Annotated in this window: 42 protein-coding genes (1 of these 42 running past the window's edge); 28 read left to right on the forward strand and 14 right to left on the reverse strand. The window is 58.6% G+C overall.

The window, feature by feature from the left end:
* Window positions 1–66 precede the first annotated feature (66 nt).
* Both EHS19_RS04785 and EHS19_RS04790 read left to right on the forward strand, forming a co-directional pair.
* On the forward strand, window positions 67–450 hold the full coding sequence (locus tag EHS19_RS04785) for a hypothetical protein (RefSeq protein WP_241677084.1): 384 nt from the start codon (window positions 67–69) through the stop codon (window positions 448–450).
* A complete protein-coding gene (locus tag EHS19_RS04790; protein WP_151916651.1) occupies window positions 447–755 on the forward strand; it encodes a hypothetical protein in 309 nt (102 codons plus the stop codon). The genes EHS19_RS04785 and EHS19_RS04790 overlap by 4 nt, the downstream gene beginning before the upstream one ends.
* A 228-nt stretch (window positions 756–983) precedes the next feature.
* Here the strand turns inward: EHS19_RS04790 and EHS19_RS04795 are convergent, their stop codons facing one another.
* The 7 genes from EHS19_RS04795 to EHS19_RS04825 all read right to left on the reverse strand — a co-directional run bounded on the left by EHS19_RS04795 (window position 984) and on the right by EHS19_RS04825 (window position 12393).
* Window positions 984–1424, reverse strand: a complete 441-nt coding sequence (locus tag EHS19_RS04795) for a hypothetical protein (protein ID WP_151916652.1) — start codon at window positions 1422–1424, stop codon at window positions 984–986.
* Window positions 1425–1618: 194 nt separating this feature from the next.
* Window positions 1619–2506 (reverse strand): hypothetical protein, encoded by an 888-nt coding sequence (locus EHS19_RS04800; RefSeq protein WP_151916653.1) that lies wholly within the window; start codon window positions 2504–2506, stop codon window positions 1619–1621.
* 658 nt (window positions 2507–3164) lie between these two features.
* Window positions 3165–3410 carry an ATP-binding protein gene (locus EHS19_RS11030; RefSeq protein WP_277752784.1) on the reverse strand — a complete coding sequence of 82 codons (246 nt, stop codon included), beginning with the start codon at window positions 3408–3410 and terminating at the stop codon, window positions 3165–3167.
* 42 nt (window positions 3411–3452) lie between these two features.
* Window positions 3453–4799 carry a 3'-5' exonuclease family protein gene (locus EHS19_RS04810; protein WP_151916654.1) on the reverse strand — a complete coding sequence of 449 codons (1347 nt, stop codon included), beginning with the start codon at window positions 4797–4799 and terminating at the stop codon, window positions 3453–3455.
* 793 nt (window positions 4800–5592) lie between these two features.
* The gene (locus EHS19_RS04815; protein WP_151916655.1) at window positions 5593–8847 is read right to left on the reverse strand and encodes a type III restriction-modification system endonuclease; all 3255 of its coding nucleotides are present in this window, start codon (window positions 8845–8847) and stop codon (window positions 5593–5595) included.
* A gap of 12 nt (window positions 8848–8859) precedes the next feature.
* The gene (locus tag EHS19_RS04820) at window positions 8860–10800 is read right to left on the reverse strand and encodes a site-specific DNA-methyltransferase (RefSeq protein ID WP_151916656.1); all 1941 of its coding nucleotides are present in this window, start codon (window positions 10798–10800) and stop codon (window positions 8860–8862) included.
* Window positions 10801–11229: 429 nt separating this feature from the next.
* The gene (locus EHS19_RS04825) at window positions 11230–12393 is read right to left on the reverse strand and encodes a tetratricopeptide repeat protein (RefSeq protein WP_151916657.1); all 1164 of its coding nucleotides are present in this window, start codon (window positions 12391–12393) and stop codon (window positions 11230–11232) included.
* 149 nt (window positions 12394–12542) lie between these two features.
* Here EHS19_RS04825 and EHS19_RS04830 point away from each other — a divergent pair, with 149 nt between their 5' ends.
* Window positions 12543–13016, forward strand: a complete 474-nt coding sequence (locus EHS19_RS04830) for a hypothetical protein (protein ID WP_151916658.1) — start codon at window positions 12543–12545, stop codon at window positions 13014–13016.
* Window positions 13017–13509: 493 nt separating this feature from the next.
* On the opposite strand, the gene EHS19_RS04835 is transcribed toward EHS19_RS04830, so the two are convergent.
* The 4 genes from EHS19_RS04835 to EHS19_RS04850 all read right to left on the reverse strand — a co-directional run bounded on the left by EHS19_RS04835 (window position 13510) and on the right by EHS19_RS04850 (window position 20935).
* The gene (locus tag EHS19_RS04835) at window positions 13510–14220 is read right to left on the reverse strand and encodes a DUF4391 domain-containing protein (RefSeq protein WP_151916659.1); all 711 of its coding nucleotides are present in this window, start codon (window positions 14218–14220) and stop codon (window positions 13510–13512) included.
* Window positions 14213–18601, reverse strand: a complete 4389-nt coding sequence (locus EHS19_RS04840; protein ID WP_151916660.1) for a helicase-related protein — start codon at window positions 18599–18601, stop codon at window positions 14213–14215. The genes EHS19_RS04835 and EHS19_RS04840 overlap by 8 nt, the downstream gene beginning before the upstream one ends.
* Window positions 18602–18691: 90 nt before the next feature.
* Complete coding sequence (locus tag EHS19_RS04845; protein WP_151916661.1) at window positions 18692–19681, reverse strand: hypothetical protein; 990 nt, start codon at window positions 19679–19681, stop codon at window positions 18692–18694.
* Between the two features lie 45 nt (window positions 19682–19726).
* Window positions 19727–20935: a hypothetical protein gene (locus EHS19_RS04850; RefSeq protein ID WP_151916662.1), complete on the reverse strand. Its 1209-nt coding sequence runs from the start codon at window positions 20933–20935 to the stop codon at window positions 19727–19729.
* 1009 nt (window positions 20936–21944) lie between these two features.
* Between EHS19_RS04850 and EHS19_RS04855 the strand changes: the two genes are divergently transcribed.
* From EHS19_RS04855 to EHS19_RS04900, 9 genes are all read left to right on the forward strand, one after another.
* On the forward strand, window positions 21945–23027 hold the full coding sequence (locus EHS19_RS04855) for a hypothetical protein (protein ID WP_151916663.1): 1083 nt from the start codon (window positions 21945–21947) through the stop codon (window positions 23025–23027).
* Between the two features lie 116 nt (window positions 23028–23143).
* Complete coding sequence (locus EHS19_RS04860; RefSeq protein WP_151916664.1) at window positions 23144–23545, forward strand: hypothetical protein; 402 nt, start codon at window positions 23144–23146, stop codon at window positions 23543–23545.
* Between the two features lie 517 nt (window positions 23546–24062).
* The gene (locus EHS19_RS04870; protein ID WP_151916666.1) at window positions 24063–24947 is read left to right on the forward strand and encodes an aldo/keto reductase; all 885 of its coding nucleotides are present in this window, start codon (window positions 24063–24065) and stop codon (window positions 24945–24947) included.
* Entirely contained in the window at window positions 24940–25704 is a 765-nt protein-coding gene (locus EHS19_RS04875) for an HNH endonuclease family protein (protein WP_151916667.1), read from the forward strand. The genes EHS19_RS04870 and EHS19_RS04875 overlap by 8 nt, the downstream gene beginning before the upstream one ends.
* Window positions 25705–26310: 606 nt before the next feature.
* Window positions 26311–27609, forward strand: a complete 1299-nt coding sequence (locus tag EHS19_RS04880) for an Nramp family divalent metal transporter (RefSeq protein WP_151916695.1) — start codon at window positions 26311–26313, stop codon at window positions 27607–27609.
* A 1747-nt stretch (window positions 27610–29356) separates the two neighbouring features.
* A complete protein-coding gene (locus tag EHS19_RS04885) occupies window positions 29357–30277 on the forward strand; it encodes a hypothetical protein (RefSeq protein ID WP_151916668.1) in 921 nt (306 codons plus the stop codon).
* Between the two features lie 199 nt (window positions 30278–30476).
* Window positions 30477–31349 carry a hypothetical protein gene (locus tag EHS19_RS04890; RefSeq protein WP_151916669.1) on the forward strand — a complete coding sequence of 291 codons (873 nt, stop codon included), beginning with the start codon at window positions 30477–30479 and terminating at the stop codon, window positions 31347–31349.
* Between the two features lie 219 nt (window positions 31350–31568).
* Window positions 31569–31832, forward strand: a complete 264-nt coding sequence (locus EHS19_RS04895; RefSeq protein WP_151916670.1) for a PqqD family protein — start codon at window positions 31569–31571, stop codon at window positions 31830–31832.
* Window positions 31829–32623: a S24/S26 family peptidase gene (locus EHS19_RS04900; protein ID WP_151916671.1), complete on the forward strand. Its 795-nt coding sequence runs from the start codon at window positions 31829–31831 to the stop codon at window positions 32621–32623. The genes EHS19_RS04895 and EHS19_RS04900 overlap by 4 nt, the downstream gene beginning before the upstream one ends.
* Before the next feature lie 147 nt (window positions 32624–32770).
* Here EHS19_RS04900 and EHS19_RS04905 read toward each other — a convergent pair whose 3' ends face one another.
* Window positions 32771–33889, reverse strand: a complete 1119-nt coding sequence (locus EHS19_RS04905) for a glycosyltransferase family A protein (RefSeq protein ID WP_241677085.1) — start codon at window positions 33887–33889, stop codon at window positions 32771–32773.
* A gap of 28 nt (window positions 33890–33917) precedes the next feature.
* Here EHS19_RS04905 and EHS19_RS10730 point away from each other — a divergent pair, with 28 nt between their 5' ends.
* Complete coding sequence (locus EHS19_RS10730) at window positions 33918–34115, forward strand: hypothetical protein (RefSeq protein ID WP_175578310.1); 198 nt, start codon at window positions 33918–33920, stop codon at window positions 34113–34115.
* 93 nt (window positions 34116–34208) lie between these two features.
* Here the strand turns inward: EHS19_RS10730 and EHS19_RS04910 are convergent, their stop codons facing one another.
* Window positions 34209–35759, reverse strand: coding sequence for a nucleotidyltransferase family protein (locus EHS19_RS04910; protein WP_151916673.1), 1551 nt, complete (start codon window positions 35757–35759; stop codon window positions 34209–34211).
* 345 nt (window positions 35760–36104) lie between these two features.
* Here EHS19_RS04910 and EHS19_RS04915 point away from each other — a divergent pair, with 345 nt between their 5' ends.
* The 6 genes from EHS19_RS04915 to EHS19_RS04940 all read left to right on the forward strand — a co-directional run bounded on the left by EHS19_RS04915 (window position 36105) and on the right by EHS19_RS04940 (window position 46093).
* On the forward strand, window positions 36105–37643 hold the full coding sequence (locus EHS19_RS04915; protein WP_421745275.1) for a sugar transferase: 1539 nt from the start codon (window positions 36105–36107) through the stop codon (window positions 37641–37643).
* Between the two features lie 209 nt (window positions 37644–37852).
* Window positions 37853–39820, forward strand: a complete 1968-nt coding sequence (locus EHS19_RS04920; protein ID WP_175578311.1) for a DUF4012 domain-containing protein — start codon at window positions 37853–37855, stop codon at window positions 39818–39820.
* Window positions 39821–40047: 227 nt separating this feature from the next.
* Entirely contained in the window at window positions 40048–41547 is a 1500-nt protein-coding gene (locus EHS19_RS04925) for a tyrosine-protein kinase domain-containing protein (protein WP_151916676.1), read from the forward strand.
* A 159-nt stretch (window positions 41548–41706) separates the two neighbouring features.
* The gene (locus EHS19_RS04930) at window positions 41707–42993 is read left to right on the forward strand and encodes a glycosyltransferase family 4 protein (RefSeq protein ID WP_175578312.1); all 1287 of its coding nucleotides are present in this window, start codon (window positions 41707–41709) and stop codon (window positions 42991–42993) included.
* Window positions 42990–44897 (forward strand): glycosyltransferase, encoded by a 1908-nt coding sequence (locus EHS19_RS11320; protein WP_151916677.1) that lies wholly within the window; start codon window positions 42990–42992, stop codon window positions 44895–44897. The genes EHS19_RS04930 and EHS19_RS11320 overlap by 4 nt, the downstream gene beginning before the upstream one ends.
* A gap of 2 nt (window positions 44898–44899) precedes the next feature.
* Window positions 44900–46093: a hypothetical protein gene (locus EHS19_RS04940; RefSeq protein ID WP_151916678.1), complete on the forward strand. Its 1194-nt coding sequence runs from the start codon at window positions 44900–44902 to the stop codon at window positions 46091–46093.
* A gap of 14 nt (window positions 46094–46107) precedes the next feature.
* Here EHS19_RS04940 and EHS19_RS04945 read toward each other — a convergent pair whose 3' ends face one another.
* Window positions 46108–47391, reverse strand: coding sequence for an ATP-binding protein (locus tag EHS19_RS04945; protein WP_151916679.1), 1284 nt, complete (start codon window positions 47389–47391; stop codon window positions 46108–46110).
* A 294-nt stretch (window positions 47392–47685) separates the two neighbouring features.
* Between EHS19_RS04945 and EHS19_RS04950 the strand changes: the two genes are divergently transcribed.
* The 9 genes from EHS19_RS04950 to EHS19_RS04990 all read left to right on the forward strand — a co-directional run.
* On the forward strand, window positions 47686–48792 hold the full coding sequence (locus EHS19_RS04950; RefSeq protein WP_241677086.1) for a glycosyltransferase family 4 protein: 1107 nt from the start codon (window positions 47686–47688) through the stop codon (window positions 48790–48792).
* A 5-nt stretch (window positions 48793–48797) separates the two neighbouring features.
* On the forward strand, window positions 48798–50051 hold the full coding sequence (locus EHS19_RS04955) for an acyltransferase family protein (protein ID WP_206666325.1): 1254 nt from the start codon (window positions 48798–48800) through the stop codon (window positions 50049–50051).
* Window positions 50044–51219 (forward strand): acyltransferase family protein, encoded by a 1176-nt coding sequence (locus tag EHS19_RS04960; protein ID WP_151916681.1) that lies wholly within the window; start codon window positions 50044–50046, stop codon window positions 51217–51219. Before EHS19_RS04955 ends, EHS19_RS04960 begins: the two co-directional genes overlap by 8 nt.
* A 70-nt stretch (window positions 51220–51289) precedes the next feature.
* Window positions 51290–52306, forward strand: coding sequence for a glycosyltransferase family 2 protein (locus EHS19_RS04965; protein WP_151916682.1), 1017 nt, complete (start codon window positions 51290–51292; stop codon window positions 52304–52306).
* Window positions 52307–52388: 82 nt separating this feature from the next.
* Window positions 52389–53366 carry a glycosyltransferase family 2 protein gene (locus tag EHS19_RS04970; protein WP_151916683.1) on the forward strand — a complete coding sequence of 326 codons (978 nt, stop codon included), beginning with the start codon at window positions 52389–52391 and terminating at the stop codon, window positions 53364–53366.
* Window positions 53367–53422: 56 nt separating this feature from the next.
* Window positions 53423–54502, forward strand: coding sequence for an acyltransferase family protein (locus EHS19_RS04975; RefSeq protein WP_175578314.1), 1080 nt, complete (start codon window positions 53423–53425; stop codon window positions 54500–54502).
* 308 nt (window positions 54503–54810) lie between these two features.
* On the forward strand, window positions 54811–55803 hold the full coding sequence (locus tag EHS19_RS04980; protein WP_151916685.1) for a DUF6625 family protein: 993 nt from the start codon (window positions 54811–54813) through the stop codon (window positions 55801–55803).
* Window positions 55804–56010: 207 nt separating this feature from the next.
* Window positions 56011–57060, forward strand: a complete 1050-nt coding sequence (locus EHS19_RS04985) for a glycosyltransferase family 2 protein (RefSeq protein ID WP_175578315.1) — start codon at window positions 56011–56013, stop codon at window positions 57058–57060.
* A 35-nt stretch (window positions 57061–57095) separates the two neighbouring features.
* Window positions 57096–57671, forward strand: partial view of a glycosyltransferase gene (locus tag EHS19_RS04990; protein ID WP_151916687.1) — the start only. Its footprint extends 585 nt past the window's final position; the window shows 576 of its 1161 coding nt (coding positions 1–576); the start codon lies at window positions 57096–57098; its stop codon lies beyond the right edge, outside the window.

Genomic DNA, 57671 nt, shown 5'->3' on the forward strand with positions numbered 1-57671 from the left:
GGGTGGCAGTGTGGTTGCGCTTGAGTGGCGGGTGGCGCGTGGGTGGCGGGTGGCTGGCGAGAAACCATGAATATGATGGTGAGCCTTATGCGTGCCCCTGCAATAATTGATGGCAACATATTGCGGCAACATTTGACGGCAATACATATTGCCAAGTATGATTGTGTCGTGAGATTCGAAAACGAAGACGATGAGCCGATCATCCTGCCATCTGCGTTCAAGCACGGGGTGTCCGAGAACGACATCCTGCATGCGTGGCGCGAATCGCGGGGGCCGGTCGATATCAACTACAACCGTGATCCACCCACGTATATGTACGTGGGGCCTGGAGTATCGGGAGCTGTCTGGTATGAGATCGGTACCGCGTCGAGAGCGGGCTACGATGTGGAGTTGATCGTGCACGCCATGAAGGCGCGCCAAAGCTACCTAAGAAAGGAGGGACTACGATGAGATTTGAGGATCTTCCCAAGGCCGAGCAGGAGTCGCTAGCCGCATTCGGTTTTGAAGTCGCTGCCGAGATGGAGGCACAGGATGTGCCAACGCCAGGCGATCCGACGCTCGACCCGCGTTATGATCCCTCGCGTGAGCTGCGACGGCTCAACTATCAGAGGCACGCGTTGGAGCGAGAGATCGAAGAAACGGTCAAGGCCAGTCGGGAGCATGGCCAGTCATGGAATACCATTGGCAGGGCACTCGGCGTGACGGCTGAGGCTGCACGCCGCCGCTATGGTGTGCGCGGCCTGCAACATGCCTGAAATCTGCAATACAGTGAGCTGCTCAGGGTGGAATACATCCTCCTGAAAGGTGGTGCGCACCGCACGCCACAAGAACGGCTGGCTCGACTAGCCTCATAGACGGTCACTTGACCGAATGGTCGATTGGTGGGGATGTGCCATACCGGCGCGTCATACCGGCGCACCCCCACCATGCTATTACGACGTAACTGGTAGGACGCATGCCAGTCAAGATCATGCGGCCGCACCCTACCCGGCGAGCGGCCCCCATTCCTGAATCGTGTAGCGCGGCGGCAGCTCGCCATGCTCAATGAAGCGCTGAATCTCCAGATCGGGCGTGCGCCGCGCCATGACGTCGCACAGGTAGCCGATGTTTGCTGCGAAGTGGCGCGGGCAGTAGTAGTACGTTTCCGGTTGCGTCGCCGTATCGCCGGGGTCCGACCGGTACGCCTTGATGTAGTATTCCGGTTTCTCATGGCAGTCGTGCCGCTGTGCCGCGTGCGGATCGTCCAGGTCGGCGAAGTCCTCGTCGTCATCGAATCCGCTGCTCGCGTAGATGCATTGCGGTTCGTGTCGGCCGCCGTGGTCGCCGTCGCGCGGCGGCAGTCCGGTGTCGTCGTTGTGGAACTGGTCGAGTATGTCGTCGAGATACACCACAGGCGGCAGTGACGCGGCCGCTCGTCGGTTCATGATTGGGCGTGCGCTTCGTGCTGCTGCGTTCATGGTTGGTTGTGTGCCTTGTGCTGTTGTATTCATGATTGAATCCTCCGATCGAATTGGGTATGCGCAGTGGGTTGTGGTTGGTTGATGTGATTGGCTCCCCTACTCTGATGAGGGGAGTCGGGGAGCCGGCGATATGGTCAGCGGACTGTCGATGCCGGACGCTAGTCTTGGCCGCGTTCGAGCTGGCTGATGCGGTCTTCAAACAGGGCCTCCTCCTTGAGTTCGCGGATGGCGGCCCGCCATTGCGCGAACTCGTCGGTGTCGCGTTTGGCGATGTGCTCGCCGAGTTCGCGACTCCACCGCGCGATGTCTCGATTCAGCTCCTGCTCGGTGTAGGGGCTGCCGGAGGGGCTGCCGGAGGGGCTGGCGGCAGCGGCATCATCCTCGTATTTCTCGTTCCCGTTGAGGCTGTGATACGGCGTGTCGACGGATCCGGTGGACCTCACGCGGATCGTCATCATGTCGTTCTGGCCGACGATGAATTCGGTTTTGGTGCCGACGCCGAGCGGAATCACCACGCCGGTGGTGTGCTCGATGACCGCGTGAAGGTCCGGTTCGGCTTCGTCGCGATCATCGGTGAGCATGTTGTCGTTGATCGCCGTATCCAGATCGAGCACGTCCCACAGACGTTCCACATGCGTGATCACCGGCGAGTCGGGCATGTCGGCGAATGCCGGGCGAAAGCTCACTTTCATCAGCGGCATGAACTGCTGTTCGGTCATCCAGTGCTGCAGTCGGGGAATGTTGAACTGGAGCCGCGCGGGGTAGTGGTCGTTGGTCACACGGCAGCCGGCGCTGTCGGTGATCGTGCAGCGGTCGATCCAGCGGCAGTTCCAGTTGCCGTTCTCGTCGTGCTGCGGTCGGCGGAAATACATGGCGCTGAACTGCAGCGGCGTCTCCGCCGTGCGCCTTGCGAAGAACTTCTCCGACGCGCTGGCGTGGCTCCAGTAGGGGAGGCTGAAGTGCGCCGCGAACCGGCGCTCGCCGGTGGCGCTGGGTGGAAGCTGCCTGAAATTCCGGTTTCCTGATACATCCATGATGATGCTCATGATGATTCTCCTTTCAATGAGGTTTTTCGCTATCACCATGAATAACCGGACAATTATGAGACTGTTGCTGTTGCTGTTTTCGTGGGCTGGACGGTGGGGCACCATGGTTGGGCGCTGCGTGCCACCATCTTGTGGGATGCAACGCAACAAGGGCCCTCTATCGCGTTCCGTCCCACGCTCTCGCGGATATTATTGGGACGCAACGCAAAAACAAGCCAAAATCACGCTGCATCCCACCGACTGGCGTGTGACCTGTGGGATGCAACGCAACAAGACGCGCGAATCGCGTTGCGTCCCACAAAAACAGGCAATTCTGTGGGATGCAACGCGCATAAGCCCCGATCCTGCGTTCCGTCCCACTCGCGCACTATTCCAGAGCAAACCAGCCATGAAAGCCTCACACCGAATCCGCCATTTTCCAACGATTTCATCTGAGAGTTCCCTGAATGCTCCATGTGGTGCCAGCGCAGTCGTGGGACGCAACGTGATTCGGGCCTGTTTTTGCGTTGCGTCCCCCGGAATAATGGGATGGAACGCGATCTGGGTGTTGTTTTGCGTTGCGTCCCCCGAATCAGTGGGAATTAGTGGGACGCAACGCGATTCAGGCGTTGTTTTGCGTTGCGTCCCCCGGAATAGTGGGACGGAACGCGATGATGGGTCAATTAAGCGTTGCATCCCACGGCCACATCACGGCCACATCAGGTTGTGTGTTATTGGTTATTGGTTTGGCGCGCGTGGTGTTGGCGTGGTGTCGGCGCATGGTGTATTCGCCGGTGTCGATGGTGATGCCGTTGTGGATGATGCGGTCCATGATCGCGTCGGCCGTCACGTCGCCTCCCAGTCGTTGGTGCCAGTCCTTGACGGGTATTGGGCTGCATCGATTGCGGTCATTGTGGCCGGCCATTGTGGCCGGTCACTGTGTCGATCACTGGCTCAGCACTCTGGTTCAGCGCCGCTTGCGGCAGTATTTGCCGCCGATGCCGGGCTTGCCGTCCGGTGCCCACGGCCCCTGCCCGGTTTGCCGGAGCATGTTGAGATGATGTTTCATCGCCACGAGCATGATATGCGTGTCTTCCAGGCCGAGATGGCGTTCGGCTTTGTCCGCGGCTAGCGCACCTTGTCGCTTGGCGTAGGCGTCGAGCGTGTTGCTGCCGTACGGATGCGCTTCGTCGGGTGCCGAGCCGGCATCCCAGCGCTTGCTCATGGGCAGGGTGTCGATGATGGTGATGTCGCCGTTGCGATAGTGTTCCGCGTAGCCTGCGATGTTGAGCATGAAGTAGCTATGCTCGAATGTGGCGTTGTGCGCCACGTATGGCTGACGGATGAGCCGGGTGAGCAGCGCGTGCTGCGCGTCCGGATATTCGTCGAACGGCTTGAGTCCGGCGTTCGGCCCGATGGCGCGCACGTCGATTCCGATCAGATCGGCGATCAGCGGATTGCCGTGACGCGAGTTGCGCGCGGTCACGCCGAATCGCAGGCGGGCCTGGCCGTAGGCGTCGCCTTCGGTGTAGTAGTGCTGCTCATATCGGAACCCGCCAGGCGCGTTTGCCGGTCGCGGGGAGCGCATGTTCATGTATTCAAAGCCGACGTCGATGATATACACGCGTGCCGGGTCGATGCCGGTGGTTTCGATGTCGATTCCCATGACCATGTCCACGCTGCGACCGGGCAGGTAGGCATCACGCCAATCGGATCGGCCGTATTGACCGTGATTGGGCGCGGTGCTGCGAGATGCCGAAGCGGGGGCGGCGGTGGTCGGGGCCGCGCTGGGGGGATTCGTGATGGTTGACGCGCCGTACGCGCGATTCGTGGCATTCGCCGTAGCCCGTGCCGCGTTCTGCTGGCTGCGATAGGCGGCGCGCGCCTCCTGCATGAGCGCGGTATCGTCCTGAATGTCGTCGATGGCGAACGGGCAGAGCGGTTCACGATGCAGCACGGTCACATTGGAACGCCCTTGGCGTTCGGTACTGACCGTCCAATAGCCTTGTGCGGCGCCGCGATCGATGAGCAGCTGAATCTCGTCGTTGAGGCGGCGATTCACATATGCCAGTGCGCGGGGGAGTCGATACGAGGTTAGGTGGCGGTCGAAGTCCATCATGAACGCGGTGGTGCACTGCGCGAGAATCGACTCGAGCATGTTGCGCATTGCATAATCATGGCTGAGCATGAGATGCAGATCCGAACCGGCGCCGGCCTGCAGATCCTGGTCGGATGCCACGCCGAGACCGGCGGCCAGATTCAGCCTTCGCACCCTGCGCCAGTCGATTGGACGACCCTGCGCGTCGAGCGGCATGGCCACGGCCCACTGGTCGACGTCCTCCAACGCCTCGTTGAGCCATGCCAGATCGGTGCCGTATTCACTTGTGGCTGCTGCGGTGGCTGTGGTTGTGGTTGTGGCTGCCGTGGCTGTGGCTGCCGTGGTGGCTGTGGCTGCTGCGGTTGTCGTTCTGTACTGTGCCATTGATGCTCCTTGTCCTGTTTCCCACCTAGCTCTGTCGCCTGCAAACAATGTCGTCTGCTAGCGGCGGTGCCGCTGACATTTCCTATAACCGGACAATCATTGAGTCAGCTCAATTATTAGTCCATAACTGTCGAGTTCATTGACATTTCTTCCTGTTTTATACTTTGTGCTTGGTGATATGGCGCTCAATTTCGGCAAGCTGTTTCCTGGTATTGATGGAAAAACAACGTTCGGTCTCATGTATATCGAAATACCGAATCAAACTCTGCTTCAGTGCGGTTCGATTGCCCGCAGAGTCCCAGATATGGCTGCAAACGTGGCTGGCTCAGCATCTGCTCAGCCGCCAGCGACTGCGCTGTAGGTGACGCCACGCGTTGCCAATGCTGTACCCACATGCTATCCTTGCACTGCTGCTTCGGCGAAAGGCTGAAGCGCTCTACGTCGATGGCCCCGGTTTCCGCCGGGGCCATTAGTTTGTCTCATGCTACCCCATAGCCCGTCTTTATTCGACTGCCATTGATCCTTTAAAAAACTTTATACAGATTGAGAGCTGATTCCATAAGGGAATCAACCCATTGACTCCTTTGTATGCCAAAATTGGTTTAACAGAGCCATTTCATGCCTGTTATTGCAGTGATTTGATCGTCTCGAGGAGCGACTGATAGCTGTCCGCCTGACCATAGCGAACCTCGCCGGCCAGCTGGAACTTGTTGAACAGCGTCTTAGCGCAGGCGATTTTGCCTTTTTCGACTTGACGTAGTTCAAACGAATCCATAGTGCCTTTGGTTTCAGCCACGAAGAACAGGTGCTTGATGCCGCTGCCTTCGCGGAATGCGACCGCCCAGTCGGGTGCGTAGTTGCCGACCGGCGTGGGAATTTGGAATCCACGCGGGAGTTTCGCATAAACCGCAACTTCGTCCGCAGCGTCGAGATCCTTGGCGAAGCGCCGTTCGACGCTTTCCTTGGCGGTACCGTCGGGGAAGACGAAGTCCTGCACGCATTTGCTGGCGCGGTAGGCTTCGGATTCCTCGCGCACGTTGCCTCCTGCGGTGAAGATGCTTGCATCGTAGTCGCCTTCGATGCGGTCGTAGCAGATGTGGTCCACGATCATGGTGGCCTTCTGCTCGACGATCAGCTTCGAGACCTTGGCGATGAACTGCTCGGGATTGTCCGCGAACATGCGGAACTTGTCGCCGCGAATCGCCTTGAGAATGCGCGCCGCGCAGCGACGGGTGATACTTGCCGCACGCGCTATTTCACCGAGCAGATCATAGGTGACGTTACGCGCAACGGCTATGTTCAGTTCCTGATTGTTGCTGACATGTTGACGGTCGAAATGATCGCCAGCAGCCAGCTCGTTGCGGTTCGCTTCCTGCTTCTGGATGCCGCGCGTCAGCGTATAGGTCATTGTCGACACGACGAGATGATCGTTGATGGATGACACTGATTTGCTGACGAGCTCGTCATCGTCGAAACTGACCGTGTACGCATACTTGTGGTTGATGCGTTTCCACAATGCCTGGAATTCCTTACGATCCCAGTTGGCATTCAATGGGTTGGACAGCACTTTCTTTTTGAGTGCGTTGCCGATTTGCATGACGAGTTCGCCTTCGAGCACACTGTCAAGCGCGTAACGGATCGCATCGATCTTGACCGCGGGCACGGCTTTGGCGAGATCCTCCATCGTGCTCTCGTCAAGACGGTTGTTTCGGTACTGGTCGGTGAGCTTGTCGTCCATATCGATCAGATCGTACTTGATGAGTACGTGACAGATTTTCCTGGACTCGTCCGCGCTGAACGTGACCGGCTCCTCGCCCTCATGTTCGGGACCGAGTTGCTCGGCGGGCACGCTGACGTGCGTAAAGAACGCGTTGTCGACCTTGATCGGACGATCGCGCAGTTCGCTGTTGATGTCCTTCTGCAGCGAGTCGGTGAACGTCGCATAGCTTTCCGACGCGATCACTGTCAGCAGGTTGATTTCCTGCACCTGATCGGCGCCGAGCACGTTCACGTCCTGGCGCACGCCGTCCTTGTTCACGCACAAACGCAAACCGCGGCCGACTTCCTGCCGTTTGCCGGTTTCGGAATCGGAATGCTTGAGCGTGCAGATCTGGAACACGTTCGGATTATCCCAGCCTTCGCGCAACGCGGAATGGCTGAAGATGAACCGGGTCGGCTCGTCGAAGCTCAGCAGCCGTTCCTTGTTTTTGAGGATCAGATCATAGGCGCTGATGTCGTCGCTTTCGTCAGAACCGCGTTTGAGGGTCGAGTCGACGGAGTGGCCGTGCTTGTCGATGCTGAAATAGCCGTTGTGCGCGGCGTGCGCGCTCGTGTGGCGCAGCCAGTCGCGATACTTGTCGCCGTCCACGTCCAAATGCATGGCGAGGTACTCATGCACGCATGAATCGTATTCTTCCTCGAACATGCGCGCGTACTCGCCAAGCTGTTCTTCGTTATTGTCGTCATACCACCGGTATTTGGCGACCTCATCGATGAAGAACAGGCTCAGGCATTTGATGCCGCGCTCGAACAGCATGGCTTCCTTGTCCAAGTGGCTTTTGATGGTCTCCCGGATCTGGATGCGACGCATATCCGCCTGTGCGCCGTCGTTGAGGATCTCACCGCGATGCAGCACGGTTCCGTTCAGGAACCGAACGTAGCCGACGCCATCATCTCCGAGCTGGTCGGGCACGATGCCGTCCGGCGCGATACGCCAATCATCACGATACGCTTCAAGCTCGCCCGACGCGGTATACAGGTCGTCGTTCACGTCGAATGTGCCGGTCGTTTTGACCACGTTGCCGGTGGCAGACATTTTCTTGAACTCGATACGCGCCTGCGGTGCCCGGTTCGGACGGATGATGATGTCCTGCAGGTACAGGTAGCCGTCGGTACCGCGCATGTTGTTCAGTTCGATGCCCTTGACTTCGATACGCTTGACGAGCCGCTGATTGTACGCATCCAATGCGTCCAACGCATAGACGAGATCATGCTTGACCTTGTGCGTGGCCGAATAATTGAGCACGAACAACGGGTTGAACTGGGCGATGCCCTGCTGCGTGGCCTTGCCGCCCATTTTCTGCGGCTCATCCATGATGATGATCGGCCGCGTGGCCGCGATCACGTCGATCGGTCGCCGGGAACCGAAATCGTCTCGTTCAGAGAAAATAATGCGGGATTCCTTGCTGCGTCCAGTCTCCTTCATGGATGTGTTGAACGCCTGCATGTTGATGACCATGACCGAAATGTCCGATGATTGGGCGAACGAGTCCAGTTCGGTCAGGTTCGACGAATTGTAGATGAACCAGTTGATGTGCTTGCCATAGCCTTCGCCGTTATCCGCGCCGGACGTGTAGAAATAATCGTCGGTCAACGCCAATGACTTGGCTACGCCTTCGCGAATCGCGATGGACGGCACCACGATGATGAACTTCGACCAGCCGTACCGGCGGTTCAGTTCATACATGGTTTTCGTATATACGAACGTTTTGCCGGTGCCGGTTTCCATCTCGACGTCCAATTCGACCGCGCCATTGCCGGCGAACAGTCGTTTCGATTCGGGAACGTCGTGATTGTGCTGGACTTTGCGAACATTGGCCAACAGCTGATCGGCGGACAGCATCAGATCGCCGTTGCGATATCCGGTATCATCCGGCTCATTCAACTGCACATCGTTGAAGGTGGACTGTTTGGGCTGCTCGTCGTCAAAACCCAGTTCACCCTGCGCGGGCTCCGGCGTGAACACCGGTTCCGGCTTTGCCCACACGCCGACATCATGAATATAGCTGGTACGCTCCTGCAACGGCTGGCCGGCGAACACATCGCACACGGCGTTCGCCGCATCGGTCTGATACTGATACCTTGAAAACTCGAATTTCATGAGCGATCACCTTCAGATGATGCGAATCTGCGTCGAACCCTGACGGGCATTCGCCGCCTGCTTGAAGATCTCGGTGAAATTCGTCACCGTCTGGCTGTTCTTGAGTCCTGACTCAGCCACGACCGCGTACGACGGCTTCGGATCAAGCGCCGCCATGCCGCGCAGCACCGATTCGGGGATCTCCGTATCGAAGCAGGCGACGAGCTGGTTGCCGTTCACGCTATACACCGTGTGGCCGGCGAACGCAGAACCGCTCAGCACCTCGATCGAGGAATCATACGGCAACTGGAACGTCGGGAAGCATTCGAAGAGCTTGTCCAACGAATCACGATCAGCCTTCGATGGATTAGTCAGCTCATCCAAATTGCCCTGTGTTGTCTCCAGCGGGGAACGACGAACATCCGCATAATTCGACGAATCCACGCGCAACACACGGAAACCGATATCCGGCACCTGCTTCGGCTCCGCGCCAAGCTCCAGCTGCCGGTTCTCCTGCTCAATCTCGGCCTTGATCTTCTCGCCTGCGCGACGAATGCGCTCCTCGCCGATCTCGCAGATCGTGTGATAGCCAGCTTTGTAGGCATCGCGGTCTCTATTTGTGAGTTCTGGCACTTGCACAAGGATAAATGAACAATCCTTTTCCTGTTCCGTATTGTATCGCATTAATGCATTAGCTGTAGTAGCTGATCCTGAGAAAAAGTCCAAAACAGTATCGTTTGTATCGAGATTTGCCAAGGTTATCAGATGATGCAGCAAACGCACTGGTTTCGGACCGTCAAAATAGCTTTTACCATTAAAAAGTGCTGTAACTTCTTTCGCGCCTTCCTGACTATGACCAACTTCTTTATAGAAGAGAATGGATTGCGGAGTTAAGCCGTCGTTTTTTAATTCTGACAGAAAGCGCTTAATTCGCGGAACTCCGTCTCCATTAGGGCCAAACCAAATTCGATTATCTTGGAGTCTCTCCAAGAACGCGTTCTTGGAGAGACTCCAGCAGCGACCTGCTGGAGGCTCAACCACACGCCCTGAAGGCGTTGTAATCGGATAATCTGTACTTGCGCTGTATGTCTTTACAGTCATGTTATCAGACATCCATACGCCGCGGGGGTCATTATCCGGATTCTTATAACGTGCATTGGCTTCCTCGGTGCGTGGCAAACGACCAATAGAGAATCGCAGCGCATTCTTTGCATACATCAGAATATAGTCATGGCTATTGGATACATATTTTGCGTCATTCTTTGGAGAAAAAGCTCGCTCCCAAATCAATTGAGCAATGAAGTTGCTCTCGCCAAACACCTCATCACATATTTTGCGAAGCTGTCCGTCCTCATTGTCGTCAATACTGATGAAAATCACGCCATCACTAGTCAGCAAATCCCTCGCCAGCAACAAGCGCGAGTACATCATTGTGCACCAGTCTGAATGGAAACGCCCATTTGACTCAGGATTGGCTACAAGCCGGCCACCATCCTCATCGTATTCACCGCTGTCACCGGCGTAGTCATCGGCGTTCTTGCGGAAATTGTCACGGTAAATGAAATCGTGCCCGGTGTTGTACGGCGGATCGATGTAGATCATCTTGATCTTGCCGGCGTAGGTTTCGCGCAGAATCTTCAATGCATCGAGGTTGTCGCCTTCGATGTAGAGGTTCTTGGTGTCATCCCAGTTCTTGCTGCGTTCCTTGACTGGGCGTAGCGTCTTGGCGATCGGCTGTCGCGCCTCCTCCTTGGCGGCACGCTTGCCCGGCCAAGTGAACTGGTAGCGTTCGCGCATACCTTCGGCCACATCACCGAGCTGGTCGCGCAACGCATCGAAATCAACCGCCCGCTTGACTTCTCCGGTTTGCGTGTCACGCACTTCCGTCGCCACATTCGGGAACAGTTCAAGTATCTTCTCGATATTCTCCTGCGTGATATCAGGCGTCACCGGTTCGATGCGAGGCACTTCCATGCTGCTCTCCTTTACTCTGTTCTTTCTAACAATTCATCCAACGGGTCATGATCGTAACCGCCGTTTCCCGCCCATAATCATGAACCACGGTTATTTGACGCCGTGCGGCTTGCTGGTTTGCCTGTCGCTCCGACACTACAGTCAACCGGACAATCACCCATACGACACGCCGAAGACCGCAGCATCGGCACCCATCATTGGATGCCATAGCGTTGTAAGTGTCCGGTCGCCACCACGACGCTGTCGACCATTGGGCTTCGCCGATAATTCCCCATAGGTATCCGGACGATCATGGGCATGAGGCAAAGGCGACGATGATGCCGTAACCTGCGTTGAGTTCATCGCACCAAACCTCCACAATTTGATTACCTATGCCGGTTTCACCAAGCGCAATACACTTATAGCACACTAGAATTCTAACGCTGTGACTTACAGCGTAGACAAGGTACCGTCTATCTTTTCTCCTCGTTTCCGCCACATCTTCTGTCTCTCATTATCCCCGATAGAATCCGCAGCGTTAGCGCACAGTCTCGTTAAGCTTGAGTCCACTGATTCGGTACTGATGAGTACGGGCTTTCCATTACTCCCCATGCTCCATAGGACAGCAGGTGTCGTTTCAGTGTCGTGGTCACGAAATTCGCACCAGTATTTTTCAGCATTTTGCAACGTTTGTGGGATCTTTCCCTGCAACAGTTGACAGAAGCAAATATTGTATTCACCAAGATTTCTTGGTTTCAATCCACTGTCGATCGCTTGCCGAATCATTTTTTCCGCTTTACTTGGGTCTACTGGAATGAGACAGAACCCTTTTGCGTTTAGTGCTGCTAAGTTGCCTGGATATTGTCTAAGGAAGAAATCAAATAATGTCGATGCTTGCTCGTAGTTATCTTTTTTCAGATATGCGAGAGCCGATTCGTATACTTGTGTATACAGGTGATCTTTTAATATAGACTCATCCGAGGAATAAACAGCTCTACGCGCGATAATTTCGATAAGTTCGGACTGCCTTATAGGAATCCTGGTGACGGCCCGCTCTGGAAAGTCCCCGATTTCGTTATCCACTACATATCGATACTCACGATGTAAAGATGTGGTCAACCATGCGTTCGGGTCAGGTATCAGATATCGATCGTACAACCACTGGTACTGCTCAGATACTGCCGCATCTTCGGATGGTGTTAAACGCAGTTTGTCCCATTCGTCATCAGATGGCGGCTTAAGTTCAATTATGTCTTTCAAATTGGCGGATGCCATCCATTTTGTCAGCATCATGATGCGATCTGAGAGCATTCGGGTCGCATCATGACAGGATCCTTTGAGGAGAATCTGCCGCCACCGATCCATGAGTTGTTCCGGATATAGATCGTTCGGAGCAAGGCCCATTGCTCGAAACAGCAATGGTATTGTCACATGACTCGCGAACCCATATCGAAGCACATCTTCGGCGAGGCCATATTTTTCGAGAATGCGCAAAATCCCAGTAATGATCTGACTTCTGAGAGGTGCATCCCCTTGATTCGCATTCAAGGGTCGGCTTAGTGCTTCTCCAAGGGCTTGAAAACATGAGCGAATATCGAAAGAAGGGGTTGCCATTAAACCTCCAGCCCTGTTCGCTACATATGATGATATGCAGGATATTGACAATATAGTATATGCTATGATAATATAGAGGCTGTAGTTTGTCTAGTATCGGCATGATGTTTATTCGTGCTGACATTTCACATGCCTTGACAAGGAGAGCTATGACAATTTTCCAAGCGTCTGATCTCGCAACCAAAAGAACCGAGGTTCTACAAGCAGCTCGTGACGGAAAAGCTGTTATTCGAGATCCACAGGGGCAAGGTTTGGTGATGCTTCCTGAAAAGGAACTGCAGAACCTTGAAAAATACAGTCAGTGGTCAGTGCAGCTTGAACGACTTCGCCGTATAGTCAACTCCGGTAGGCGTCCTTCTGTTGCGGAACTGGGCGAACTTGCGTGGCTGAGAGTGTTCGACAATGAGGATTTGGAATCTTTCTGCGAGGATCTTTCGGACCAGCTTATTGCATGCTCCGCTGATGGTGATTACTCGCAACTCGATCAGATGATTAAAGAATGGAAAATAACCGCTGGTCAACTTGAAGATCCATTACGTAAACGCATCCTGTTGCGCAATGGAGTTGATTCCACTGCACTGACCGACGCCGTACCTCCCGCAGAACAGGACGTCACGCAGTGATAGACAGCGCATACAATCCTTACGAGCCTACGAGAAGACCTGGCGGCCATCCGAATCAACGCCCCATCTACAGGATAGTGGTGCATCGCAGGTATTCCGACGCGTGGAATCAGCTTGTATCACGCGTCGGAATACAACAGGCGCAGCAGTTTTGGGATCACGTTTCATCCAATCCCGGAGCGCCGGATCCTATCGCATCCACATGCTTTCTGAGAGGAAAAGCGGGACGCCCAAAGCGGCCGGGTTTCTCTCGAACCATCCATTACGAAGTCTCCAGTATGGCCAGAATTAACTACCAGTATTGTGATTCCTACAGAACTTCGCCGGAGATGGAACCCCATCCGACGGTTTTCATTCTCACCATTGATTACTCGTCGCACTGAACCTCGAAGTTCAATAAGCATTGCCAATTTTGTCGGACGTCATAATGAACCATTCTATGGTACCGGTGAATCTGGCGGATTCCAGCCATTACTTGGCTGTGCTTGTGGATTTATGAACCCGTCTCCAGTTCCTTGAGCTGGAGCCGGGCTAGCCGCAGCCGGTTCCACAGGTCGTTGCGTTTGGCGATCTGGCGGGTTTTGGCGTGAGCCTTCTCAAGTCGGTCGATCTCGGCGAGCACTGCTTTCCTCTTAATGTCAACGGCGATGCGATGGTCAACCTGTTCGGGGTTTGCGTCGTCAAGGATGACCTGCGCGCAGATGGCGTCCCACGTATGGCCGAGGTCACGCTCGTCCAAATGAATCGACTCCTGCGTGAAGTTCACGTTCTCGGCCGTGTAAACACATCCCTCCATAAGACCTTGGGAGACGTTGGCGTTGCGGAACACCGCCAACGTGCATTCACCGGCGAACGTGCAGACAAACAGGATGCGCGTTTTATAACCCGTCCTCTCGCCGTAATAGCGGGCGATATGCTCCATGACCTGCACGGGCGGCTTCTCCGTTTTAGCCTCGATGCCGAGCACGAAAATCGTATTCACGGTTTCACTTGCAGGAATGCCGGTGGAACGTTCATTGATTTGCGCAAGCATCGTGAACGACACCACGTCTTGCGTGAACCTGCGGCGCAATGCCGCCGGCACGTCCATACCACGGTAGAAGCCTTCCTTGGACAGGTGGCCACGTCCTGCGGGTACTGCGGTGATGCTGGGCAGTCCCATGCTGAGAGCGGATATGGGACCGCAGTATTCGATGTCACTCATTGTCTTGGCTCCGGACGGTGCGGTGGCTCTGCTTGGGCAGGATCACCAGGAAGCAGATGAGTTCGAAGTCGTCGATGCCTTGCACCGTCGGCGCGAGGAAGTCAGCCATGCCAGTGGTCAGGAAGCTATCGGCCGCGGACTGAGAGTCCGCTTTGATAATGCCGGAAACAGCTTCTTGCAGCAGACGCGAGGCACGACTCATATCCTTGCCGTTCTTCGTCATCCGGTTGTAGATGCGGCATGCGTGATCGTCCGGCTCGTCGTTGCCTTTGCACAGCATGCGCATGAGATCAAGGCATGCTTTCGGCTCCAGATGCCCGTGCAGAATCGTACCGTCGCTGCCCACATGCACTAGATAATACGGGTGAAGACGGTTGCTGCCGCTCGTATTGATGCCTTCGTTCACGTTCTTCAGCGCGAACATGATGCCAGGCTCGTCGCCTTCCACCACCGCATCGATGCCATCCGGCGTGTGTTCGATATCGGGATTCTGCTGGTGGTATGCGACCAGATCCATGCGGAACTCGTTGAGACCGAGATCAGTGATGCTGATGCCACCTTCCACGTCTTCAAGGTCGGGAATCTCATTCTGCATCTGTTTGAGCTGGTTCGCCCGGTAGGCGAGATCGCCTTTCTCGTTCTCGTTGATGTAATCATCATCACCGGTGGACGTGAGCACGGTCAGTCGCATACGCGCTTCCACACGGTCCTTGAGTCTCAGATACTTGTCGAGATCCACGTCTGGCCAATAGTTGACCAGTTGGATACGCTCGTTTTTCGAGCCGATACGGTCCACGCGGCCGAAACGTTGGACAATGCGCACCGGATTCCAGTGAATGTCGTAGTTGACCATTTCGTCGCAGTCCTGAAGATTCTGGCCTTCGGAAATGCAGTCGGTGGCGATCAGAATGTCGATGTTCTGATCATCAAGCCCCCTCCCTGCCATAGTGGCCTCACGTTCCTTCGAGATCGGCGAGAAACAGGCGAGGATGTCGCTCATGTCGCTGCCGACCTTCTTCAACGTGCAACGGCCCGGTCTGCTTCCGGTCACTTCCGCCGTCTCCATGCCGAGCGTCTTCGCATACGCGCTCACATGCTCGTACAAGTAGTCGGCAGTATCCGCGAACGCAGTGAATACCAGCAGTTTGCGGTTGCCGGGGTTGATCGGATGTTCAACCTTCGCACGGATTGTACGGTACAGCTGCTGAAGTTTGGCATCATGCCCGGCGTCGATGCCGCCGATCATCGTCAACAATTCGTTGATAACGGTAATGTCGGCTTGAATATAGCGACGCCAGTCCTTCCAGTTCATGTCGGACAGAGCGAACTGTTTCCTGCCTTGCGTGGTGAATTCCATCTGCTCGTCGTCATCCTGATCAAAGTCGAAACCAGCATCGAAACTATCCGCGTCAATATCCTTGAACATACTCGTATCGCGATGCTGACGGCGGTATTCCTCATACCGGTCGATCACTTCGACCGTTGCCTTCATATAGCCAAGCACACGCTCCAACGTGAGGCGGAACGAGTGCATGCTGCTTTCAAACCGTTTCAACAGGTTCGTGGCCATGAGCTTGCGTACGCCGGTCTCACGCCCGCTCGTGGTCAGGCTCTCGCCCTCGCCTTCAAAATACTTCGCCCTGCGTGATTCGAGTATGAACTCGGACGGCATGTACAAGGTCAGCGAGAGCTTGTCGAGTTCATCGTAGATTTGATCGTATGTGACAGCACCCGCTTGCGTGGACAGCTTCGGCCGCACGCTGATCGGCTTCAACCGGTTCGGGAACTTGCCGATTGCGTTCATGTCGTAATAGCGTTGGATATGCTTGCGGCTACGCGCCACCGTCACCTGATCCAGCACCTTGAAGAAGTTGAAGTCCAAACGGTCCATGAGATTGGCCGTGGTCCGCTCCTTCGGGTCGAGCTTCGACCACGCCGAATACGCTTTCTGCGCGTTCTTGAACACGTTGTCGATATCGGTGGACAAGCCCAGTTTGACGGTCCAATCGTCGTCGTTGCCCTCATAGGCGAGACGCAGCTGGTTCTCCAGATCACGGAACCGGTTGTTCACCGGCGTTGCAGACAGCATGAGCACCTTGGTGCGCACACCGGAGTGGATGACCTTGTCCAAGAGCCGCTTGTACCGGTTTTCCTTGCTGTCAGCCTTCACTGCCGAATCGTTGCCGTTGCGGAAGTTATGCGATTCGTCGATCACCACGAGATCGTAGCCACCCCAATTAATACGCTCGATCGGAATGTTCATGATCGTATCGCCCTTGGAACGGCTCAGATCGGTGTGATACAACACGTCGTAGCGCAGCCGGTCCTCGGCGATTGGATTATTGGTCGCGTTCGACCGGTACGTGACCCAATTGTCCTTCAGCTTCTTCGGGCACAGCACGAGCACGTTGCGATTACGCGACTCGAAATACTTGATCACGGCCAACGCGGTGAACGTCTTGCCCAGACCGACCGAGTCAGCCAGAATGCAGCCATTATACGTTTCCAGCTTGTTGATGATCGACACGGCCGCGTCCTTCTGGAAGTCGTACAGCATCTTCCAGATGCGGCTCTCCCGGAAACCGGTGCCTTCCTTGGGCAGCACGTCCTCGTCCACGTCCTCGAGGAACTCGCTGAAAATACGATACAGGGCCTTGTAATACACCAGTTCCGGCGGGTTCTCCCGATACATGCGTTCGATGCCGTCGATCACCGCTTCGGTCACATCATGTACTTGGTTGCTGTTCCATGCCTGATCGAACATGGTCAACAGGCCCTGCGTCTGCGCGGCATCCTGTTTCATGACGAACGACGTGTAGGCGGGAGATGCCGCGTGCTTCGTCACGCCGAGCTGCGTGGTCGAAAACTCATTGAACGGCATATATCCGGAAGCGTCGCCATCGGCGCGTTCCACGGCAAGGAATCGCGGGAAACCGGTTTCCTCATCGAATGACATGAATCGGGCCCCTTTGCGTCGTATCCAATCCACGCATTCCAACGCGACTGCTTTCTGCGTCAACTCGTTGCGCAAACGGATTTCCAGATTCGTGCCGTACAGGCTCTGCTCGCGTCCCAGACGGGGAATGTAGAACTCGCGTCGTTCCTTCGGTGTGCGATCCTTCGTGAACGCTTTCGACGTGAACAGGAACCGGAACGAATCCAACGATTCCAACTGCTCGCGCAGCTCACGGTACGCGTACATCGAAAACAGCGAGGCCGCCACCGACATGCGATCGCCGTGCCGGATCGTGCGTACGAGATCGTCCTTCACCAGCGACGTGCGATTGTCGATCATGCCGTAAGCGTTCATGCCATAGGTATTCATAGGTGGTGTGCCTTTGCTCGGTGTGTTATTACGATGTGTGTTGGTTCTTTTCGAGCTTTTGCGCTGTGTGTTGGTGCGTTGTGTGTCGTTGCGTTTCGTGTCTGTGTTGCGTTTCGTGTCTTTGGTCTGATTGATCGGATCATCGGAGGGCGGGGCTGCAATGGCGGAATCCGCCACGGCCGCAGCCGTGGGCTTCTCCTGTTCGAGCACGATGAAATGGTACGTCGACCAGCCGGATGATGCGTCCACGCTGGCTTGCGCAAGCGTTCCGTCGGACAGCGGAAGCTGGTAGAAGTGTGGCATGGTCGGGTTGCGTTCAAGGTGGAACCGACGCAGTGCCTCCAGTTCTCCGGGTGTAAGTTCGCCTTCATATTCCGCCTTGCCGTCGGAATATGCGCGCACATTCAGCTTGTCGTCTTTGATCAGGGTCACGGTTCCCGGGTGTCGTAGAAAATCCGCCATGCGCCTTGCCACGACCGGGCGCGAGGCTCGAATGAGTTTTGACCGGGATTTCCGCCCTTGCTCGAATACGAGATTCACCGTAGCGGCATTGACCTCTGAGCCGTTGAGCGCGTGGCGCACATATGATTCCGACAACAGTGCAAGGGAGGCGAAGCGATTGCACGCCGACTCCTCTATGCGCTTGTTCTCGGCACCGTCCTCGATGAGCTCGAGCACATGCGCCAGATTCTCGTCCGTCTGCTGCAGAAAGTGCCCGAGCTCATGCATGAGGGTGAAGTTGCGGCGAGCGGTGTATTCTCCTTTTCGAAATTGCACTTGGATCAGACTCCGCTCGCCGGGTGTGAGTGCAAGACTGAACAATCCCAGAAGCCCGGCCTCCGCCTGATCGTCCACCGTGGCGTACGCGTTGTGTCCGGCGGCGCTGTCCGCGATCGACTCGACGTATTGGATGCGGACCTCGTTCTTCCACTGATCCGCGATTCTGGCCGGGTCGACATTGTCTGCCGGCGGGAAATCGGGGTGCAGGGATGAGGCCAAGGCGAGCATGGCCCGCGCTTGCTGTTCCACAACGAGGAATTCTTTCGCTTGTGACATGTCTGCCTTAGCTGTAGTGGACTGTGAGTGGACTGTAGTGACGATTGCTGTTGGGGAATGCCAGTCTTGATGTGCTGCTTGGCGCGTTGCCTAATGCGCTGCTGGGGTCGTTACCTGATGTGCCTCTTGATTCGCCGCAGCCTCGATCTCGTCGGCCGCCTTATGCAGCGCGCCTCGTATAGCACTGATGCCATGTCCGTTGACTCGCGCGGCGAGCTCGAACTGGGCCTTGCGGGCAAGGCTCTCGCGCGGATCCGCCGTTGCATTGGCTGCGGCAAGAATGTCGGCGACTTCACGCCAGCGAGGCTGTTCGGCTTCGATGAGATAGCCGGAACTGACATGGGACTCGTATGGCGATTGCGGGAATCCGGCTTCCGTCATCAGCCGCTGCTGTTCCGGGCTGAGCGCCATGCCTCGGCTCACGGCGAGGCGCTGTCCGGGAAGCATGTGCAGCACGGTTTTCAATGCGTTGCTGTATGCCTCCAGCTCCTCCTTGGAATGCCGAGGAGACTGATCGTCGTCATGCAGTTTCGGCAGCTTGTCGCACAGCGCGCGCCACTGGAGCAGCACGGCGATGGTGTATTCGCGGTTCTCCACGAACATGTCATCCTTCTTGGGTGAATCCACGCCGCGGCGCAGCCGGTCATGCGGGTCGGCCAGCGAGGGGTCGTCGGCGAGAATGGCATCCACCGTTGCGGGCTTGAATTCCTTAAGCGGCCTGATCAGCACTCTGACCGGAATGTAGGCGGGAATATGCGGCCATGCGACCATGGGCTCGCCAAGGGGAGATCCCTGCTCGATGACCAGCGAGTCATCGGTCTCCGCCCGCAGATCGGTGGACAGCGGGATGATCTGGGCCATGCGAGGGTCGTCGGCGTCCACGCCTGCAATGAGCACATACATATCGTGCTCCTCATCCGTGGCTATCCACAGTTGGCCTTTTTTCACGCCGTCCTGAAGCTGGCGCGCGATGCGCTCCGGGGAGAACAGGTCGTCGCTGGGCTCGACGAGTTCGTGGTCGATGTTGTCGGGGTCGCGGTAGAGGGCGAGGATTTCGCTGAGTGTGAGTGTATCGTTCATTGTTTGTTCCTTAACGTGCATTGTAACGTGTGTTGTGCGGTGTGCTCAGATGGTGATGTTCTTATACCGTGAATTGGCATTGATCAGCGCTTGAACGTCGGGATGCTGATCGACGAAGGCGCGTATTGCGGACTCTGATTTGAGCTTTTCGATGTGCTCCGTGTAGGCTGCTATTCTTTCGGCTGGGATCAGGGGAGCGGGAACGCGGCTTCCTCCCTGTGCATTCTCCAGTGCTGCCTCCGCCGCGTCCTCCACTGCGGTCGGAGACGTCGCCAGACGGTTCGCGGCCGGGCTCAGCCCGTTTTCGCTGTCGTCGTTATATAGGCTCACGTTCTTGTTCGGATCGTATGGAACCAGATTGGGGTATTCGTGGATGAGCACCTGATGCAAGGTGATGAGAGGCAGCGCTCCTCTGGCGCGATCCAGCACATGGTACAGCATCGTTTCGAGTTGCCCGCGTTTGCCGAGTCTGATGCGTTGTTGGCCTGAATCAGCATTCTCGTTGATCTTGACCTCGACGGGGTATTGGCGCGCCACGCGATAGAGCTCCGTCTCCCTGACCTCGGAGCGTTCCTGTACGCCGCCTTGGAGCGTCCACCAGTTGGCATCCGGTTGTTTCTTGGCCGTCAGTATCGCCGAGCTATGCGTGAACCTGTCGTCTCGCTCAAGCCGCTTGCGGAGGGCGTCCTTGACTTTCCCGGATTCCGTCTTGTCGTACAGCCCTTTGAACCACCCCGTGATGGAGCTGATGATGTACTTCTTGAAATGGGCGTCGTTGCGAACGAGACCGGTGGCCATTCTCTTGGCGATGCTATCGGCTCTGTCCACAATGAATTCATCCGCGTATTCCATGAAGGTGATATCGGGGACGGCACCATCCGCGGAGGCTTTCTTTATCGGCGTGGGCATGTTCGGAGGAAGCGTTCCATTGGCGAAATGCTTGTTGACCTCCTGAAGCATTACCGCGAAAATGTAGATGGAAATCCCTTCCTTGATATGCATGCCGGTGCGGATCGGCTTGTGCGTGCGGCGGCTGAGGTCGTCTTTCTGATACTCATCGACGTACTTTGTGGTGGTGGAGTCTTTGGCGACTACGTTGACCGGTGTGCTGAGGATTCTGCGCAGCTGGGTCTTCCACGCGTCTTCTTCCTTTTGCTTCGCCGTTGCCTTTGTTGCCTTCGTCGCTGCCGCTGCGGCAGACGTCTGGCGATGCTTCGGGGCCGGGCCGTCGGGTTTGCTGCCTGATGTGACCATCGTCGCTCCTTTCAGGTGCTGGTTATCAGTCTACTTTCTGTGGTCACTCGTATTAACCGGACAATTCGTCCTGTGGGACGTGCGAGAGCAGATGCCGGAGTGGAGAGGGATATGAGGATCGGCGCGCGGGAAGACGGAATGATGCTGCGTCGATGCTGTATGTCGCAAAGGATGGTTCTTCGTCAACGGGCTTGCGCTTCGGGGACGCTGGTACGGGACTCTGGTTGGTCTATCTCGAAACTGAGAGGCTGATTTCGCGTGCTGCGGCGGTCTATCTCGAAACTGAGAGGCTGTCATCAGCTGACGGATCATGGTGGTTATGCCGTTTTCGGCTTGATTCCGTGCCCGTCATGGGTTCGCGTAGCCTCTCGGTTTTGAGATAGACTACCGCAGCGTTCACAATCAGCCTCTCAGTTTCGAGATAGAACGCAAAGGGGGCAGCTTGGTCTCGTTCGTTGCGTGTCGTTACGCGGCTCGCGAGAGCGGGATGCCGTGAACGGATGCGATCATCGCGGTCGCTGAGCCGAGGAATGGCTCGTTGGCGGCGGAATTCCATGGGAATGATGCGGTCGGTTCAGTGTCGCAGCAGCCACGAGGTGCCATTGGGTTTCATGGATTGCCACGGAATTGCTGTCGAGCATGCGGCAAACGGGTAAATCGTCCTTAACTGCGCGTGATTACGATGGTCCCGCGCAGTTAAGGACGAAAACGGGGGTGAAATCGTCCTTAACTGCGCGGCCATGTCGTAATCGCGCGCAGTTAAGGACGATATTGGGGTTCCGCAGGGTGTTTGCGCAGGGGGAGGTGGGTGTTTGCGCAGCCTGTTTGCACAGGGAGTCGGGTGTTTGCGCAGGTTGGGATGCCCGTAGAACGCCTAGGGGGAATGCTGTGGCGGCTTGCGCGGCGGATTGTCCGGTTAACAGAGGTGTAGGGACACGAAAAGCCGCGCCGCTGACCGCACATCTCGACACGAAAGATGGACGCGCGGCATAGTAATAAGGAGTCTTTCATGGAGATCGAAGGAAAGAGCGTTGATAAGCCCACTGTCTCGCATGCGCCTGTTTCGCATGCGTCGGTTGCGCATGCGTCGGTTTTGCGGACGGCAGCTTCGCCGACGCCGACGCAGATGGCGGACGTCGCAGGGCGGGCGGCGAACGACGGCGGTGCCACGTCGGCGGATTCGCGGATGCCAGTCATATTGCCGGCATCCTCCACGCCACCTGTGTTTCCCATGCCGGTCGAATCGCCCACGCCGGCTGATGCGGCGAATGCGGCGGCGGCTCCGATCCGCGACGATCGCCCGCCGCTGACTGCGGGAGTCGGCAACGGCATGATCTGGGTCGGCGACACCGCCGAACCGGGTGCGCGCAAACGGCTGCAACGCGAGTTCGACAACATCGGCCGCGTGCTGGCCCGGTTCAGCATCCGCCCGTTTGCGACCCGCGTGACGCGCAATCCCGACATCTACGGCGTGTCGCACGACATCCGCCTGATGTATCGCGATTGGCAGGATGAGGGCACGTTGCAGCAGCCGCGCCCCAAGCCGCAGGACGCCGTGATGAACCAGTGGGTGTTCGATCTCGCGCATCTGCAGCGGATCGCACCCGACAACACGCAGAACATCGCGGACCTGTTCATGCGCTACGAACGCGAATCGGACGGGCGCGTCAGGCCGTGCCTGAGCGAGGGCCACTGCTACTACTCCGCCATGTATCTCGACGAGCTGGAGCAGGCGGGCATGTTCGCCCGCCCCGGCGGCGCTCGCTACAAGGGCGCTTTCGCGCTGGTGGAGGAGCGCAGCGGGCTGGTGCTGTCGGTTCCCGCGAACAGCGTGGTGTGCTGGCTGTATTTCAATGATGGCGCAGGCATCGAGATCGCCGTGTACGACGGCATCGCGGTGCGCAGGCGGATGGAGCGCTACCCCTGGTATTTCGATGCTGACGCAGCGCTCAGCGACGACGACATCGAGCGCGACATCGCCGGCTGCGCAGACGTCTTGGATCGCTTGGAATCCGGCGACGTCGATCAGCGGGGTTTGCTTGGCATGATGCCCGCCTCCCCGTTCGCCTCGTACTGGGGGAAATCCGCCTGAGTCCAGTCGGCGGAGGCGTTCGGCAGAGCAGTCCTGCATCGGATGCGCATCCCGGATATCAGATGGCAGGACTCGGATAGCAAGGCATCAACAAGGATCAGCACAAGGAGCAACCAATGAAAACAGCAACCATGACCGCACCCGCGGCCACCGCCGATGCGCGCACGTCAATGCATGTGTACGACATGCCGTCGTCAGGCGATGACGACGACTTCGACGACATCATCAACGACGGGTATCGCGACGACGACGGCAGGCCGCACGACGAGACCTGCGAATACGCGTTCGCGGAATGCCCGCAGCGCGCGCGATTCTGGCTGAAAAACCTCCAGGAGCGACAGGACGGCACGTACAAGGAGATCAAGCAGTTCTACTGTCCGCGGCATTTCGCCCTGCGGCTGCACGAGATCATCGACGCCAATGCGACCAGCCATCTGTACGAGTCGCTTGGCACGCCGGCGCAGCGACGCGATCTGATGCACCTGTTCTACGAGTCCTGGGGCCGCACCGGCATCTGACCGCGCTTCGGCATCGCCACAGCCGCCATCAGCCGGATTGCCTCAGAATGCCGGTAATGTCGGATTCTGCCTCGTGGAACGATGTTGGTGAATCTTCTTTCGCGCGAATTCAGCTAAGAGTGTCATGATTACCTTAATCGTGATTAAGGTAATCATGACACTCTTAGCGTGCAAGCCGTGAGTCACGCCGCTCGTGCCGCCGTGCGCGGGTCGGCGTGTATTGTGGGTAGTCAGTGCAACAGCGGCGCGATGCGATCGGTTGATCAGCCGGCCAACTGGCCAACCGGCCAACAGGCCAACAGGCCAACAGGCCAACAGGCCAACCGGCCAACTGGCCAGTCGATCAGCCGGCCAACTGGCCAACCGGCCAACTGGCCAACTGGCCAACTGGCCAACCGGCCAGCCGATCAACTGACCAACCGGCCAACTGACCGGCAATCGGTAATATCAGCCATATCGGCCATCGCGCGTGCAGGCAGTGTGCAAGCAGCGTGCAACAGCAAGGAGTGTGTCTGTCATGAGCGAACCCAGTGATCTCGTCGTAGCGGCCGCCGCCGCAACCATGCCGCGCATCAGATTGAACGACGGCAACCGCATCCCGCAGATCGGTCTCGGCGTGCTGCGCATCGACGACGAAGGCGTCACCCCGGTCGTCAAGGCAGCGCTCGCCGCCGGATACCGCCACATCGACGGCGCCGCCGGATACAACAACGAAGCCGGCGTCGGCCGCGCGCTCGCCGAAACCGGATTCAACAAGGGTCGCCGCCGCCGCAACCTGTGGCTGACCACCAAGCTGCGCGACTCCGAACAGGGCTACGATTCCGCGCTCAAGGCGTTCGACGACTCCCTCGCCAAACTGCAGGTCGACTACGTTGACATGTACATGATCCACTGGCCCACCCCGTTCAACTGGCGTTCCGGCGACACGTGGAAGGCGTTCGTCAAGCTGCGCAAGGAGGAGCGCGTGAAGACGCTCGGCGTGTGCAACTTCCTCCCCGAGCATCTCGAACGACTGCACGACGAAACCGGCGAATGGCCAGCCATCAACCAGATCGAACTGCATCCGACCTGGCAGCAGCGCAACGTGGTCGAATTCTGCAAGGAGCGCGGCATCGCCGTCGAAGCGTACTCGCCGATGGCCCGCGGTGCCGATCTCAATGCCGGCGACGGCACGATCGAGCGCATCGCCAAAGCGCACAACGTGAGCCCCGCCCAGGTGATCCTGCGCTGGCACATCGAAAACGGCACGATCATCATCCCCAAGTCGGTGCATGTGGCGCGGCAGAAGGAGAATCTCGATCTCTTCGGATTCGCGCTCACCCTGGAGGAGCATGCCGCGATCGACGCGCTCGACGGCCCCAAGCGCGCCGGCCACGATCCGCTCACGTTCACGTATGCGTGACCGTCGCCATCATTCCGCACGCTTCCGCGCGCGCCGCTTCACCGGAACCAGTCCGGTCGAGCGACTGCTCATTCTGCTGGTCGTCGCCGCGATCATCGGCGTGTCGGCCGGACTGCTGCTGCCCAAGCTCAGCCCGACGATCGGCCAGATCACCGGCGAATACGCGGCATCCGGGCCCGCGGCCGACGCGCTCGCCAAACTCGCCGTCGACGACCATCCCAGCACGGCCGGCTACGATCGCGACGCGTTCGGCTACCGGCAGACCGACGACGACGGCAACGGATGCGACATTCGCGACGACATCCTCGCCCGCGACCTGACCGACGTGCGCTACGTCGGCACCAGTGCCGCAAGCGGCTCCAAGCGATGCCAGGTCAAATCCGGCACGCTTGCCGATCCGTACACCGGCGCGACCATCCGGTTCAGCCGCGGCCGCACCACCAGCGCGAAAGTGCAGATCGACCACGTCGTCGCGCTCGAAAACGCATGGCAGTCTGGCGCAAGCCAGTGGGACACCGCCAAGCGATACCGTTTCGGCAACGATCCGTACAATCTGCTCGCCGTCGACGGGCCGGCCAACGAAGCCAAGGGGTCGGCTTCGGCCGCCTACTGGCTGCCCACGAACTCCGCCTACCGATGCGACTACGTAGCCCGGCAGATCGGCGTCAAAGCCAAATACCAGCTCAGCGTCACCACCGCCGAAAAACGCGCCATGCTCGCCGTGCTGCGTTCCTGCCCGGCCCAGCAGCTGCCGTGAAGCGCTGCGGGGGTGCGTTGCCGGGGGCGCGTTGCCGGGGGTGCGGTTGCGGCGGTGTGACTGCGGCGCGGCGGTTACGGTGGTGCGGCTGCGGCGGTGCGGTCGGTTGCAGAGTTGGCTGCTGTCGGGGTGCGGTTGCCGCGATCGACTGCGGCGGCGCGCGTCAATTTGTAACATGGCCGCGGTATACCGTTGCACGGTGAGGAAGGGGCGCAGACAGTGCGACAGATACGCGGAATATGGCAGATGCTTGGCGACGAACAGGCGGGCGGCTCCGGCGACACTGCGCCGCAGTCGCAATCGCGGCAATTGCAGTCGTCGCAATCGGATCGTTCTCAGCAGCCGCAGCCAGTACAGCCGCAGCCAGTACAGCCGCAGCCGACCGTACCGCCGCAGTCGCAATCAAGTCAGCCGCAGCTGGATTCGCAGTCACAACCGCAACCGCAGTCGAATCCCCGGCAATCAGCGCATCCGCAGCACCCCGCCCGACTCAACGACGACCGCGTGCCCGAGGGCCGCACCGCCACCCATGAGCCGACCTTCAACGGTCCGCACCGCGACGAACGCGGCTACGGGCGCATTCGCAGCGTCAACAAACACCACGGCCTGACGAACGCCATCGAGCATGATCGACCCGAGGCGGAGATCGAACGGGAACGTCAGAACGCGCGCCACTATGCGGGCAAAGTCCAGCATGGCCATTCGCTCGTCTCGATTCTCGGACCGGCGTTCGTCGCCGCCGTCGCCTATGTGGACCCGGGCAACGTGGCGGCGAACATCACGTCGGGCGCGCGCTACGGCTACCTGCTCGTGTGGGTGCTGGTGCTCGCGAACGCGATGAGCGTGCTCATCCAATACCAGTCCGCCAAACTCGGCATCGTCACCGGCAAGTCGCTGCCCGAACTGCTTGGCGAGCGCATGAGCGACGGCGGCCGATTCATGTTCTTCATGCAGGCCGAGGTGATCGCCATCGCCACCGATTTGGCCGAGCTGATCGGCGGCGCGATCGCGCTCAACCTGCTGTTCGATTTGCCGCTGTTCGTCGGCGGACTGGTGATCGGCGCGGTGTCGACCGTGCTGCTCATGTTCGAGGGCGGTCGCACGCATCGCATGTTCGAGAAGATGGTGATCGCGCTGCTGCTGGTCATCACGTTCGGCTTCATCGCCGGACTGTTCATTGCGCCGCCTGATCCGGCGGCCGTGCTGGGTGGCTTGGTTCCGCGGTTCACCACCCGCGATTCGGTGCTGATGGCCACGTCGATGCTGGGCGCGACCGTGATGCCGCACGCGATCTACCTGCATTCCACGCTCGTCAACGACCATTATGCGGGCGGCGAGGAGCGGCCGACCACGCGCGAGCTGCTGCACGGCTCGAAGATCGACGTGTTCTGGGCGCTGCTGCTGGCCGGGTCGGTGAATCTGTGCCTGCTGATTCTCGCCGCGAACTCGCTGTACGGCATGAAGGGCACCGATTCGATCAACGGCGCACAGCATGCGATCGTGGCGGTGCTCGGTCCGGTGATCGGCACGATCTTCTCGATCGGACTGCTCGCATCGTCGCTCAGCTCCACTTCGGTTGGCACGTATGCCGGTTCGGAGATCATGCACGGGCTGCTGCGCATCAAGGCGCCGATGTGGGCGTGCCGCGTGGTGACGCTGGTTCCCGGACTGATCGTGCTGTGGTTCGCGCCGAACCCCACACAGGCGCTGGTGATCGGCCAGGTGATCCTGTCGATCGGCATCCCGTTCGCGATCATTCCGCTGCTGCGCTACACGCATGATCGCAAGCTGATGGGCGAGTACGTTGACGGGACGGCCAAGCATGTGCTGTTCATCGTGGTCGCGGCGCTGATCGTCGCGCTCAACGTGGTGCTGATCGTACTCACGCTCTCCGGTCTGGCCTAGTGTCGTGTTGGTTGCCGATTGGCGACCAGTGGTCTTTCTCTTGCTTGGTTCGTTTCTTGCTCGGTCTTTCTCTTGCGCTGTCTGTCTCAGTCTGTCTCAGTCTGTCTCAGCGATCGAAATTCGGGAAAACATCCGCTATCTCCCGAATTCTGTTCGCTGGGATTGTGTCAGTGATCGTTATTCGGGAATTGAACCCATTGCTCCCGAATTCTGTTCACTAAGTGTGTCTCAGTGATCGAAATTCGGGAGATGGCCGTTTCTTTCCCGATTTTTGTTCGCTGGGATCGTGTCAGTGATTGTGTCGGTGAACGTGTGAAGCGGCCTGATTTTGTTCCGCCTCTACTGTGAGACGGCTTGTGCCGTCTGCTGTCGATAATACTCGTTCTCCACGTTATTCGGGAATTACAGCTTTGGGTTTGAGATTATCTTGCGTGACCCGCCTCTTTGCGCAAGGATTTTTCGGGATTTGCCTTGAGTTCGTAGAATCTTTGCGTAGAATCCTTGCGTAGAATCCTTGCGCTAACGACCCCCTTAGCGCAAGGATTTTACGAAATGGCCGTTTTCCCCGAGAGATCCTTGCGCTAAAGCAGCGCTCCTCGCGCTTCCTTGTACTTCCTTTGCGCAAGGATTTTTCGGAATCCTCCTTGAGTTCGTAGAATCTTTGCGCTAAGCACTGTCCCAGCGCAAGTATTTTACGAAGTTCCCCTTCTTCCCGAGAAATCCTTGCGCTAACGGCTCCCATTGCGCAAGGATTTCACGAACTCAAGGCAAATCCCGAGAAATCCTTGCGCTAAGAGGCTGCGCTAAGAGGCAACTGCGCTAAGACTGCGCTAAGACAACATAAAGACAACACAAAGAGACACCGCCTCAACAAGACGCAACAAGGCGCAGCCATCCAGTAGCCATCTAGTGTCCTGCGTCAGAAATTCATTGACGAATTCACTACCCCTCAGTCCCGCTTCGCGGGCCAGCTCGTCCTGTAAGCATGGACGCGCTCCGCGCGCAGCATGCCTGCTCGCCGGTCGGCTCGCACAGCACCTACAAACAGCTCCGCTGTTTGCTTTACGGTGCTGTCCTTACAAGGGGAGCCAACAATATGATCAACGAACTTCTGACGCGGCACACTAGCACCTCGGCGCAAGAAATTCTCGGGATTATCGGCCATTTCGAGAAATCCTTGCGCAAACCTATCGCTGGGCGCAAGAAATTCTCGGAATATGCTTTGAGCTCGAGAAAAGCTTGCGCTACGAGGGTGGCTGGCGCAAGATAATCTCGAAATGGCCGTTTATTTCGAGAAATCCTTGCGCAAACCCGCCGGCCGCCGCCAGCCGGCGTTTGCCAGCGTTTGCCATGCGCAAGATAATCTCGAAAAGAGTCCCGAGCTCGAGAGAATCTTGCGCTAACAGGGCGTTGGGCGCAAGAAATTCTCGAAATATGCCTTGAGCTCGAGAAAAGCTTGCGCTACGAGGGTGGCTGGCGCAAGATAATCTCGAAATGGCCGTTTATTTCGAGAAAACCTTGCGCTAAGACATTTGCGCTAAGACACTTGCGCTAAGCACTGTCCCAGCGCAAGGATTTCACGAAGTGCCTGTGAGGCGCTGCCGTATCTGTGGCCGTAGCTGCTGCTGTACCCGTATCTGTGGCCGCAGCCGCTGCTGTATCCGTGTCCGTATCCGTATCAGTACCAGTATCCGTGGCAATCTCCCCGGTTTATCCCCAGCTGTATCCGTGGCTGTATCATGGGCCTGTGAGTGATTTTCTGATGCGCCTGTCCGACCTTCGCGTCGCGGTCCGATCGATGCATGATCGTATCGAACGCCAATGCGCCGACTATCTGCTGCCATCCTCCGGTTTCGAGCAGGACGCCATGAACGCGGATATCGCGGTTGCGATCACTCCGGGCGACATCGCGCATGAGCGGGAGCTCGCCACGCAGGAGGGTTCCTCGGACGACTATCTGGAGACGCTCGCCGTGTTCCGTCGCATCGCCGAGCAGCTCCCGGCGTTGCATCGCGTGGTGTTTCACGGCGCGACGATCAGCTTCGCCGGCCGCGCCTGGCTGTTCACCGCACCGAGCGGCACGGGCAAGACCACGCATATTCGACTCTGGCGCGAGGTCTACGGCGATCGCGTGGGCATCATCAATGGCGACAAGCCGATCCTGCACATCGGCGCGGGCTTGGGTGGCGCGACCCTGGGTAACGCGGGCCTGGGTAACGCAACCTTGGGTAGTGCGAACCCTGACAAAGCTACCCTTGACAAAGCTACCCCTGACATAGCAGACAAAACAACCCTTGGCAAACCAGGCGAACCGGACAAACCGGACAAACCAGACAATCCGGACCCCACCGACACTCCCCGCAGCTGCGAGACCATCGCCTACGGCACGCCGTGGGCCGGCAAGGAGAACTGGCAGGCCAACACCAGCGCTCCGCTTGGCGGCATCTGCGTGGTGACGCGAGGAACCGACAATGTGTGTTCACGCATCGGTGTGGAACAGGCACTGCCGCTGATCGCGCGGCAGACGTATATGCCGGCTGACCTGCTTGCCGTCGCCGACACTCTGGAACTGCTCGACGTGCTGCTGCGCACGGTGCCCATCTACTTGCTGCGCTGCACGATCAGTCCGGATGCGGTGCGCGCAAGCCACGATGCCATGATTCATTGATTATTGATTTGTTTTATTGATTTGATTTATTGATTTGATTTGTTGATTATTGGGATTATTGATTATTGATTCAAGGGCCCAGCTATGCCATGACCGGCCGCGGCGAGTGATCGCTTGTGACGCCCTTCCTCTATGATGGTTGGCTGTGATGTGTAGTGCCGGTCGGCGTTGATCGGTCGGGTAAGGCAGGAGAGTGGGCATGCGCACACCGGCATGGGTGAAGAGACTTACGGGCGATCGGCGGACCGTGGTCGTGGTTGTGGTCGCGGCGTTGGCTGTTGTGGCGTTTGTCGTTGCGATGGTCGTTGCATTTCGCGGATTGTCCGATGGATTGCGCACGGGTCCGGTTGGCGATCAGGGCAGCAGCGCGTCGGCGAATCGTGCCGAGGGGCCGACGGCTGGTTCCAACGGTTCGCAGTCTTCCAATGGCACTGGTTCCGGTGAGCAGTCATCGGATTCCGCGCGCGGCGATTCGACCGATTCAAATGCGACCGGCTCCGACGCGACCGATTCCAATACGGCTGATCTCAATTCCGCTGGCACTGATGGCGCGCGCGGCGATGGCGATACTTCGGTGGACTCGTCCGAACTGTTCGGCGATGGCTCGAACACGGCCAATGGCGGCAATGCCAATGGTGGCAACGCTGACGACTGGAATGGCCCGTCGAATGATTCGGGGAACGGTTCGACCACTGGTGGCAACACGTCCAATGCCGGCTCGTCATCCAAGCCGACCACCGGCGGCAATGCAAACAGCGGCAACGGTACCGGCAGCAACGGCAGCAACAGCAGTGGCAGCAACGGCAACAAGCCGAATGGTGATGCCGCAGACAACGACACCCCGGCGACGGGCGGCAACGGGTCCAATAACTCGAACGGCGGATCGGGTACGAACAAGCCGGGCAACGGTGGCTCGAACGGCGGCGGCTCCAACAATAACTCGAATGGCGGCTCCAGCAATGGCGGGAACTCAGGCGGCTCCAACAAGCCGTCGCAGCCCAACAAGCCGTCCAAGCCGGGGTCGGGCATCGTCACCGAATCCGATGGCAGCAAGTGGACCGGCTACTACTGATCTTCACTGCTGCTTCCGATCGCTGATTCCGATCGCTGATTTCGGCTCGCAATCCGACCCGCGAGCCGAGCCGTAAGCGGGCGGCGAGCCATTATGAGCGGCGGCGCGTAGAATCGGCATTGAGGTCGGCTTTCACAAGGCGACATGGTTGACGATGATTCGGGTGATGCCCGGCTGGGTTCCGGGCAGCGCCCATGATTGCTGAAGAGGGGATGGACGATGCGACTCAAGGACGGATTCGTGCTGCGTGACGTGGCCGGTCAGACCGTGGTCATTGCGACCGGCGAGGCGAGCGAGCATTTTCATGGCATGATCAAGCTCAACGACACCGGCAAGGCGATCTGGCAGGGTCTTGCGGCGGGCAAGACCGAAGCCGAGATCGCGTCCGATCTGACTCACGACTTCGACGTCGATGAGTCGCGTGCCGCGTCCGACGTCAAGGCATTTGTGGAGCGCATGAACGAGCAGGGCTTCCTTGCATGATCGCTCGCGCGGCTTCCACCGGCGGTGACGCGCGTCGCGATGCGCACGATTTCGCATCGCCTTCGCGCCCGTCTGCCTCGCTCTCGTCCGCTGCGCTCTCATCCATCGAGCAGACGCTGGCGAGCGAAGGCGTGTTGGTGTCCACCACGTCAGGCCGCAGCATGCTGCCCATGTTGCGGAATCGGCGCGATACGATCGTCATCCGCCCGGCGGAATCAGCTCGGCCCGGCGGTCTGCTGCGGCGTTTCGATGTGGCGTTGTATCGCAGACCGGACGGCGCATACGTGCTGCATCGCGTGATTCGCGTCGTGCAGACGATGCCGGCGACGCAGTCGGCGCAGTCGAATCACGCGGATTTCGCCGATTTCGCGGATTCCGCAAATCGCACGGATCCCAAGAATCGGCCGACCGAATCGATGCCGGCGCGGCCTGATGTCACTGATTCCGGTAGCGATTTCGGCTGTGCCGCCGACGCCGACCGCACCGACCACACCGGTCGTGCCGCCGCTGCACCCGCCGGCGCCGCCCGCGAATCCGGCGTGACCTACCTGATTCGCGGAGACAATACGTTTGTGCTGGAACGGGTTCCGGCCGATTGGGTGATCGGCGTGCTTGAGGAATGCTGGCGCGGCAATCGTCATCTGGACCTTTCCGGATGGCGGTATCGGGCGTATTGCCGCATATGGAACGCCATCTTCCCCATTCGCCGGATTGCGCATGCGATGCGCGGGGTGCTCGCCCGCACGCCGCTGCGCACGCTGGTTCGGGCGTTTCGCTCGCTGGTTCGCTGACGCCTGCGCCCGTCTACAGTCGCGCCCGCCTACGGCGTCGGCCTGTGCAGGCGGTGTTTGCCCGCCGGCTCACTGCCTGTGCTGATTCGCTGGCTCGCTGAAGGCACCTGCTCGCTGGCATACGCGCCCGCCGTCGGCACCGGCCCGCTATTGCCGCGTAAGCCGGTCCCGCCAGTCGAATGCGAGATCGTACAGCCATCGGCAATGCAGAAAAAGCCGTAATCTCAGCCTCGCCGTGGACGATACCGGAGCGTCGAGCGCGGCCGCGGAAAGCCGACGAACCTGCCTGACGACCTGCCGGTCGCTGGCGATCCGCCAAGCCGATTCTCGCTCCGATTCCCGTTCCGATTCCCGTTCCGACTCTCGTTCCGACTCTCGTTCCGGTTCCCGCCCGACCGGTCGGCTCATCGCGCGCAGCAGCCGATGCAATCGCATGTATTGCACCGACTGCTGGTAGGCGAGCAGCGACGCGGGAACGCGATCGGCGAACAGCAGGGCGCATGATTGGGCGAACAGATCGATGGCGCGCGCGAAATCATCCGCATGCCGCCGCGTCGGATGCGCAGGATGCGACAGCGAATCGCTGCGCATGCGGTACCAGTAGATCGGCTCCGTCAGGGTGGCCACGCGGTCGGCGTGGACGACAAGCGGCGCGATCGACTCCAGATCCTCGTAGACGCGGCCGATGGAGAACGGGTGCGTCAGATAGAAGTCCCGTGACGCCAGCTTCCCCCACGCGGTCATCGACAGTCTGCCCGCAAGAATCGCCGTCATCGCCTCGTCGGGCGTGACGACGGTGCAGGGGACAGTGGTTGTGCGCGGGACGGCTGCCTCCTGCTCGCCGTCTTCGGAATCGCGTGCAAGCGTCGCCGAAGTGCCGATCACCAGCGGCCGCGTGACCCCGCCGAGCGCCGTCAGCCCATGCCACAGCGACGTCAGATAGTTCGGCCGCACCTTGTCGTCGCCGTCCACGAACGTGACATAGCGCCCGGTTGCCAGCTGCACGCCCAGATTGCGCGCAGCCGACAGCCCCTGATTGGCGGTGTGGACGACGCGCAGACGTATCCATTGCGGCGGTCGGTTCGGCGGCCGTTGTTGCTGTTGCTGTTGCTGTTGTTGCGGCTGCTGCTGTTGCTGGAAGCGCGCGTCGATGTCGTCGAGTATCGCCGCGGTGCCGTCGGTCGAACCGTCGTCGATGATGATGATTTCCGCGCCGCCGCCGGTGGGATCGCCGCCATCGATCGGCTGCATCGTCAACAGTGACATGACGCAATCGCGCGCGTATGGCGCCACGTTGAACATCGGCACGATGACGGATATCAGCGGCGATGCCGAAGCTGAAATCCGAGATGCTTCTTCATTCGTGGCATTGCCGGTAATGCAGTTGCCTATACCGTGGTCCATAACGATGTTCGCACTGCCGCACGTGCTGTCCGCGACGCTGCGACGCGCGTTCCCGTTCGCCTCGTGGTCTGCCGCGGCATTCACCTGATCATTCGCCGCGCGCATCGCCCTGATGTCCCGTTCCGTCATGTCTCCCGTCTCGTCCGTTCGGTTTGCGTCCGTTCGATTTACGCTCACCCGCTTATTGTCCGCTTGATTTGCGCCCGCCCAGTCGCTGCAGTTCGTCGCGCAGCTGATCGGGCCGCCGCCGCAGCGACACGAACACACGATACAGCGGGGAGATGGGAATTAGCCAAGGATGCCTGGCGAATAGCGGGTAGAAACCGACCAGTTCGCTGCGCTCGGGGTACAGTCGCCGCCAGATGTATCGAAGACGTGCTGCGATCGGCATGCGTCGCCCTGATCCCGTGCTTGCATCGTCGGCTGCGGCATCGCCATCCCCGGAGCCGTCGATGCCGCCTTCCGCCCGCCCGATGCGCGCGTACCGCTCCGGCATGTCGGCGTTTTCGCCCAGCGCGCGCTGCATGCGCATCTGCTGCTGGTGCTCGGCGGTGCCGTAGGTGCCGCTGTCGAGCATGTAGAGGAACAGCGCCGCGTCGTCATTGCCGATGCGCGCACCGCCGAACAGCGCTTCGGCGAGATGCCGCACGCGCCGCTCGAAGTCGGTCAGACCCAGCTTCGACAGCTCATCATTGATATACCGCCAATCCGCGCCGCTCTGCCGCTGGCCGCCCTGCTTGCTCTGCGATTCGCTCGATTCGCTCTGCTGCTCGCTCTGCGATTCACCGGATTCGTCCGGCCTGCCCATCCGATCCAGCAGCACCCGCTCGTCGACCACGAACCGCAGACCGCACCCGCCGATCGCATAGTGCTTCTGCATGTGCGTGATATGGAACAGATACTGATCCTCCAACGACCAGCGCATCAGATGCGGATCGGCGGCATCGGGCTGCGCGCGCCGCCACGGATTGGCGTAGTAGTCGTGGATTGCGCCGCGATAGCGCATCTCCAGCATGCGATGCATCTCGAACGAGAGGAACGGCTTTTTGATGAAGCCGGTGTCGCTTTCCGTGTCCTCGCTGATGTCGTAGCCGTCCGCGCTCATCACGTCGATGACGATCCGTCGCAGCCGTTCGTCGGCATCGGTGTCGCGCACCGGCTGCCACGTACCGTCCGACCCACGTTCGATGAACCCCACAAGTATGTCGTTGTCGCTCATCGAACGCATGCCCGGCTGGGGGTAGTACGTGGCGGTGTGCACGCCCTTGAGCGGCATGGAGGAGATGCCGCGCGCCGAAAGCTGCGCGAGGATGCGCTCGCGGGCCATGTCGAACGTGATCTGCCGGTACAGGGTGAGGTTCGCCTCGTTCTCCCAGACGCTGGCGATGGCGGCCGGCACGCTTGCGACGAGTGCCGGGTCGGTGTTGACGCCCATCCAGCTGATCGCCTGCAGGCTTTGCGCTGCGGCGAGCGCGTGGATGCGCGCCCACCGGTTGGCGGTGGCGGTGCCCAAGTCGGCTGCATCAGTGCCGCCGTCGCCGCCGCTGAGATTCGTCTCACCATGCGTCCCCAGTGCGGCGCGTACCAGACCCATCAGCATCAGTCCGTCGCGGGCGCGTTCGGCGGACAGCGCTCGTTGGGCGGAGGGTGCGATATCCGCGATATCACAGGCTTGTTCCGGCGTGTCGCAGGGTGGTGTCGTGGTCTGTGGCACGGCATTGGTTGTATTCACGACAGTGCACCCCCATTTTGCCCCCTTGATTGGGCTCCGATCGTCCTGACACGGTCTTGGTATAGTCCATCTCCTGATGATATCGTATCCGGTGCATGCATTTCCGGTCGGACGCTTGACGATGTGGGTCAGCGGGTGGAATCTGTCGTGGCTGTGTGTTCGTCTTCCGGCGTTTATATGGGATTCATGCGGGGTTCATGTGCGGTCTCGCGCGTACATGAGGACATGTATGGTGTTGCTGTAATCGTGCTGGGAGGGCATTGTCTCCTGGCGGTGCGGTGGAAGACTGAAGAGGTGAGTGATTTGATCAAGAGGAAGAGCGGTGCCTCGGTGCCGTCCTCTGCCGTGTCTGACGGAATTCTTCAATCCGTTGAGGGGGCGAATGATTCGAGTCTTCGCGGACTGTCCCGCGTGCTCTATTGGCGGTCGTTCGTCAATCTTGCTCTGATGTTCACCGATGCCGCGATGTTTCTGGTTGCCGGCGCCACCGTACTGAACATTCGCCACGAGAACGGCGAGCTGTATTCGCTGCGTTACGGCTGGGATGTCGATATCACTTTCTATCTGCTGGCCATGTCGGTGGTCTGGGTGCTGTGCCTGCGCGGGGTGGGGCTGTATCACCGCCATGTGATGGGCGACGGGTATCAGGTCAATCCGCTGCTGCTCAAGGGCGCCTTCTTCTGCTGGGCGTTCCAGTGCGCGCTGTGCTTCATACTCAATCTCACGCTCACGCTCTCGTCGGTGACGATAGTCTCGCTGCTGACCTGGGTGCTGACGATGTTCGCGCGGGTGCTGACACGCCTGTTCATCACGCGCAGCCGCCGCAAGGGCGTCTATTCCTATGGCACGGTGGTGGTCGGCTCGCCGGCCGGCATCGGTCGCGCGCTGCAGTTCCTCAACCAGCGCTCGCAGCTCAACTACCGTCCGGTCGCGGTGTGCCCGATTCGGCTGAATCCGCAGACCGGCGCGGTCGAAGAGGAACCTGACCATTCGATGCTGCACGCCTACATGCATATCCATGGCGATGATCATCTGCCGATTCTGCGGTATTCTCCGAATCTGGGATCGGCGGTCGTCGATGCGCAGGCGCAGACGGTGATGGTGTGCGATGTGATCAAGCGGTTCTCCGACGCGTTCGACACGTTTGCGGTGACCATGGAATCGCTGGGACTTGAGGTGGCGCTCATCACCTCCGCTGCGGACGTCGCCGGCCATGAGACGCAGGTGCGCCAGATTCAGGGCACGACGGTGATCACGCTGCGTCTGCCGCAGTATTCCGCGGGAACGCGGTTCATCAAGCGCGTGTTCGATCTGATCGTCTCGTCGCTGGCCATCGTGCTGTCGCTGATCGTCACCATTCCGGTGGCCATCGCCATCAAGCTTGAGGACGGCGGTCCGGTGTTCTACCGGCAGAAGCGCATCGGGCTGCGTGGCCGTCCGTTCGAGATGATCAAGTTCCGTTCCATGGTCACCAACGCCGACGCGCTCAAGGCGAAGCTCGCCCATGAGACCGGGCAGGAGAATCGGTTCATCTTCAAGATGAAGAACGATCCGCGCATCACCAAGGTCGGCCACTTCATACGCCGCTTCTCCATCGATGAGCTGCCGCAGTTCCTCAACGTGTTCAAGGGCGACATGTCGGTCGTCGGCCCCCGCCCGCCGCTGCCGGAGGAATACGCCCGCTACAATCCGGTGTACGCCACGCGCATGCTGGTCAAGCCCGGCATCACAGGCCCGTGGCAGGTCTCCGGCCGGTCCGATCTGTCCGCCGAGGAAAGCGAGCAGCTTGACGTGGCATATGTGCAGAGCTGGTCGATCATGGGCGACATCATGCTGATGTTCCGTACCGTTTCCGCCGTACTCATGCAGAAGGGCGCCTACTGATGACGAATGAAGAATCCGAAGCCGACTCGGCTCCTCTAATGCCGCCGTTGCCGCCGCAACAGCCACGGCCGCCGCAGCGCAGCGAATCGCGGTCCCCTCAATCCCATACGCCGCTGACGCCGCCGGAACCGCCGGCTCAGCCCGATCCGCAAACCTCCCATGAGCCGCCGTCTCCGCCCGAGCCGCCGGCTACCCATGAGCCGCCCGTCGTGCACGTTTCCCATACGATTCCCGAGGCGGTCATCGACGGAGCCGACGATGCCGATGTCGTCGCCGCGCCGGACCTTTCCGGATTCACCAAGGCGGCCCTGCACGCCGATGCGACCGCGCACGGCTCCAGCATGCACCGCCGTCGCATGAGCGCCGAGCACATCGCGCGCATCCGTCGCAAACGCCGTCGCCGCCGCATCCTCATCGCCGTCGGGGTGCTGCTGCTCGCGCTGATCGCCTACATCGCGTACATCGGGTGGTCCGCGATCAAGGTCAAGAACGCCGTCACCCAGGCCTTGCAGGGCGCGACCTCCGCCCAGAACGCCATCAACTCCGGCGATCCCTCAGCCATCGCCGGCGCGGTCGGGCAGCTTTCGCAGGGCATCGACGCGGCCTGGAACGAGACGAGTTCGCCCGCCTGGGCACCGCTGGAATGGATTCCGTACTTCGGCGGCGACGTGGCGACCGCCCGCGACACGATCGACATTCTCCATGACGTATCGACGGACGCATTGCCCGGACTGGCGCGCGCGGCAAGCACGCTCAAGCTCGACTCGATCAGCGTCAAGGACTCCACCGTCTCCATGCCGGGGCTCGCGGCGAGCGCGCCCGATCTCGCGCAGGCGGCAAGCTCGCTGAACGAGGCGAAGGTGGAGCTCAACAATCTTTCACGACCGCACATCGGCCAGCTCGCCGACGCGCTCGACAAGGCGCGCAGCGGATTCGACACGATCGCCGGCACGGTGGACGTGTTCTCCCGCATCGCGCAGACCGCTCCAAGCATGCTGGATCTGAACAATCAGGATGAACGCACGTATCTGGTGATCGCGCAGAACAACGCCGAGCTGCGTCCGACCGGCGGTCTTCCCGGCTCGTGGGGCACGCTCACGGCCAAAGGCGGCAAGCTCACGCTCTCCGGATTCGTGCCCGAAACCGATCTGCCGCTGCTCAAGGAGCCGGTCAGCGAGGAGGATAGCGAGGAGCTGGGCCTGTTCGGCCCGAATCTGACCCTCAAACCGCATGATGTGAACTTCACGCCCGACTATCCGCGTGCCGCGAAGATCGCGTCCGACATGTGGAAGAAGGCGAAGGGCCAGCAGGTGGACGGCGTCATCATGATCGATCCGGTGCTGCTGCAGAACCTGCTTGCAGTGACGGGCGGATTCACCTCCAACGGCGTCACGTTCGACGGCACCAATACGGTGAAGCTGCTGCTGCACGACAGCTATTTCCAGCATCTGACGCCGAACGAGCAGGATGCGCTGTTCTCGATGGTGGCGCACGACGCGTTCATGCATGTGCTCAGCGCATCGAACGGGCAGTCCGTGGCGTTGATCAAGGCGGTGATGAACTCCGTCAACGACGGTCACCTCTACGTGTGGTCGGCCAGCGGCGACGAGCAGGTGCACATCTCGGGCACTGCGATTTCGGGCGAGCTGGAGACCAAGCCGGCCGAGCCGACCGCCAGCGTGTACTTCTCCGATGGCACGCAGGGCAAGATGGACTGGTATCTCGATCGCACCGTCACCGCCGAGCGCGTCGCCTCGCCGGACGGCGACGAAGGGTCGGAGCGCTATACGCTTCACGTGACGATGCGCAACACGCTTGCCGCGTCCGAGGTGGATTCGCTGCCCGCCTACGTCTCCGGCGAGGGCATGTCGGAACGTGACGCGTCGATCAAGCCGGGCGAGATCGTGACCATGGTGTACGTGTATGCGCCCGCCGAAGGCCGCATGACCGGATGGAAGCTGCCCGGCGACGCCAAGTTCGACATGCTCACCACGCACAAGGAGCTGACCGTCGCCGCGAAGAAGGTGACGCTCAAGCCCGGCGAATCGTATTCGTTCGACGTGACCGTCGCCGCGTCCCCCAAGGGTTCCGGCGCGGGACTGACCGTGCGCCAGACGCCGCGCATCGACGGCAAGCCGTCCGTGCAGTGGATCTCCTCGAAGAAGGACGATCAGTGAGCGGCGACAACGCGTATGCATCGCGCACGTGTGGTCTTTGTGGTGACCTTGCGCGCACGCGCGCGAATATACGAGACCGTCGTTATGATGGTGCAACGTATTCGTTGCTGTACCGCAGACTCCTGTGAACCAGCAGGATTCCTTGCATCAATGCATGCCAAATATACGACAATACCTAAGCGTCGCACATTGTTCAGGGATATGAAGGGAAAGAAAGGGCAATCGAGGTGAACATCACCGAACTGTTGAAGATTCTCAGGAAATTCTGGATTCTTGAAATCGTCATCTTCGCTGCAGTGACCGGTCTAGCCACCTGGCAGGTCAAGTCCGAGCCCCCGGTCTACTCGGCATCCACGCAGGTGCTCGTGCGCACGCAGGCCGGCAACACCGATCTGAGCGCGGTGAACGCCAACCTGTACGCCATCAGCAACCAGATGAGCACGTACACGTCGCTGGTGAAGACCGAATCGGTGCTGCAGCCGGTGATCGACCACCTCGGTCTCAAGACCACCGTCGGCGGTTTGGCCGGTAGCGTCAATGCCGAAGTCGGCAACGGCACGCTGATGACCATCACGGCCAACAACACCGATCCGCAGACCGCCGCCGACATCGCCAACGAGATCGCGACCAGCCTGCAGGACCTCATCGTCAACGACCTGTACACCGATGGCGGCAAGCTCACCACCCCCATCGAGTTCAACGTGGTCCAGAAGGCGTATGCGCCGGGCGCTCCGATTTCGCCGAACATTCCGGCCGGTATCGCCACCGGCGCCGCCATTGGCTTGGCGCTGGCCGTGTTCGTGGCGCTGGCACTCGGTCTGATGGATCAGAAGATTCGTCAGGTATCCGACGTCGAATCGTTGGTTGATGCTCCGGTGTTGGGCATGATTCCGCGCAATCCGGTATTCGCCGGCTCGGCCCCCGTCATCGTCGCCCAGCCGGGCGGCGCCGCAGCCGAGTCGATCCGCCGCATCGCCGCCAACCTCATGTTCGTCGTGCCGCAGGATGCGCCGGTCACCAACGTGGTCGTCGTCACCTCCGGTGCGGCCAACGAGGGCAAGAGCACGCTGTCGGCGAATCTGGCCGCTGCCTATGCCGAGAAGGGCGATTCGGTGCTGCTGATCGACGCCGATCTGCGCAAGCCTTCGATCGACAAGTACCTTGGCATCAACGGCGCGGTCGGCCTGACGCATCTGATCACCGGTCAGGCGGATTCCAAGACCGTGATCCAGCGCTACTGGAAGCGCAACTTCCACGTGCTGCCCGCCGGCACCCGTTCCGCGAATCCGAGCCTGCTGCTCAACTCCTCGACGATGCACAAGGCGCTGGAGCAACTGTCCGGCTACTACGACCACATCATCATCGACACCACGCCGATGGACGTGGCCAACGACGCCGCCGTCTTCGCCAAGGAAGGCGGACTGGTGGTGCTGGTCGTCGGCCAGAACGTCGCCACGAAGCGCTCGCTGCGCGGCGTGACCGGCGAATTCGGCATGATCGACGCGAAGATCACCGGCGTGGTCGTCAACTACGCGCAGGAAAGCAAACGCAAGGGCAAGAGCTACTACTACTATTCGGACGACGACGGCAAGGCCGTCACCACCGTCAAGGACGCGCCCGCAGTGTCCGAGGCGGCCGTCGCCAAGGCCATCACGCCGGACATGCCTTCCGGTGTCGCAGGCGGCGATGTGCATGTGCAGGCGCCGGCGATTCCCAAGCAGCACTGATCCGCAATTCAGCACTGATCCGCAATACCGACCAGCGGCACTGCCGGTGCATCTCGTCCGTAGGTCCGCGGCAGAGCGGTGGAGTTGAGCGGTGGCTCCGGTAGACGAGGGGCGTTGGCAAAGCCGACTGGGAGCAAGAGACTGGGAGAAGGACAGGAAATGGAGCGCAATCGCAGGATTCGCGTACTGCTCGTACTGGAGTCGCAGGGTGGCTCGCGGCGGCATGTGGTTGATCTGATTCACGGCCTTGACCAGTCCCGTTTCGAGCTTGCGCTGATCTACGGCACGTCGCGTATGGACGCGCAGTTCGTCGAGGGGCTTGATGATCTGCGCCGCTACGCCAAACTCATTCCCTGCGACGATCTGGTGCGCCCGATCTCGCCGAAGCATGAGCTCGCCGCGCTCAGGCAGGTGCGGCGCGTGATCCGCGCCTTCCGCCCGGACGTCGTGCACTGCCACAGCTCCAAGGCGGGCATCATCGGGCGGCTGGCCGCCAAGCGTGAGCATGTGCCGCTCGTGTTCTACACACCGCACGCCTATTCGTTCCAAGCACCGGAGTTCGGCGGGCGCAAGCGCGTGGTGTTCGTCGGACTGGAACGCTGGTTCAGTCGCCATGCCACCACGCGCACGTTCAACGTGTCCGCGGGGGAGCGTGATGCCGCCTTGGCCGAACGGCTCGACAAGCCGGGCAAGTTCCGCGTGATCGTCAACGGCATTCCCGATTCTCCGGTGCCGTCGCGCGCCGAGGCGCGTGAGATGCTCGGATTGGAATCATTGGGCGTGCCGGCCGGTGCCCCGGTGGTCGGCGTGACCGCACGCATGGTCGAGCAGAAGGATCCGATGACGTTCGCCCGCATCGCGGCGCGCGTGGTCGCGCAGCGCCCGGACGTGCACTTCTGCTATGTGGGCGACGGCCCGCTGGAGCCGCAGGTCGCGGCATGGCTTGCTGAGCGCGGCGTGGCCGATCATGTGCATCTGCTTGGCTATCGTCAGGATGCCGACGATGTGGTGGCCGCGTTCAACGTGTATCTGCTGACCTCGCTCTACGAGGGCATGCCGTATTCGCTGATCGAAGCGCTGCGTGCCGGCGTGCCGATCGCGGCGACCCGGGTGACAGGCAACGACGAGGTGGTGTGTGAGTCCGCCAGCGGTGTGTCTGCCAGCGGCAAACCGGCAAGCGGTGCGGCGGCAAACGAAAAGCTGGCAAACGGCGCGTTGTTCCCGGTAGGCGACGACGAGGCCGGTGCGCAGGCCGTGCTGCGGCTGCTGGGCAATCCGCCGAGCCGCGAGCAGGTGCGGGCCACGTATCTGGAGCGGTTCACGCTGGATCGCATGGTTGCGGCGATCGCCGGCGAATATGAGGGTAACGGAAGCGTCGGCGGCACGAACGACGTGAACGCGGCGAACAAGGCAGATCAGGCAGGCAAGACGAGGAGCGCGGCATGATTCTCATCAAACTGTGGTATCGGTTCACCGGACTGCTGCTGAAGGCGCTGTACCGCGTCGTGTATGGTCGGCGTATGCGCTGGGGGAGTGCACTGCATCTGCGCAAGGGCTTCCAGGCCACCTGCGACGGCGACGGCCGCATTGTGATCGGCAGCAACGTGTTCTTCAACAACGGCTGCGGGTTGCACGCGCGCAAGCTGATCGAGATCGGCGACGGCACGCTGTTCGGCGAGAACGTGCACGTCTACGATCACAACCATCGCTTCGCCGACCCCACGGTGTCGATCAAGGAACAGGGGTATTCCGAAGCGCCGGTGCACATCGGCAGCCACTGCTGGATCGGCTCGAATGCGACCATTCTCAAAGGCACGACGATCGGCGACAACAGCGTGATCGGTGCCGGATGCGTGATCAGCGGCGACATACCAGCCGACACCGTGGTCCGCGCGACCACCGACCTCACCTTCACGCCCATTCGTCGCCCCGGCGCGGATGCACCGACTCTGGCCCCGGCCGCATCCGTCGAGAACACGGCCGCGCAGCACACGAGTGAGTCAGCCTCCTCTGCACCTTCCGCCGAGGTTGCCGCGCGACGCGCGGGTGCGTCCGTCTCGGCCCCCTCTGATGAGGGGGCTGTCGCGCAACGCGCGGCTGGGGGAGAGACCGCGCGCCCCACTCCCGTCCGCGTCCTCGTGCTCGACACGGTCATGGACCGCGGCGGCGCCGAAACCATGATGATGAACTATCTGCGTCACATGGACCGCACCAAGGTCACCTACGACTTCCTCGTCAACCGCGAGTACCGCGCCGCCTACGAGGATGAGATCGAATCCCTCGGCGGTCGCATCTACCGCATGTGCCCGATGTACCCGCAGTATTTCAGTCGCTACAAGAAGGAGATCCGCGCGTTCCTCACCGCACACCCGGAGTATCGCATCATCCACTCCAATCTGGAGGAGCGCAGCTATTTCGGATTGCGCGAAGCCTACAAGCTCGGCGTGCCCGTGCGCATCGCCCACGCGCACAACCGTCCGGTCGGATTCAACCTCAAATCCATCTTCCGCGAATACTTCCGCATGCGTCTGCCCAAATACGTCACGCACATGTTCGCATGCGGCGAGGAGGCCGGCGACTGGCTGTTCGGCAAAAAGAACCGCGCCAAGGTCATCCAGCAGCGCAACGCCATCGATACGGCGCAATACCGCTTCGACCCCGCGATCCGCGCCGATGTGCGCGCCGAAGTGGGCACGGCGGCCGACACGTTCGTGCTCGGTCATGTCGGCCGCTTCTTCCCGCAGAAGAACCACGAGTTCCTCATCGACGTCTTCGCCGCATTGCACAAGGCGCGTCCGAACAGCGAACTGTGGCTGGTCGGCGGCGGCGAGCTGAACGACGAGCTCAAGAACCACATCCGCGCCAAGGTCGATTCCCTCGGATTGAGCGGATCGGTGCGATTCCTCGGCGTGCGCTCCGACGTGAACCGTCTGCTGCAGGGCATGGATGCGTTCGTGCTGCCCAGCCTGTTCGAGGGACTGCCGGTGACGATGATCGAGGCGCAGTCCTCCGGTCTTCCGTGCACGATCTCCGACCGTGTACCCGTGCAGTGCGATGTGACCGGCAACGTGCAGGTCGTGCCGCTCGCCGCAAGCCCCGACGAATGGGCGCGGCGCATTCTCGATCAGGCCGCCCATCCGAAGATCACGGATCGCGCGCAGGGGCCGGCACTGGTCACCAAGGCCGGCTTCGACATCGTGAAGAACGCGGCGTGGCTGCAGAGCTTCTATCTCGACGCCCTCGCCAAGGCGGAGCGCGGCGCTAAAGCGAACGGCGGCAGCGCCAACGTGAACCGCGGTGCCAGCAGCGCCTCCACCACTTCCGACTCCGCCACATCGGGGAGGCGCTGACGATGGCCGCCTCCTCGATGTACACCCGCTATCACCGCTCCACCATGAGTCGCAAAGGCCGGCGCAAGCTGGGCATGATGCTGGAGATGCGCAACAAGAACAACCTGCTTCTGATGATCTTTCCGGTGCTGCTGGTCGCCAAGATCATCGTGGCCAAGGTGCTGCCCGACAAGTATTTCTTCGACAACAACCGCATTCTGGCGATGGCGTTGGGAACGGCCGGAGACAGGGCGTGGGGCGGCACGTATGACACCGCTGCGAATCTGTTCCGCACGATCAACGTGATGCATCTTGAGACGATGCTGCAATGGTCGATCTGCCTTGGCGTGCTGTTCACGTTCCTGATTTCGGTGATGATCGCGCACGCCGATGCGCCTGACCTGTTGCAGACGCTGTTCATCCTGGCCACGGTGGGTCTGCTCAACATTTATATCTTCACCATCGGCAAGGATATCATCCAGTTCGTCTTCTTCTTCGCCGTCTATCTGGTGCTGATCTCGCCGATTCGCAGGTCGTGGGTCAAGTTGCTGCTGTGCGCCGCCATTCTGTATTACGAAAGCAAGATGTTCCGCGAGTATTACGCTCTGATCGCGGCGCTGGTGCTCGCCGTGTATGTGGTGATGACGTTCTTCCGGCGCAAGAAGCGCATCAACGGCATCGATGTGGCCGCTATCGTTGTGGTGTTGTTTGCGATCGTCTATGCGGCGATGGTCGCAGCCAGCATCATCATGCCGGGGGAGTACAAGACGATTCTCGATCTGCGTGCCGGCTACGACAAGTCGTTCAGTGACAACGGCATCACCGCCACGCTGATTCTCAACCGGATTCCCGGCGACGGACTGCCGATCTTCATGCTCAACTACGTCATCAACGTGTTCCGCATGATGATTCCGATCGAGCTTGCCCTGCGTGGCGCCTACTATCTGCCGTTCTTCGCTTTCCAGTGCATGGTGACCGCATACGTGGTCAATCTGATTCGTCAGATCAACCGCATCGATGACCCGATGCTGTACATCGCCTTGTACGTGTACATCGGATACGCGCTGGCATCGGTGCTGTTCGAGCCGGACTTCGGCTCGTGGACCAGGCACGAGGCGGCCACGTTCCCGGTGCTTATGCTGCTGGTGCTCAACCGCTACCAGCGCGTGCCGATCACCGAGGAGGAACGCATGCTCTTCGCGAGGCCTACGCTATAGCGACAGCATGCCGTTTACGGTGCCAATGTGGCCAAAGGCACGACCAGAACTCCGTCGTTTCGCCGATATGCAGCCGGTGTAGCGGTCAAAACCATCAGAAACGACGGCGCTCCCTCATGGTCTTGATCAATGCGATCAGCCAATTTCCGTAAATGAGTCGAAGCGAGATCGACCTGTTTTTCTCCCATCTTCACTTCGATCAGCGCCCATCGGCCGTCATGCAATACGATCACAGCATCAGCTTCAAGACCGGTCTTGTCCCGATAATGAAACACCTCACCGTTGAGAGCGCTGGCATATACCCTCAAGTCGTGGATACACATGGATTCGAACAGTAATCCGAAGGTCTCAAAGTCGTTCAACAGCTTATCCGGGGTGGCGCGCATGATAGCGCAGGCAATCGATGGGTCGCTGAAATGGCGGGTCGGGCTGGTCCTTACCGCAGTTTTGGAACGTAGTCGAGGATTCCATGCGGGAAGATCCTCGATGACGCACGCTCGAGTTAGTGCGTCCAAGTAGTCGGACAATGTGTTCTCCGAAGGCGGTTCGCCTTGCATATCGGCGGCAATGGTGGCTTGAGATGCCTGTGATGAGATATTACGTGCGTAGGAACGCATGATCAGCCGCATCCAGGTTTTGTTACGGGTCATTCCATCGATCCGGCTGATATCGGAATCAAGTAGCTCCTCAACGTAATTCACAGCCATTTGCAACGCTGAATCAGTGTCAGGTTCGATCACGGCTTCAGGCCAGCCGCCGCGACATAGTGCAAATGCGGTATCCTCAATATCAAAATCGGCAAAACCGTCGATGTCGCTAAAGCCGTCAAATAGGTGTTCGAGCGATACTGCACCGGTCGATTCCTGAGATTCGTACAGCGACATGGTTCTCATGGTTAATCGTGCGATTCTCCCCACACCGGAGTGGGCTGGCTCCTGTTGCGGAGTCGCTGAACCCGTGAGGATGAACCGCCCGCGTCCATGACCTCGATCGATGGCGAATCGAACGGCATCCCACAGCTGTGGAGCCATCTGCCATTCATCAATAAGGCGAGGCTCTTTACCTTGCAGGATAAGAGAAGGCTTCGTGTCGGCCAAAGCCATCAGGGTGGCACTTCGATCCGGGTCCTGCATGTAGACCTGACTCGCGGCTTGGCGCTCTGCCGTTGCGGTTTTGCCGCACCATTTCGGCCCTTTGATTTGAACTGCGCCAGAGGTCTTCAATGCCTTGGATAGCAGCCCGTCCGCGATACGAGGGAGATATTCTCCAATTCGATGAATGTGGTTCTTCTTCGGCATGAGGTTCTTCCTTGTGGGTATTTAGCATAAGACTCATCACATTGTATTGAGGAAGTTGGACTGTTTTGGTTGAGGAAGTTGGACCGTTTTGATTGAGGAAGTTGGACTGTCTATGAGTGTAGGTGGCTACCAAAAGGTCTGCCGCGTCGTCACCGACGGACTGCAATCAGGTATGGCATGCTGACAAGGCGCGCTTTGGAAAGCCAGCAGGTATGATCAAAGGCGGAATAGTGAAAGACAGGTATTCAACGCGTATGTTGAACCAAGCGGACCGTATGTTCAGGAGGTAGGGTCATGGTAGGTCGAGTGCATGTCGCCTTCTTCTCCGGTGACATCACACGTTCCGGCGGCACGGAGAACGTCTCCGTCATGCTTGCCAACGCCCTCGCAGAGGATGGGGCGTACGCGATCTCCTTCGTCAGCCTCTTCGAGGCCAATCCCACTCCATTCTTTCCGATCGACTCGTCCATCAGTCGCTTCGCGCTCTATCCGAAGCCCACGCACGGCATCCAGCACTATTTCGACACGGTCCGTCGGCTCAGGCGCATCGTCAGGCAGCAGCATGTCGACATTCTCATCGACATCGACGGCATCCTCGACATGTATGCGCTGCCGCTGAAACGCTCCACCGGCGTCAAAGTCATCTCCTGGGAGCATTTCAACTATCATCAGAATCCAGGCGTGCCCTATCGCAAACTCACCCGCCGCTGGGCGGCGCGCAAAGCCGATGCCATCGTCACGCTCACCGAAGCCGACCGGAATCTCTACAACGACAACGTGCATCCGAAATGCCCAGTCATCGCCATCGCCAACCCGATGCAGCCGGTCACGCCGCAACCGGTCTACCAAACCGATTCCCATATCATCATCAGCTCCGGCCGACTCACCTACCAAAAGGGCTTCGACATGCTGGTGGAGGTGGCCGCGCAGGTGCTGCCCAGGCATCCCGACTGGCAGTGGCTCATCCTCGGCGAAGGCGAGGATCGGCCCGCATTGGAGCGAAAGATCGCACAGGCCGGCATCGCCGGTCAGCTCATCCTCAAGGGCCGCGTCGAGAACATGGCAGACTACTATCGCAATGCCGCTATGTTCGTGCTCACCTCCCGTTTCGAGGGACTGCCGATGGTGCTGCTCGAAGCGAAGGCCAACGGGCTACCGATCGTCAGCTTCGACTGCGAGACCGGGCCGGCCGACATCGTGCGCGACGGCGTGAACGGCGATCTGGTGCCGGAAGGCGACATCGACACGATGGCGGAACGCGTCAACCGGCTCATCGACGTGCCGAATCAGCGCGAACTCTATGCGCGGCACGCCTTGGACGGCGCGGAGAAGTTCTCGATGACCCGTATAATCATCCAATGGCACGATCTGCTGCTCCGAGTGGTACAGGAGGCGAATTGACGGACATGGCTGCGCATGCACGACGGGTGGTCTCCGGTGTCGCGAATCACAGCAATGGCGGTGAGCGCGTCAGCACTGCTATGCCCGTCAGCGCCGCAAAACGAGACGGTGTCAGACGCGGCAGAAGAGTGCGGCATAGAAAAACCCGAAACTCCAGCATTGAGCTGCTGCGCATCATTGCCATGCTCATGATCACAGCCCACCATTATCTGCTCGGCAGCGACATCTACCTCATGACCCAGCCGTTCGGTATCAGCAAAGTACTTCTGGAGACTTTTCTATATTCGGGCGGGAAAATCGGAGTAGTGGTGTTTTTCGCCATCTCCGCTTGGTATTTGTCCGAACACAGCACCATCCGCAGCTCGCTGCGACGCGTATGGATACTGGAACGTGAACTCCTGTTCTGGGGGGTGACGTGTCTGACTGTTGGCGTGGTGTTGGTGCCGCACGATGTCACTGCCACCGTGATCATCAAATCCGTTTTCCCGTTGTTGTCCGATTCCTGGTGGTATGCCACTGCGTATTGCGTTTTCCTACTGATGCTCCCGTGCCTTGCGCCTGCCCTGCGCATGTTGGGGCGTCAACGTCACGCTTATCTGGCGGTGACGATGTTCCTGCTGTGGACTGTGCTGCAAGGATTCGTCCCGGTGTTCGCGGTGGGGCTTCATGGCGGTGATTTCCTCAGTTTCGTTTATCTGTACATATTGATGACCTATTATCGCTGGTATATGAGGCCGATGTCGGTGCGGAACGCCTGGATTATGCTGGTTGCCGGGTACGTTCTGATCCTCTGCAGTGTGGTCGCCGGGGGACTGATATACCACTACACCGGCAACATGGCTAAGATTCAAACGGTGTTGCTGAGTACTGAATACAAGTTGCCGACCATGATGGTTGGTTTTGCGCTGTTTGTGCTCTTCATCAATAACGAGTTCTATAGCCGTACCATCAATTTCATAGCCACATCGGCGTTTTCGGTATATCTCATCACCGACCATCCGATTATCTATAAGTACATCTGGCATGGTATGCTCAGTCTGAGCAGATTCTACGATTCTCCGTTCGTCGTGTTCATCGTCATCGGCGTCGTTATTGCGTTCTATGGCGTATGTTTGGTATTGGATCATATTCGTCTCGGATTGTTCCGCGTGACTGTGGACCGACATCGCGGCCGCTGGTTCGACCGGCTGTGGGATCATGCCACCGCGTCACGGATCGGCCAATCCGTTCAACATGATGGGGTTGCAAAGAATGGGTGACAATAATCGTAAGCGGGTGCGCAATTCGAATGTGGAGGCGTTGCGCTTGATGGCGATGCTTCTGGTGGTGTTCAACCATTTCCTATGGAACGTTGATGCCATTCTTGACGGAAGTCAGGGAGCTGATCGCTATGCGTTGCTGAACGCCTTGGGAATTCTTCAGAATTTCGGCGGTGTCGGCGATGACCTGTTCTTTGGGATCAGCGCTTGGTTCCTGTGCGCGGAGAACATTTCGTTGAAGCGGGATCTTAAACGCACATGGGTGTTGGAACGCCAGTTGTTGTTCTACTCCATTGTGCTCTTCGTCATATCGACGGGCATATGGCTTCGATTCGGCATCGGGGACTTCAGCTGGAAGACTGTGGCGGTCGATGGCGTGACTTCATTGTTCCCCATCGTTACCGTGCGCTGGTGGTATCCCACGAGTTACGTGGTGTTCCTGTTGTTCCATTCATGGGTCGATTCGGCTTTGCGCGCGTTTGGCCGCAGGACGCATCGCAATCTCGCCGTCGCGATGATCATCGCATGGGGAATCGTCCCCTACTACGACATCGTAGGCTATTCACCCCTCCTGTTCCTGTATTTGTATACTGTGTTCTCATATGTGCGTTGGTATATGGTGGACAGGATTTCGTCGCCATCCGCTACGACCAGAATGATAGTCATTGGCCTGCTTCTTGGCATCGTCTCGAATATCGTGGCACAGTTCCTCTCTCCCAACGCGCCCGTGCTCGCGGTTTGGATGAACAAGCCGAGGTGCATCCCGTCGCTGCTGATCTCATTGGGCCTGTTGGTCAAAGTCACTCAGGCAAAGCCCCGATATTCGCGTGTCGTTAACATGTTCGCGGGCTCCACGCTTGCGGTGTATCTCATGATTGGTTCGATGCTCCCCAGATATGCGGCCATGGCATGTGACGCCCTTGGCGCTTCGGGCTGGATGCGTTACGGCGAGGAGTTCGCTGTTGCTGTGGCGTTCTTCTGCGGGGGAATCCTGATTGATCTTGCGCGGCGGGGACTGTTCGCCGTCACGGTGGATCGTCGGCCCGGCATGTGGTTCGAAAAAGTGTGGACCACAGTCGTCCAGCGCGATATATTTGAAGCATGTGTCCGTCGGGTAGATGCGGCATTGACTGGAACTTCGACAAAAAACCATTTCAAGAAGGGGTGATGGTGGCGATGCGCAGTGGAATGGATGTGGCCGATCACCTGTTCCCCGACACTGGTGATGGTGCGCAATCATGAACGACAAGATATCGCTGGTCATTCCAGTCTATAACGCCGAATCATCGTTGCGGCGCTGCGTCAGCAGTATCTGCGTTCAGACATACCGGCATCTGGAAATCATCATCGTAGATGATGGCTCTACCGATGGCACTGCCCGGTTGTGCGAATCCCTGTCTAGGGAGGATTCCCGTGTCAGGGTCATTCATCAACGCAACCAAGGTGTTTCGGCGGCTCGTAATGCCGGACTGGACATCGCGACGGGGCAATGGATCATGTTCGTCGATGGTGACGATGAGCTGTTGCCTGAGGCATGTGAGACACTGATGCGTCAGGTGGGTGGATCCGCCGTTGATGTGGTCCTGTTCGGCTATGAGACGGCGCAGGAGAGCCGGGAACGGGGAATGACGAGTGTGGATCGCTCTATGCGCGACATGCGCGATCTGAGCCAAGAGCATGCTTTGGATATGATCCTGTCGCCTTCCGGCAACAAAGGGTATGTGTGGGACAAGCTGTTTTCGGCGGCCGTATTGGGCGGCCCGGGCAATGCGGCACAGGAAACCGCTTTGCGTTTCGATCCGGATATACACTTTTGTGAGGACCTGCTGTTCTGCGTCCAAGCGGTGATGCGCGCGAAGCACTTCGGATGCATCGAAGCACCACTATATGTCTATCAGGCCAATCCCGATTCCGCCACACACGCCATATCCTTCAAGACCCTCACGCTGCGTAGGGCCTTTCAACGGATACTGGGTATTGTGCCGGATGGCAGCAGATCTTTGGCACGGTCGGAATACGCCGTGCTGGCTATGGAATTGTTCTATTGGGCCTATGAGACGGGCAATGAGGATGAGATACAGGCTAACGGCGCAATAGTCCGGGATAATTGGGCTGCATATCGCAAACACGCGCGGCTGTATTCGCGCAAGGTCAGGGTGCGTATGACGGGATTGCATTATCTCGGAGGTGTGTGGTGCCGGTCATGGGCTTGGATGAAAAGAAGGCTGCATGGCGTACGCTCAGTGCATTCATAGCGACGGGCATACGGATTCCGGCAGAAAACCATTGGCATGTGTGAAGACGACACGATATGCCGATATGAATGGGGAGCTTTGAATGATGAGCAAGACCTTGGTTTCGATCATTGTTCCGGTGTATGGCGTCGAACGATATCTGGATCGGTGCATACGCAGCATCGTGAATCAGGATTACCGCGAGTTGGAAATCATCGTGGTCGATGATGGCTCTCACGACGCATGTCCCCGGATGTGCGATGAGTGGGCCAAACGTGACGCCCGCATCCGGGTGATCCACAAACCCAATGGGGGACTCGCTTCCGCAAGGAACGCCGGTCTTGATGACATCCGTGGCGATTATGTGACGTTCGTGGACAGCGATGATTGGGTGGAACCCGACTACGTCTCCGGTTTGAAGGGCTGGATGGATGACAGCCAGGCCGATGTTGCCATGTGCGCGACCGAGGTCGATTATGATGATGGGACCACGGCACTCGAACCATGCGCCACACCACCGGGGTGCTGGGACGGCGACACGGCGATGAAGGGATTCCTCTATCATCGCGGATTCACCGGAGCGGTCTGGGGCAGGATGTTCGATGCACGGCTGTTCCGAGGAGATGACGGGATACGCTTCTACGAGGGACTGAACAGCGAGGATTATTACGTTCATGTCCAGGTGTTCTCACGGATGCGCATGATGATCGTGCAGAACAGGCATCTGTATCATTATTGCCGTCGATCGGACTCGATAACCACGTCGGGCGTCAACGAACACACCTTTGATGAGGTGAAGGTCGCCGACCTTTGCGTCCGGTATCTGGAGGGCATTGGCTATGCGGATAGACCGGCCATGGATTTCTTCGCTATGCAGGGTCGCGCCGATGTGATGTTCTCGCTGTTCCGGCGTCGTGCCACGCCTAGGATGATGCGCGAATACGGCAGACGGATCAGAGCCTTTGCCAAGCCGGTGCTCGTCAATGGCGAGGTCAGTGCGATCGACAAGGTCCGTCTGCTCTGCTTGGCGTGTTTCCCTGTAGGATATTACCGATTGCAGCGGCTGGTGGGCAAGGTCTGAACTGGAGCGATGCCGTGATGAGGAGAGGGCTGATTGGCATGAACGTAACGAAGGGTATGGCGAAACGGAGCTTTCTTGGCTTGGATGCAGCCAAACTGGTGGCCGCGGTGCTGGTGGTGGTCACGCATTCGCAGGTGCTGCAATCCGCGCCCGCGGTGGTGTCACGCCTGACAGGCGTATTCATCTCCCTTGCCGTTCCGTATTTCTTCATTGTGTCGGGATTCCTGAATTTCCATCTGGCGCATGGCGACCATGACGAACAGCTCAGGCGCACATGGAAGGCCGCGGGCGTCGGCCTATGGCTGTATGTCGCTTGGACCGTCATCTATCTGCCGGCATCGATCATCTCATTCGTGCTGGAAGGGGCAGGATTCAACCTGAAGACCATCATCCGTTACGCGCATAAGATCATATTCGTCGGGGAATGGCAACTTTGGTTCCTGCTGTCCATGGCCATCGGGTACGCGGTCATTCATGCCATGCTTCGCGCCGGGGCGTCAATGAAGGTTGTCGTTGCCGTTGGTCTTTTCAGCTATGTGGTGTCGTGCATCATCGAGGTGTTCCAGCGCATTCCTGCCAAGGATCTTCCTGCTGGAATGGCACGGGCTGTCAATCTGTATTCCTTGGTATTTGCTTCGCCTCGTGTTCTTTTTCAGGGGATCGCCTATATCGTCATCGGTATGATACTCGCACGGGGGTATGCGCGAATCCAAGAGCTGCTGCGGCGTCCTGCGCTATTTGGCTGCATATTAGCCGTCTGTATCATTACTCTGACTGTACTGAACTATCAGACAATGGTATCAGCCGATGCTTTGATATCCGCAGGACTGTACGGCGTATTGCGATTCATACTGGCCGTGGTGATCGCCGTGGCGACTCTGGGATGGGTCGGGTCTGACAGGAGCGGCATGTTCCGGCACATGCGTACGTTGAGCGCGACGACATATCTCGCTCATGTGTATTTCCTCCTGATATTCACCGTTGTCGCAACGGGCGGCACCAGCATTGAACTGACATCGGACATCAATCATGGTCTGGCGCTGCTGTTCGCTTTGATCGGCTGTGCGGCCACTTCGGCGTTGGCATCGGCAGCCGGGCGAAAACATGCGTTCGTCGCACAGTTGTTCCACTGTTAGGTGCGGCATTTCGGAATTGATGAGGAGATGACGGCGATGATGAAGCATCGGTCTGAGACTTATGCCCGTACCCGGAACAGGAATGTGCGCAATTCCGCACTGATGCAAGCACAAGGAATGGATGACGACATGCTCTGCCTGTGTGATGTGTGGAGTCGAATTCTGAAGATATCGGTCTCTTCCTCAGTTGTTGAGGCATATGCAACGTGTCGATACGGCATAATGATACGGTACGCTGGTTTCAGATGTCGGATACGCTTCATATACACTACATAGTGAATGAGAAATAGTCGGAGGAGAGAAATCATATGAGCGACAAGCGTTTATGCGCGTTCATCCTGCCGTATTATGGCACTTTGCCTAACTATTTCCAGCTGTTCCTCAATTCCTGCGGAGCAAATCCGGAATACGACTGGCTGTTGTTCACTGACGACCACACAGCCTTCCACTATCCCGAAAACGTTCATGTGCATTATGAAGCGTTCGCGGATATGCAAAAGCGTGTGCGTGAACGGTTCCACGATGAGGCTGAGTTGAGGACACCATATAAATTATGTGATTTTAAACCGATATACGGTTTCCTTTTCGAGGAGTATCTTGCCGATTACCAATTCTGGGGATATGGGGATTGTGACGTGATACTCGGACGATTGAGTCATTTCATTACCGATGAGATGTTTGAGAGGTACGACAAGATATTCTCCGTTGGTCATTTGACACTGATGCGTAACACTAAAGAAAATAATCGGGGCTTCATGCTTCCCCTCGACGGTAAACTCATCTGGCGTGAGGTGGTGAAATCTGATAAAATATATACTTTTGATGAGAGCTACCTTTCTACCAATATTAATCGGATTTATCAACAGCATGGGATTCCTGTGTATACAGCGGATTTGTCCGGAAATACGCGAGTTTCTGCAGGTATATTTGAATTAGTGCATTTTGATCCAATACTCAATGTGTATATGACGGAAGCTTCATTACATGCGGTCTACTTGTGGGATAACGGTAGACTCACGCGTAGCTATCATCAGCTTGGTGAGTTTGTTACTAGGGAACTCATGTACATGCATTTCCAACGCCGTGCCATGGATGTTCGACTGGACGATGCTCATATGCAGAAATTCAAGATCCTGCCGGGATCATTCGAACCTCTGGAAGTCGATGAGATCACTCGTCAGAACTTCCGCTCGATACGGTGGAAGCGCTCCGGAGACCAGATCAAGCATCGGTGGTCGATCATCGCCGGCGACGCGAAATTCTGGCGTAAGAAGATCATCGCCAAGTTGCTCCACCGGTAGCGTCGATGGTGCTAGGCGGATGTGTTCTAAGGATAGTTGGAGGTGTGATGGTAGAGATTATTCGGAAGACAAATCATTACCATGCACGAGCGGAGCGGTCTTCATCATGGGTTCGTCTGCATACCGATTGCCGTTGATGTGTTCGTCGCGCTTGATAGAGGTGGAACGGCACCATTTGATGAGTTTGTTTCAACGGGAGGTAGCGAAATGGGTGAATCCGATATAAGCGCAGTAATCGCTGATGAAAGCGTGACGGGTGGTGGAACAGCAGCAGATGTTGTTTCCGTCATTGTGCCCGTTTATAACGTCGAACAATATCTGACTGAATGCATCGATAGTATTCGTGCGCAAACCTACGTTGCGCTCGAGGTGATTCTCGTGGATGACGGCTCCACAGATAGCAGTGGTCGTTTGTGCGACAACTTTGCTGCGCAAGACTCACGTATCCGGGTGATTCATCAATCTAACGGAGGTGTTGCGTCGGCACGCAACCGCGGGCTCGACCAAGCCACGGGAGAGTGGGTGCTGTTTGTAGATGCTGACGACCGTCTTCGGTCTAATCTGGTTGAACGTTGCATGGACGCGCTGAAACGTGTCCATGCGGACATTGCGGTATTTCAGTATCAATCGGTGGACGAGAATGGTGAGCCTCACCCATATGACGGGCCGCTCAATCAGTACACCAAGGAAGAAACGCTGTCCGGAGACGACGCCATCGAGCGTGCTCTCGATGGGCCGATCGAATACTACCCGTGGTGCTATATCGCACGTCGTTCTCTGTATGGAGGGACAGAGCCGATTCGCTTCCCGGAGGGGCGTGCCATCGAGGATGAGGGCACGGTATATAAGCCCCATGCGTTGGCACGTGCCGTCGTGTATTTGCCACTGCGATTGTACGAGTATCGGCAACGTTCTGTGTCGCGGATGCACAGCAGCAAGGCACCGGAACTGGCACGGGCCCGTGAACAAAACGCATGGGAGATGTACCTGTTTTTGCGCGATCGGATTTCCTCGTTGTCATTGCGGCGGACACTGTTGGCAAAAACGATTGAGATGATCATCAGCGCTCAGTATGGTTCGTTGCGCGCTGGCGCAGGTTCGCTTACATCCGCGCAAACACATTTGGATATGCTTATGAGCGATCCGGATATGCAGTCCAACCTGCTAGGCTTGGGGCTTCGCGTGCGGGCCTTCGCCATACGTCATCACTGCGACAGGACGCTCGCGGCCCTCGAACGGTTCACGCGACGTGGCTGAATGCATGCATCAACAAACGGAAGGTAATGGAGATAATGACCATAAAACAGCAAGATGCGCCGGTACGTATTCTTCACTGGGGTCTGATGGGAGGCCGCGGCGGCATTGAGATGTTCATCATGAACCTATATCGGAAGATCGATCGCGATAGAGTGCAGTTTGATTTTCTGGACGGCCATGCGCATGTGCAGCCTTTCGAGGAGGAGATCAACGACCTTGGCGGTCGGGTTTTCCATGTGCTATACACACAGAAAGAAGCTCCATTCACTGCGAACCGTCGTCTGCTGCGGTTCTATCGTGAACATCAAGAGATCGGTGGCGTGCATGTACATGCGAATTTCCCCTACGCCACTCCGTTGAAGGTGGCGAAGCAGGCCGGCATCGAGCTTCGTGTTTTGCATTCGCATAACTCGCAAGGGACTCCGCTGCCGAAGGATCCGGTGAAGCGCGTCTTAGCCAAGGCCCGTGCGTTGAAGGTGGCGCATGAGATCGACGCGTGTCCGTCCCATTACTTCGCCTGTTCCAACACCGCCGCGGAATTCATGTTTCCCGGCAAACCCTACACATGGGTGCGCAATGGCATCGATACCGCCGAGTATGATTATTCGCCG

Origin of the sequence: Bifidobacterium jacchi (assembly GCF_009078285.1) — a bacterium.
GTDB classification, from domain to species: Bacteria; Actinomycetota; Actinomycetes; order Actinomycetales; family Bifidobacteriaceae; genus Bifidobacterium; species Bifidobacterium jacchi.

Excerpts from the sequence above, each read along its gene's own strand:
- EHS19_RS04845 (WP_151916661.1), bottom strand. The coding sequence starts at position 19,681 with ATGAACGATACACTCACACTCAGCGAAATCCTCGCCCTCTACCGCGAC.
- EHS19_RS04960 (WP_151916681.1), top strand. The coding sequence starts at position 50,044 with ATGGGTGACAATAATCGTAAGCGGGTGCGCAATTCGAATGTGGAGGCG.
- EHS19_RS04975 (WP_175578314.1), top strand. The coding sequence starts at position 53,423 with ATGGCGAAACGGAGCTTTCTTGGCTTGGATGCAGCCAAACTGGTGGCC.
- EHS19_RS04835 (WP_151916659.1), bottom strand. The coding sequence starts at position 14,220 with ATGAGTGACATCGAATACTGCGGTCCCATATCCGCTCTCAGCATGGGA.
- EHS19_RS04830 (WP_151916658.1), top strand. The coding sequence starts at position 12,543 with ATGACAATTTTCCAAGCGTCTGATCTCGCAACCAAAAGAACCGAGGTT.
- EHS19_RS11320 (WP_151916677.1), top strand. The coding sequence starts at position 42,990 with ATGATTCTCATCAAACTGTGGTATCGGTTCACCGGACTGCTGCTGAAG.
- EHS19_RS04905 (WP_241677085.1), bottom strand. The coding sequence starts at position 33,889 with ATGTCACTGTTGACGATGCAGCCGATCGATGGCGGCGATCCCACCGGC.
- EHS19_RS04815 (WP_151916655.1), bottom strand. The coding sequence starts at position 8,847 with ATGAAATTCGAGTTTTCAAGGTATCAGTATCAGACCGATGCGGCGAAC.
- EHS19_RS04980 (WP_151916685.1), top strand. The coding sequence starts at position 54,811 with ATGAGCGACAAGCGTTTATGCGCGTTCATCCTGCCGTATTATGGCACT.
- EHS19_RS04890 (WP_151916669.1), top strand. The coding sequence starts at position 30,477 with ATGCGCACACCGGCATGGGTGAAGAGACTTACGGGCGATCGGCGGACC.
- EHS19_RS04985 (WP_175578315.1), top strand. The coding sequence starts at position 56,011 with ATGGGTGAATCCGATATAAGCGCAGTAATCGCTGATGAAAGCGTGACG.
- EHS19_RS04895 (WP_151916670.1), top strand. The coding sequence starts at position 31,569 with ATGCGACTCAAGGACGGATTCGTGCTGCGTGACGTGGCCGGTCAGACC.
- EHS19_RS04800 (WP_151916653.1), bottom strand. The coding sequence starts at position 2,506 with ATGAGCATCATCATGGATGTATCAGGAAACCGGAATTTCAGGCAGCTT.
- EHS19_RS04940 (WP_151916678.1), top strand. The coding sequence starts at position 44,900 with ATGGCCGCCTCCTCGATGTACACCCGCTATCACCGCTCCACCATGAGT.
- EHS19_RS04825 (WP_151916657.1), bottom strand. The coding sequence starts at position 12,393 with ATGGCAACCCCTTCTTTCGATATTCGCTCATGTTTTCAAGCCCTTGGA.
- EHS19_RS04950 (WP_241677086.1), top strand. The coding sequence starts at position 47,686 with ATGGTAGGTCGAGTGCATGTCGCCTTCTTCTCCGGTGACATCACACGT.
- EHS19_RS04790 (WP_151916651.1), top strand. The coding sequence starts at position 447 with ATGAGATTTGAGGATCTTCCCAAGGCCGAGCAGGAGTCGCTAGCCGCA.
- EHS19_RS04820 (WP_151916656.1), bottom strand. The coding sequence starts at position 10,800 with ATGGAAGTGCCTCGCATCGAACCGGTGACGCCTGATATCACGCAGGAG.
- EHS19_RS04860 (WP_151916664.1), top strand. The coding sequence starts at position 23,144 with ATGAAAACAGCAACCATGACCGCACCCGCGGCCACCGCCGATGCGCGC.
- EHS19_RS04850 (WP_151916662.1), bottom strand. The coding sequence starts at position 20,935 with ATGGTCACATCAGGCAGCAAACCCGACGGCCCGGCCCCGAAGCATCGC.
- EHS19_RS04840 (WP_151916660.1), bottom strand. The coding sequence starts at position 18,601 with ATGTCACAAGCGAAAGAATTCCTCGTTGTGGAACAGCAAGCGCGGGCC.
- EHS19_RS04870 (WP_151916666.1), top strand. The coding sequence starts at position 24,063 with ATGAGCGAACCCAGTGATCTCGTCGTAGCGGCCGCCGCCGCAACCATG.
- EHS19_RS04930 (WP_175578312.1), top strand. The coding sequence starts at position 41,707 with ATGGAGCGCAATCGCAGGATTCGCGTACTGCTCGTACTGGAGTCGCAG.
- EHS19_RS04945 (WP_151916679.1), bottom strand. The coding sequence starts at position 47,391 with ATGCCGAAGAAGAACCACATTCATCGAATTGGAGAATATCTCCCTCGT.
- EHS19_RS04955 (WP_206666325.1), top strand. The coding sequence starts at position 48,798 with ATGGCTGCGCATGCACGACGGGTGGTCTCCGGTGTCGCGAATCACAGC.
- EHS19_RS04965 (WP_151916682.1), top strand. The coding sequence starts at position 51,290 with ATGAACGACAAGATATCGCTGGTCATTCCAGTCTATAACGCCGAATCA.
- EHS19_RS04810 (WP_151916654.1), bottom strand. The coding sequence starts at position 4,799 with ATGCCGCTCGACGCGCAGGGTCGTCCAATCGACTGGCGCAGGGTGCGA.
- EHS19_RS11030 (WP_277752784.1), bottom strand. The coding sequence starts at position 3,410 with ATGGCCGGCCACAATGACCGCAATCGATGCAGCCCAATACCCGTCAAG.
- EHS19_RS04795 (WP_151916652.1), bottom strand. The coding sequence starts at position 1,424 with ATGAACCGACGAGCGGCCGCGTCACTGCCGCCTGTGGTGTATCTCGAC.
- EHS19_RS04875 (WP_151916667.1), top strand. The coding sequence starts at position 24,940 with ATGCGTGACCGTCGCCATCATTCCGCACGCTTCCGCGCGCGCCGCTTC.
- EHS19_RS04855 (WP_151916663.1), top strand. The coding sequence starts at position 21,945 with ATGGAGATCGAAGGAAAGAGCGTTGATAAGCCCACTGTCTCGCATGCG.
- EHS19_RS04900 (WP_151916671.1), top strand. The coding sequence starts at position 31,829 with ATGATCGCTCGCGCGGCTTCCACCGGCGGTGACGCGCGTCGCGATGCG.
- EHS19_RS04970 (WP_151916683.1), top strand. The coding sequence starts at position 52,389 with ATGATGAGCAAGACCTTGGTTTCGATCATTGTTCCGGTGTATGGCGTC.
- EHS19_RS04785 (WP_241677084.1), top strand. The coding sequence starts at position 67 with ATGAATATGATGGTGAGCCTTATGCGTGCCCCTGCAATAATTGATGGC.